Origin of the sequence: Halomonas sp. GXIMD04776 (assembly GCF_049808615.1) — a bacterium.
Taxonomy (GTDB): domain Bacteria; phylum Pseudomonadota; class Gammaproteobacteria; order Pseudomonadales; family Halomonadaceae; genus Modicisalibacter.
In genome coordinates this window covers 57,672-112,036 of sequence record NZ_JBNCAN010000003.1, presented here as the reverse complement: position 1 = coordinate 112,036, position 54,365 = coordinate 57,672, and the positions used below count along the sequence as shown (strand labels likewise).

General features: G+C 61.2%; 56 protein-coding genes and 1 riboswitch (2 of these 57 cut by a window edge). Of the genes, 33 read left to right on the top strand and 23 right to left on the bottom strand.

Annotation, left to right across the window (positions count from 1 at the left end; genetic code table 11):
• Positions 1 to 1,078: the 5' portion of an aldehyde dehydrogenase family protein gene (locus tag ACPF7Z_RS02890; protein ID WP_425191656.1), read on the bottom strand. 416 nt of this gene lie to the left of the window's left edge; 1,078 of the gene's 1,494 nt are visible here — the first part of the coding sequence; its start codon is at positions 1,076 to 1,078; the stop codon falls past the left edge of the window.
• A gap of 125 nt (positions 1,079 to 1,203) precedes the next feature.
• Here ACPF7Z_RS02890 and ACPF7Z_RS02885 point away from each other — a divergent pair, with 125 nt between their 5' ends.
• From ACPF7Z_RS02885 to ACPF7Z_RS02865, 5 genes are all read left to right on the top strand, one after another.
• Complete coding sequence (locus ACPF7Z_RS02885; protein WP_425191655.1) at positions 1,204 to 2,127, top strand: LysR family transcriptional regulator; 924 nt, start codon at positions 1,204 to 1,206, stop codon at positions 2,125 to 2,127.
• Between the two features lie 186 nt (positions 2,128 to 2,313).
• Positions 2,314 to 3,705 (top strand): 2-oxoadipate dioxygenase/decarboxylase HglS, encoded by a 1,392-nt coding sequence (hglS, locus tag ACPF7Z_RS02880; protein WP_425191654.1) that lies wholly within the window; start codon positions 2,314 to 2,316, stop codon positions 3,703 to 3,705.
• A gap of 82 nt (positions 3,706 to 3,787) precedes the next feature.
• Entirely contained in the window at positions 3,788 to 5,986 is a 2,199-nt protein-coding gene (locus ACPF7Z_RS02875; protein WP_425191653.1) for a thiamine pyrophosphate-dependent enzyme, read from the top strand.
• Positions 5,983 to 7,044 (top strand): ACP S-malonyltransferase, encoded by a 1,062-nt coding sequence (locus ACPF7Z_RS02870; RefSeq protein WP_425191652.1) that lies wholly within the window; start codon positions 5,983 to 5,985, stop codon positions 7,042 to 7,044. The genes ACPF7Z_RS02875 and ACPF7Z_RS02870 overlap by 4 nt, the downstream gene beginning before the upstream one ends.
• Before the next feature lie 100 nt (positions 7,045 to 7,144).
• Positions 7,145 to 7,393 (top strand): hypothetical protein, encoded by a 249-nt coding sequence (locus tag ACPF7Z_RS02865; RefSeq protein WP_425191651.1) that lies wholly within the window; start codon positions 7,145 to 7,147, stop codon positions 7,391 to 7,393.
• A gap of 158 nt (positions 7,394 to 7,551) precedes the next feature.
• Here the strand turns inward: ACPF7Z_RS02865 and ACPF7Z_RS02860 are convergent, their stop codons facing one another.
• Positions 7,552 to 7,743 carry a DUF1016 N-terminal domain-containing protein gene (locus ACPF7Z_RS02860; protein WP_425191650.1) on the bottom strand — a complete coding sequence of 64 codons (192 nt, stop codon included), beginning with the start codon at positions 7,741 to 7,743 and terminating at the stop codon, positions 7,552 to 7,554.
• A 72-nt stretch (positions 7,744 to 7,815) separates the two neighbouring features.
• Positions 7,816 to 8,160 (bottom strand): hypothetical protein, encoded by a 345-nt coding sequence (locus tag ACPF7Z_RS02855; RefSeq protein WP_425191649.1) that lies wholly within the window; start codon positions 8,158 to 8,160, stop codon positions 7,816 to 7,818.
• Between the two features lie 327 nt (positions 8,161 to 8,487).
• Between ACPF7Z_RS02855 and ACPF7Z_RS02850 the strand changes: the two genes are divergently transcribed.
• Both ACPF7Z_RS02850 and ACPF7Z_RS02845 read left to right on the top strand, forming a co-directional pair.
• A complete protein-coding gene (locus ACPF7Z_RS02850) occupies positions 8,488 to 8,691 on the top strand; it encodes a cold-shock protein (RefSeq protein ID WP_298411137.1) in 204 nt (67 codons plus the stop codon).
• Positions 8,692 to 9,253: 562 nt separating this feature from the next.
• Positions 9,254 to 9,688 (top strand): MliC family protein, encoded by a 435-nt coding sequence (locus ACPF7Z_RS02845; protein WP_425191648.1) that lies wholly within the window; start codon positions 9,254 to 9,256, stop codon positions 9,686 to 9,688.
• Between the two features lie 149 nt (positions 9,689 to 9,837).
• On the opposite strand, the gene ACPF7Z_RS02840 is transcribed toward ACPF7Z_RS02845, so the two are convergent.
• The gene (locus ACPF7Z_RS02840; RefSeq protein WP_425191647.1) at positions 9,838 to 10,245 is read right to left on the bottom strand and encodes a PIN domain-containing protein; all 408 of its coding nucleotides are present in this window, start codon (positions 10,243 to 10,245) and stop codon (positions 9,838 to 9,840) included.
• The gene (locus ACPF7Z_RS02835; protein ID WP_425191646.1) at positions 10,242 to 10,499 is read right to left on the bottom strand and encodes an AbrB/MazE/SpoVT family DNA-binding domain-containing protein; all 258 of its coding nucleotides are present in this window, start codon (positions 10,497 to 10,499) and stop codon (positions 10,242 to 10,244) included. The genes ACPF7Z_RS02840 and ACPF7Z_RS02835 overlap by 4 nt, the downstream gene beginning before the upstream one ends.
• Before the next feature lie 213 nt (positions 10,500 to 10,712).
• Between ACPF7Z_RS02835 and ACPF7Z_RS02830 the strand changes: the two genes are divergently transcribed.
• Both ACPF7Z_RS02830 and ACPF7Z_RS02825 read left to right on the top strand, forming a co-directional pair.
• Entirely contained in the window at positions 10,713 to 11,237 is a 525-nt protein-coding gene (locus tag ACPF7Z_RS02830) for a DUF1353 domain-containing protein (protein WP_425191645.1), read from the top strand.
• Positions 11,238 to 11,318: 81 nt separating this feature from the next.
• Positions 11,319 to 12,635 carry a hypothetical protein gene (locus tag ACPF7Z_RS02825; protein WP_425191644.1) on the top strand — a complete coding sequence of 439 codons (1,317 nt, stop codon included), beginning with the start codon at positions 11,319 to 11,321 and terminating at the stop codon, positions 12,633 to 12,635.
• Positions 12,636 to 12,677: 42 nt separating this feature from the next.
• Here the strand turns inward: ACPF7Z_RS02825 and ACPF7Z_RS02820 are convergent, their stop codons facing one another.
• Positions 12,678 to 13,049 (bottom strand): helix-turn-helix domain-containing protein, encoded by a 372-nt coding sequence (locus tag ACPF7Z_RS02820; protein ID WP_425191643.1) that lies wholly within the window; start codon positions 13,047 to 13,049, stop codon positions 12,678 to 12,680.
• Between the two features lie 149 nt (positions 13,050 to 13,198).
• Between ACPF7Z_RS02820 and ACPF7Z_RS02815 the strand changes: the two genes are divergently transcribed.
• Both ACPF7Z_RS02815 and purU (ACPF7Z_RS02810) read left to right on the top strand, forming a co-directional pair.
• Positions 13,199 to 13,807, top strand: coding sequence for a LysE family translocator (locus ACPF7Z_RS02815; protein WP_425191642.1), 609 nt, complete (start codon positions 13,199 to 13,201; stop codon positions 13,805 to 13,807).
• 110 nt (positions 13,808 to 13,917) lie between these two features.
• Positions 13,918 to 14,784, top strand: a complete 867-nt coding sequence (gene purU / locus ACPF7Z_RS02810) for a formyltetrahydrofolate deformylase (protein ID WP_425191641.1) — start codon at positions 13,918 to 13,920, stop codon at positions 14,782 to 14,784.
• 31 nt (positions 14,785 to 14,815) lie between these two features.
• Here purU (ACPF7Z_RS02810) and ACPF7Z_RS02805 read toward each other — a convergent pair whose 3' ends face one another.
• Complete coding sequence (locus tag ACPF7Z_RS02805) at positions 14,816 to 15,994, bottom strand: alpha-hydroxy acid oxidase (RefSeq protein ID WP_425191640.1); 1,179 nt, start codon at positions 15,992 to 15,994, stop codon at positions 14,816 to 14,818.
• A 126-nt stretch (positions 15,995 to 16,120) separates the two neighbouring features.
• On the opposite strand from ACPF7Z_RS02805, the gene ACPF7Z_RS02800 reads away from it, so the two are divergent.
• The 8 genes from ACPF7Z_RS02800 to uxuA all read left to right on the top strand — a co-directional run bounded on the left by ACPF7Z_RS02800 (position 16,121) and on the right by uxuA (position 24,907).
• Positions 16,121 to 16,870: a GntR family transcriptional regulator gene (locus tag ACPF7Z_RS02800; RefSeq protein ID WP_425191639.1), complete on the top strand. Its 750-nt coding sequence runs from the start codon at positions 16,121 to 16,123 to the stop codon at positions 16,868 to 16,870.
• Positions 16,867 to 18,078, top strand: coding sequence for a D-mannonate dehydratase ManD (manD, locus tag ACPF7Z_RS02795; RefSeq protein ID WP_425191638.1), 1,212 nt, complete (start codon positions 16,867 to 16,869; stop codon positions 18,076 to 18,078). The genes ACPF7Z_RS02800 and manD overlap by 4 nt, the downstream gene beginning before the upstream one ends.
• Positions 18,079 to 18,112: 34 nt before the next feature.
• Positions 18,113 to 19,135, top strand: a complete 1,023-nt coding sequence (locus ACPF7Z_RS02790; RefSeq protein ID WP_425191637.1) for a Zn-dependent oxidoreductase — start codon at positions 18,113 to 18,115, stop codon at positions 19,133 to 19,135.
• A gap of 46 nt (positions 19,136 to 19,181) precedes the next feature.
• The gene (locus ACPF7Z_RS02785; RefSeq protein ID WP_425191636.1) at positions 19,182 to 20,150 is read left to right on the top strand and encodes a TRAP transporter substrate-binding protein; all 969 of its coding nucleotides are present in this window, start codon (positions 19,182 to 19,184) and stop codon (positions 20,148 to 20,150) included.
• A 240-nt stretch (positions 20,151 to 20,390) separates the two neighbouring features.
• Entirely contained in the window at positions 20,391 to 20,960 is a 570-nt protein-coding gene (locus tag ACPF7Z_RS02780; protein WP_425191635.1) for a TRAP transporter small permease, read from the top strand.
• Entirely contained in the window at positions 20,960 to 22,237 is a 1,278-nt protein-coding gene (locus ACPF7Z_RS02775) for a TRAP transporter large permease (protein ID WP_425191634.1), read from the top strand. The genes ACPF7Z_RS02780 and ACPF7Z_RS02775 overlap by 1 nt, the downstream gene beginning before the upstream one ends.
• Before the next feature lie 6 nt (positions 22,238 to 22,243).
• Positions 22,244 to 23,713 (top strand): mannitol dehydrogenase family protein, encoded by a 1,470-nt coding sequence (locus ACPF7Z_RS02770; protein WP_425191633.1) that lies wholly within the window; start codon positions 22,244 to 22,246, stop codon positions 23,711 to 23,713.
• Positions 23,714 to 23,728: 15 nt separating this feature from the next.
• Positions 23,729 to 24,907, top strand: a complete 1,179-nt coding sequence (gene uxuA, locus ACPF7Z_RS02765) for a mannonate dehydratase (RefSeq protein ID WP_425191632.1) — start codon at positions 23,729 to 23,731, stop codon at positions 24,905 to 24,907.
• A gap of 68 nt (positions 24,908 to 24,975) precedes the next feature.
• On the opposite strand, the gene ACPF7Z_RS02760 is transcribed toward uxuA, so the two are convergent.
• The 3 genes from ACPF7Z_RS02760 to ACPF7Z_RS02750 are packed head-to-tail and all read right to left on the bottom strand — an operon-like array spanning position 24,976 to position 27,774.
• Complete coding sequence (locus tag ACPF7Z_RS02760; protein WP_425191631.1) at positions 24,976 to 25,791, bottom strand: HAD family hydrolase; 816 nt, start codon at positions 25,789 to 25,791, stop codon at positions 24,976 to 24,978.
• Positions 25,788 to 26,774 (bottom strand): 2-hydroxyacid dehydrogenase, encoded by a 987-nt coding sequence (locus ACPF7Z_RS02755; RefSeq protein WP_425191630.1) that lies wholly within the window; start codon positions 26,772 to 26,774, stop codon positions 25,788 to 25,790. Before ACPF7Z_RS02755 ends, ACPF7Z_RS02760 begins: the two co-directional genes overlap by 4 nt.
• 19 nt (positions 26,775 to 26,793) lie before the next feature.
• A complete protein-coding gene (locus tag ACPF7Z_RS02750; RefSeq protein ID WP_425191629.1) occupies positions 26,794 to 27,774 on the bottom strand; it encodes a sugar kinase in 981 nt (326 codons plus the stop codon).
• A gap of 89 nt (positions 27,775 to 27,863) precedes the next feature.
• On the opposite strand from ACPF7Z_RS02750, the gene ACPF7Z_RS02745 reads away from it, so the two are divergent.
• The 5 genes from ACPF7Z_RS02745 to ACPF7Z_RS02725 all read left to right on the top strand — a co-directional run bounded on the left by ACPF7Z_RS02745 (position 27,864) and on the right by ACPF7Z_RS02725 (position 32,988).
• Positions 27,864 to 29,285: a coniferyl aldehyde dehydrogenase gene (locus ACPF7Z_RS02745; RefSeq protein ID WP_425191628.1), complete on the top strand. Its 1,422-nt coding sequence runs from the start codon at positions 27,864 to 27,866 to the stop codon at positions 29,283 to 29,285.
• Positions 29,286 to 29,295: 10 nt separating this feature from the next.
• Positions 29,296 to 29,823 carry a Tat pathway signal protein gene (locus ACPF7Z_RS02740; protein ID WP_425191627.1) on the top strand — a complete coding sequence of 176 codons (528 nt, stop codon included), beginning with the start codon at positions 29,296 to 29,298 and terminating at the stop codon, positions 29,821 to 29,823.
• A 23-nt stretch (positions 29,824 to 29,846) separates the two neighbouring features.
• Positions 29,847 to 31,451: a GMC family oxidoreductase N-terminal domain-containing protein gene (locus ACPF7Z_RS02735; protein ID WP_425191626.1), complete on the top strand. Its 1,605-nt coding sequence runs from the start codon at positions 29,847 to 29,849 to the stop codon at positions 31,449 to 31,451.
• A 97-nt stretch (positions 31,452 to 31,548) separates the two neighbouring features.
• A complete protein-coding gene (locus ACPF7Z_RS02730; protein ID WP_299245034.1) occupies positions 31,549 to 31,944 on the top strand; it encodes a putative zinc-binding protein in 396 nt (131 codons plus the stop codon).
• A gap of 84 nt (positions 31,945 to 32,028) precedes the next feature.
• Complete coding sequence (locus tag ACPF7Z_RS02725) at positions 32,029 to 32,988, top strand: GlxA family transcriptional regulator (protein WP_425191625.1); 960 nt, start codon at positions 32,029 to 32,031, stop codon at positions 32,986 to 32,988.
• 30 nt (positions 32,989 to 33,018) lie between these two features.
• On the opposite strand, the gene ACPF7Z_RS02720 is transcribed toward ACPF7Z_RS02725, so the two are convergent.
• The 4 genes from ACPF7Z_RS02720 to ACPF7Z_RS02705 all read right to left on the bottom strand — a co-directional run bounded on the left by ACPF7Z_RS02720 (position 33,019) and on the right by ACPF7Z_RS02705 (position 37,123).
• A complete protein-coding gene (locus tag ACPF7Z_RS02720) occupies positions 33,019 to 34,581 on the bottom strand; it encodes a BCCT family transporter (protein ID WP_425191742.1) in 1,563 nt (520 codons plus the stop codon).
• 216 nt (positions 34,582 to 34,797) lie between these two features.
• Complete coding sequence (locus ACPF7Z_RS02715; RefSeq protein WP_425191624.1) at positions 34,798 to 35,262, bottom strand: thioesterase family protein; 465 nt, start codon at positions 35,260 to 35,262, stop codon at positions 34,798 to 34,800.
• Positions 35,262 to 36,218, bottom strand: coding sequence for an L-carnitine dehydrogenase (locus tag ACPF7Z_RS02710; RefSeq protein WP_425191623.1), 957 nt, complete (start codon positions 36,216 to 36,218; stop codon positions 35,262 to 35,264). Before ACPF7Z_RS02710 ends, ACPF7Z_RS02715 begins: the two co-directional genes overlap by 1 nt.
• Positions 36,215 to 37,123, bottom strand: coding sequence for a 3-keto-5-aminohexanoate cleavage protein (locus tag ACPF7Z_RS02705; protein WP_425191622.1), 909 nt, complete (start codon positions 37,121 to 37,123; stop codon positions 36,215 to 36,217). The genes ACPF7Z_RS02710 and ACPF7Z_RS02705 overlap by 4 nt, the downstream gene beginning before the upstream one ends.
• Before the next feature lie 171 nt (positions 37,124 to 37,294).
• Here ACPF7Z_RS02705 and ACPF7Z_RS02700 point away from each other — a divergent pair, with 171 nt between their 5' ends.
• Both ACPF7Z_RS02700 and ACPF7Z_RS02695 read left to right on the top strand, forming a co-directional pair.
• The gene (locus tag ACPF7Z_RS02700) at positions 37,295 to 38,056 is read left to right on the top strand and encodes a sulfite exporter TauE/SafE family protein (RefSeq protein ID WP_425191621.1); all 762 of its coding nucleotides are present in this window, start codon (positions 37,295 to 37,297) and stop codon (positions 38,054 to 38,056) included.
• A gap of 124 nt (positions 38,057 to 38,180) precedes the next feature.
• A complete protein-coding gene (locus tag ACPF7Z_RS02695) occupies positions 38,181 to 39,896 on the top strand; it encodes a thiamine pyrophosphate-dependent enzyme (protein WP_425191620.1) in 1,716 nt (571 codons plus the stop codon).
• A gap of 66 nt (positions 39,897 to 39,962) precedes the next feature.
• Here the strand turns inward: ACPF7Z_RS02695 and ACPF7Z_RS02690 are convergent, their stop codons facing one another.
• The 4 genes from ACPF7Z_RS02690 to ACPF7Z_RS02675 form a co-directional block, all read right to left on the bottom strand.
• Entirely contained in the window at positions 39,963 to 41,060 is a 1,098-nt protein-coding gene (locus tag ACPF7Z_RS02690; RefSeq protein WP_425191619.1) for a DUF1513 domain-containing protein, read from the bottom strand.
• A 3-nt stretch (positions 41,061 to 41,063) separates the two neighbouring features.
• A complete protein-coding gene (locus ACPF7Z_RS02685) occupies positions 41,064 to 42,071 on the bottom strand; it encodes an imelysin family protein (RefSeq protein WP_425191618.1) in 1,008 nt (335 codons plus the stop codon).
• Between the two features lie 22 nt (positions 42,072 to 42,093).
• Complete coding sequence (locus tag ACPF7Z_RS02680) at positions 42,094 to 43,503, bottom strand: di-heme oxidoredictase family protein (protein ID WP_425191617.1); 1,410 nt, start codon at positions 43,501 to 43,503, stop codon at positions 42,094 to 42,096.
• 78 nt (positions 43,504 to 43,581) lie between these two features.
• Positions 43,582 to 44,805 (bottom strand): imelysin family protein, encoded by a 1,224-nt coding sequence (locus ACPF7Z_RS02675; RefSeq protein WP_425191741.1) that lies wholly within the window; start codon positions 44,803 to 44,805, stop codon positions 43,582 to 43,584.
• A 295-nt stretch (positions 44,806 to 45,100) separates the two neighbouring features.
• Here ACPF7Z_RS02675 and ACPF7Z_RS02670 point away from each other — a divergent pair, with 295 nt between their 5' ends.
• Positions 45,101 to 45,454 carry an antitoxin Xre-like helix-turn-helix domain-containing protein gene (locus tag ACPF7Z_RS02670; RefSeq protein WP_425191616.1) on the top strand — a complete coding sequence of 118 codons (354 nt, stop codon included), beginning with the start codon at positions 45,101 to 45,103 and terminating at the stop codon, positions 45,452 to 45,454.
• A 44-nt stretch (positions 45,455 to 45,498) separates the two neighbouring features.
• On the top strand, positions 45,499 to 45,879 hold the full coding sequence (locus ACPF7Z_RS02665) for a hypothetical protein (RefSeq protein ID WP_425191615.1): 381 nt from the start codon (positions 45,499 to 45,501) through the stop codon (positions 45,877 to 45,879).
• Positions 45,880 to 45,935: 56 nt separating this feature from the next.
• Here ACPF7Z_RS02665 and thiE read toward each other — a convergent pair whose 3' ends face one another.
• Both thiE and thiM read right to left on the bottom strand, forming a co-directional pair.
• Positions 45,936 to 46,556: a thiamine phosphate synthase gene (thiE, locus tag ACPF7Z_RS02660; RefSeq protein ID WP_425191614.1), complete on the bottom strand. Its 621-nt coding sequence runs from the start codon at positions 46,554 to 46,556 to the stop codon at positions 45,936 to 45,938.
• Complete coding sequence (thiM, locus tag ACPF7Z_RS02655; RefSeq protein ID WP_425191613.1) at positions 46,546 to 47,346, bottom strand: hydroxyethylthiazole kinase; 801 nt, start codon at positions 47,344 to 47,346, stop codon at positions 46,546 to 46,548. Before thiM ends, thiE begins: the two co-directional genes overlap by 11 nt.
• 29 nt (positions 47,347 to 47,375) lie before the next feature.
• Positions 47,376 to 47,470: riboswitch (TPP riboswitch) on the bottom strand.
• Positions 47,471 to 47,623: 153 nt separating this feature from the next.
• On the opposite strand from thiM, the gene purU (ACPF7Z_RS02650) reads away from it, so the two are divergent.
• The 3 genes from purU (ACPF7Z_RS02650) (at position 47,624) to ACPF7Z_RS02640 (ending at position 51,052) form a co-directional block, all read left to right on the top strand.
• Complete coding sequence (gene purU / locus ACPF7Z_RS02650; protein WP_425191612.1) at positions 47,624 to 48,484, top strand: formyltetrahydrofolate deformylase; 861 nt, start codon at positions 47,624 to 47,626, stop codon at positions 48,482 to 48,484.
• Between the two features lie 18 nt (positions 48,485 to 48,502).
• Positions 48,503 to 49,399, top strand: coding sequence for a bifunctional methylenetetrahydrofolate dehydrogenase/methenyltetrahydrofolate cyclohydrolase FolD (folD, locus tag ACPF7Z_RS02645; protein WP_425191611.1), 897 nt, complete (start codon positions 48,503 to 48,505; stop codon positions 49,397 to 49,399).
• A gap of 186 nt (positions 49,400 to 49,585) precedes the next feature.
• Positions 49,586 to 51,052, top strand: coding sequence for an NAD-dependent succinate-semialdehyde dehydrogenase (locus ACPF7Z_RS02640; RefSeq protein ID WP_425191610.1), 1,467 nt, complete (start codon positions 49,586 to 49,588; stop codon positions 51,050 to 51,052).
• A 144-nt stretch (positions 51,053 to 51,196) separates the two neighbouring features.
• Here ACPF7Z_RS02640 and ACPF7Z_RS02635 read toward each other — a convergent pair whose 3' ends face one another.
• Entirely contained in the window at positions 51,197 to 51,715 is a 519-nt protein-coding gene (locus tag ACPF7Z_RS02635) for an Hcp family type VI secretion system effector (protein WP_425191609.1), read from the bottom strand.
• A 348-nt stretch (positions 51,716 to 52,063) separates the two neighbouring features.
• Between ACPF7Z_RS02635 and ACPF7Z_RS02630 the strand changes: the two genes are divergently transcribed.
• A complete protein-coding gene (locus ACPF7Z_RS02630; protein WP_425191608.1) occupies positions 52,064 to 53,023 on the top strand; it encodes an alpha/beta hydrolase in 960 nt (319 codons plus the stop codon).
• On the opposite strand, the gene ACPF7Z_RS02625 is transcribed toward ACPF7Z_RS02630, so the two are convergent.
• Together ACPF7Z_RS02625 and csiR are read right to left on the bottom strand one after the other, a co-directional pair.
• Entirely contained in the window at positions 53,018 to 53,212 is a 195-nt protein-coding gene (locus ACPF7Z_RS02625) for a hypothetical protein (protein WP_425191607.1), read from the bottom strand. The two genes, ACPF7Z_RS02630 and ACPF7Z_RS02625, sit on opposite strands and share 6 nt — an antisense overlap.
• A 43-nt stretch (positions 53,213 to 53,255) precedes the next feature.
• Positions 53,256 to 53,939, bottom strand: a complete 684-nt coding sequence (gene csiR / locus ACPF7Z_RS02620; RefSeq protein ID WP_425191606.1) for a DNA-binding transcriptional regulator CsiR — start codon at positions 53,937 to 53,939, stop codon at positions 53,256 to 53,258.
• A 146-nt stretch (positions 53,940 to 54,085) separates the two neighbouring features.
• Here csiR and glaH point away from each other — a divergent pair, with 146 nt between their 5' ends.
• A protein-coding gene (gene glaH / locus ACPF7Z_RS02615) for a glutarate dioxygenase GlaH (RefSeq protein ID WP_425191605.1) crosses the window boundary here: on the top strand, positions 54,086 to 54,365 show its 5' portion. It continues 701 nt past the right edge of the window; the window shows 280 of its 981 coding nt (coding positions 1-280); the start codon lies at positions 54,086 to 54,088; the stop codon falls past the right edge of the window.

Genomic DNA, 54,365 nt, shown 5'->3' with positions numbered 1-54,365 from the left:
CGACCTGCTGACGTTCGCCACCGAACACCCGTGCACCCTGTTCCTTGGCCTTGCCGAGCACCGACTGCATCTGATCGAAGGCCTGACTGTCGATCAGCGGGCCGACCAGGTTTCCTTTCAGAGGATCGCCGATGGAGACGCCGCTATAGGCCTTCTTGAGGCGTTCGACCACCTCATCCTTGACGGACTCATGCACGATCAGCCGGCGCAGGCTGGTACAGCGCTGCCCGGCGGTGCCCACCGCCGAGAACAGAATGGCGCGCACTGCCAGATCCAGGTCGGCGCTGGGCGCCAGGATCATGGCGTTGTTGCCGCCCAGCTCGAGAATGCTGCGGCCGAAGCGTGCGGCAACCCGTGGGCCTACGTCGCGACCCATGCGAGTGCTGCCGGTGGCGCTGAGCAGTGGAATCCGAGGATCGTCCGCCAGGCGTTCGCCGGCGGCACGATCACCGATGATCACCTGGCTAAGATGCTCGGGGGCCTCATCGCCGAATTCGGTCATGGCACGCTCCAACAACGCCTGACAGGCCAGCGCGGTGAGCGGAGTCTTCTCCGAGGGCTTCCAGATCAAGCTGTTGCCGCACACCAGCGCCAGGGCAGAGTTCCAGGCCCAGGGCGCCACCGGGAAGTTGAACGCGGTGATCAGACCGACGGGGCCGAGGGGGTGCCAGGTTTCGCGCATATGATGGCCAGGGCGCTCGGAGGCGATGGTCAGGCCGAACAGCTGGCGCGACTGACCCACGGCGAGATCGCAGATGTCGATCATCTCCTGCACTTCACCTTGCCCTTCTGGCAGAATCTTGCCGCACTCATAGGTGACCAGAGCGCCCAGGTCGTCCTTGTGGCGACGCAGCTGCTCGCCGAACAGGCGTACCAGCTCACCGCGGCGCGGCGCGGGAACACGACGCCATTGCTCGAAGGCCTGCCGAGCCTTGGCGATGCGGGCATCCACTGCGTCGGGCCCTTCCAAGCGGACGCGGCCGATCACGCTGCCGTCGATCGGCGTGGTGACGGAATAGTCACCTTGCTGGTACTGCTCGGTCGTTACACCGAGACGCTGCATGAGGGAGTCGATCATTGTTCCTCCTGGAAATTCCGTGATTCGCGAACATCGTCCAGCAGTATCACCAGAGGCGTTGACCCGCCTCAAACGACGTTTTATACAGATGTCATTCCTTTTTTTCTTGATCTCGAGGTGTGGTCATGAATCGTCAACATCTGCCGACGCTCACGGCGATGCAGTGTTTCGAGGCCTCGGCCAGGCATCTCAGCTTCACCCGCGCCGCCGACGAGTTGAGCTTGACCCAGAGCGCTGTCAGCAAGCAGGTCGCCCAGCTCGAGTCAGTGCTTCAGCACCCGCTGTTTCGTCGTGTACGCAAGCGCCTTCAGGTCACGCCGGAGGGCTCGCTGTACCTCACCGAAGTGCGCAAGATCCTGGCCCAGGTCGAGATGTCCACGCGCTACATGCAGTCATACGGCGGGCAGAGCGAGGTGCTCAACGTGACCACGCTGCCAACTTTCGGCGCACGCTGGCTGATACCGCGCATCAACGGCTTCCGCTTTCGCCATCCCAACGTCTATCTCAACATTGCCAACCGCGTGGAGCCCTTCGACCTGGAAGAAGAGCGCGTCGACGTGGCGTTCTTCTTCGGCCACGGTGCCTGGCCGAAGGCGGAGTGCATCAAGCTGCTCGACGAGGAGATGGTCGCGGTGTGCGCACCGTCGATCATCCCGGCCTCGGGCATCGACCATCCCCTGGCGCTGACCCGGCTGGTGCTATTGCAGAGCGCGACGCGCCTCGATGCCTGGCATCGCTGGTTCGAAGCCCAGGACGTCTATACCGAGCACAGCTATCATGGACCGCGCTTCGATACCTTCTACATGGCGCTGCGAGCCGCCCGGGCGGGCTGTGGGGTGGCGTTGGTGCCGCGTTTCCTGGCCGAGGAAGAGCTGGCGGCGGGCCAGCTCGTCATTCCATGGTCATTCTCGCTGACCAGCCGTGACGCCTATTACTTGGCCTACCCCGAGTATATGGGCGAGGTGGCCAAGGTACGCGGCTTCATTGACTGGATTCTCGAGCATCGAGACTCGCCGGCCGCACCACGCCTCGATGTCGGAACCTCTTGAAAATCATGCGGGGCTATTTCCAAGCCTCGGGTGTGGCGAATCGGACATCAAGAAAAAAAGGAATATGTAGCCTGCCTTTTTTCGCTTGAGCCGTTGCTCTCAGGCTGTTCTTATCTTACCTATCTTTGTCATCGGGTAGCTCTGCGAGCAAACTCGACACAGTAATGAACATGTCAGGAGAATTGCATGACCGGGATGACCTTTGTCTCCAGCGACGAGATTCGCACCCGTTTCTCTCAGGCGTTATCCGCCATGTACCAGGCAGAGGTGCCGCAGTACGGGACGCTGCTGGAACTCGTCGAACAGGTCAACCAGGAAACACTGGCGGCCAATCCTGTCCTTGCCGAACGCCTTGAATTCGCCGGCGAGCTAGGGCGGCTGGGCGTCGAGCGTCACGGCGCCATCCGCGTCGGCACGGCGGAGGAACTTGCCATGCTGCGCCGGCTGTTCGCCGTGATGGGTATGCAGCCGGTGAGCTATTACGACCTTTCCGAGGCCGGCGTGCCAGTGCATGCCACGGCGTTTCGTCCGATCGACGATGCGGCGCTCAAGCGCAATCCCTTTCGCGTGTTTACCTCCTTGCTGCGCCTGGAGCTGATCGAGAGTGCCGAGCTGCGTGAGCGGGCGGCGGCCATTCTCGCCGAGCGCGACATCTTTACTCCGAGCGCTCGGGAACTGATTGCGCTCCACGAAGAACAAGGCGGTCTCAGCGATACGCAGGCGGATCGTTTCGTGGAGGAGGCGCTGGAAACCTTTCGTTGGCATCAGGATGCCACCGTTGACCACAAGACCTATCAGGCGCTGCTCGAGGAGCACCGTTTGATCGCCGATGTGGTCTGCTTCCGAGGGCCGCATATCAATCATCTGACGCCACGTACGTTAAATATCGACGATGTCCAGCGTCGTATGCCGGACGTCGGCGTGAATCCCAAGGCGGTGATCGAAGGCCCGCCTCGACGCGCTTGCCCGATTCTGTTGCGTCAGACCAGTTTCAAGGCACTGGAGGAGCAGGTGCGTTTCGACGGCGAGCATCAGGGCACCCATACCGCTCGTTTCGGTGAAATCGAGCAGCGCGGTGCGGCGCTGACGGCCAAGGGTCGCACCCTCTATGATCGCCTATTGGCAACGGCCCGAGAACGAACCGCGGGCCTTGATAATCAAGCGTATCAGCAGACACTGAATGAGATATTCGTCGAATTTCCCGATAGTGAGACGCAATTGCGCTGCGAAGGTCTGGCGTTCTTCGACTATCGACTCACCGATAAAGGACGTGAGGAAGGGGCCGAATGCGGCGGGGACGAGGAAATGGAAGCCCTGATCGACCAAGGGCTGGTCAGCGCTCGGCCGATTGTCTACGAAGATTTTCTACCGGTGAGCGCAGCGGGTATATTTCAGTCGAACCTGGGGGGCGACAGTCATGATACCTATGCCGGCAATGCCAATCGTGAGGTCTTCGAGGCAGCATTGGGTGCATCTGTGACCGATGAGCTCGAGTTATACAGGGCCCTTGAAAAAGATTCCATCGAGCGGGTGCGCGAATGCCTGGCCAAAGCCTCCAAACTTGAAATCGATGGATGATCACGCCGCCTGATTGACAGGTCGGGGCCGACAAGAATTAGCGAATCGCTGAATAAATCGCCGAGTGAGGAGCCAAACAACAATGAATCCCTTCCCCTTGGAAGAACGCCTGTTCGAGGTGCTGCGCGACGGCGACTGGCCGAGCCCTGCCCAGGCATGGCGTCTTGATGAAGTGGGGCTGACGGCTCCCGCGCTTGCGGAACTGTTCGAGTCCCAGGTGCTCAGCCGCCAATTGGACCTGCATGCCCGACGCCTGCAGGCCCGCGGCGAGGCGTTCTATACCATCGGTAGTTCCGGTCACGAAGGCAATGCCGCAATTGCCGCCGCGTTTCGGGTGACCGACCCGGCATTCCTGCACTATCGTGACGCGGCCTTTCTGCTCCAGCGCAGCAAGCAGCTGCCCGGGCAGACGCCAATCTACGACATGTTGCTGAGTTTCGCCGCCTCCAGTGCGGACCCGATCTCCGGTGGCCGTCACAAGGTGCTGGGCTCCAAGGCACTCAACGTGCCGCCCCAGACCAGCACCATCGCCTCCCATCTGCCCAAGGCGGTGGGGGCCGCCCATGGCCTCGGCCTGTGGCGTCGCATCCGAGGAACGGGGGAGTGGCCCACCGACAGCGTGGTGCTGTGCAGTTTCGGCGATGCCTCCTTCAACCACTCGACCACCCAGGGCGCTCTTAACGCGGCGGCTTGGGCGGCCTATCAGGGCACACCGATGCCCCTGGTCATGATCTGCGAGGACAACGGCATCGGCATCTCCACGCCGACCCCTGCCGGCTGGATCGAGCAGAGCATGCGTGGGCGTCCCGGCTTTCACTACATCAGCTGCGACGGGCTCGACCTGCTCGATACCTACCGCGCCGCCCGCGAGGCGGAGCGTCTGGCGCGCCGCCTCAAGCAGCCAGTGTTCCTGCACATGCACTGTGTGCGCCTGATGGGTCACGCCGGCTCCGACGCCCAGCAGGCCTACCTGTCGGCGAAGCAGATCAAGGCCGCCGAGGCTCGCGATCCGCTACTGTACAGCGCCGGTTTGTTGATACGTCATGGCGTGCTCGAACCCGAGACCATTCAAGCGCTTTATCACCACATCGGCGGACGGGTGGCGCAGGTCGCGGAAGTGGCGATTCGTCAGCCCAAGCTGGAAAGCGCCGAGGCGGTGATGGCCTCCATCGTGCCGCCGCATCGCCCCAGCCGTCGCCAGCCCATCGAAGCTGAGGTGGATGCAACACCGGCCACCATGGCCCGGCTGCTCAGCCAGACCCTGTATCGGCTGATGGCGGAATATCCCCACCTGGTCATGGCCGGGGAGGACATCGGCCGCAAGGGCGGCGTCTACGGCGTGACCCAGCGTCTGCAGGCCAAGTACGGTGCCTATCGCATCATCGACACCCTGCTCGACGAGCAGAGCATTCTGGGGCTAGGCATCGGTCTGGCCCAGAACGGCTTCGTGCCCATCGTCGAGATCCAGTTCCTGGCCTATCTGCACAACGCCGAAGACCAACTGCGCGGCGAGGCCTCCACCCTGAGCTTCTTCTCGAAGGGGCAGTACACCAATCCCATGGTGATACGCATCGCCGGGCTGGGCTATCAGAAGGGCTTCGGCGGGCATTTCCACAACGACAACGCCATCGCCGTGCTGCGCGACATTCCCGGCCTGCTGGTGGCTTGCCCCTCGAACGCCGCGGACGCGGTGGGGCTGTTACAAGAAGCAGTGCGTCTGGCAGACGAGGAACAGCGCATCGTGGTGATGCTCGAACCCATCGCCCTGTATCACTGCCGCGATCTCATCGAGGAAGGCGATCAGCGCTGGAGCTTCCCTGATCCCGGCCCGGAACATCGCCTGCTCGTGGGCTCGCTCGGCCAGTGGGGCGAGGGGCGCGATCTGGCGATCCTCACCTACGGCAACGGCGTCTATCTCACGCATCAGGCCCGGGAGCGGCTGGAGGCGCAAGGCATACAGCTTCGCATCATCGACCTGCGCTGGCTGACGGCGCTGGATCACGACGAGATTCATCGCCGGGTCGGCGATTGCGCCCAGGTACTGTGCGTGGACGAATGTCGGCGCAGCGGCTCGCCCAGCGAGGAAGTCATCACCGGCCTGGTGGAGCGGGGCATGGAATCCCACCGCCTGCACCGCCTGACCGCCGAGGACAGCTTCATCCCCCTGGGACCGGCGGCGACGGTCACGCTGCCTTCGGTCGCGGCGATTTGTGAGCGTGCCGAAAGCCTTTTACCCAAGCAAATCGCGTCTGAGCGTACAGTAACAGGGAGCCGGACATGAGTGAGCTGACCCCGCCAACCCCCAAGGAACGCCTGCTGATCGTCTGCCCCGGGCGCGGCACCTACAACCAGGCGGAGTGGGGCACCTTGACGCGCCACGCCGCCGGTAGCGGGTGGCTTGCACGCTTCGATGCGCTGCGCCGTGAGCAGGATCAGCCCACCTTGAGCGAGCTTGACGGCGAGACCCCGTTTCGCCTGAGCCTGCACGGGCGCGGCGATCACGCCTCGCCGCTGATCTACGCCTGCGCCCTGGCGGACGCGCTGGCCATCGACCGGGAGCGCTACGAGATCTGCGCCGTGACCGGCAACTCCATGGGCTGGTACATCGCCCTGGCCCTCGGCGGCGCGCTCGCCCAGGACGACGCCTTCACCCTGATCAACACCATGGGCCACCTGATGCAGACCACCCTCAACGGTGGCCAGCTGCTCTACCCTTGGGTCGACGATCAGTGGCGACCCCAGCCCGAGCATCGCCGGGAACTGCTGGCGCTGATCGAAAAGTTGCACGGACAGGACGGCAGCGAACTTTATCTCTCCATCGACCTCGGCGGCATGCTGGTGTTCGGCGGCAACAAGGCCGGGCTCAAGCGGCTTGCCGAGGAACTGCCGCCAATGGAGCGCTTCCCCCTGCGCCTGCATCAGCACGCCGCCTTTCATACGCCGATGCAGGAAAGCGTAAAGGCCGAGGCCAGAACGCGCCTGCCGGCAACACCATTTCAGGCGCCCGACGTGCCGCTGATCGACGGTCGCGGCAAGCTCTGGACCCCCTGGAGCACCGATCCCGAAGCACTGTGGGACTACACCCTCGGCGAACAGTTGGTGACGCCCTATGACTTCACCGCCGCCCTCAAGGTAGGCCTGCGCGAATTCGCCCCAGACCGCATTGTCATTCCCGGCCCCGGCGCCACCCTCGGCGGCGCCGTCGCCCAGGCGCTGATCCAGCTCAACTGGTGGGGCCTCGACAGCAAGGCGGCATTTCAGGCCATGCAGCAGGAGGAGCCAAGGCTGATCAGCATGGGGATAGAGGAACAGCGGGAGTGGTTGGTGGGGGAGGGCTAGGGCATGGGCAACTGGCTGTTTGGGATCAAAATGGCGCTCGGGCAAATGCAGTCGCGCGTACATTCGTGTCACGCAGCCGGCACGATAGTTGGAGGGGCTGATGGAATCTTCTTGGGCTTTATTTCTCGGTGGTCTTGGAGTTGGGTCAGCGTTGACTGCGTTTATCCAGCACATTCTTGCGCAACGGGCTAAGCAACAAGATTTACGATTATCGGAGCTCAAAGAAGCGTTTACGGGTTTTCTCGCGGCATTTGCAAAGATGAATGAGGAAGACTCGAGCAGAGAATCAGGTCGATTTTGGATTGTGGGTGGCGAGGGTTCAGCTTGTGGCTTCTTCTGCTTTGAGTGAGCGGATTGAAGAGGTTAAGCGGACATCACCAAACTCAAAGCCGCGGACAGATGCCATCGATGCAATGTTACAGGAAATGCGCAAGGACCTTGGGATCGGCAAAGATCGCTAACAAGGTCAGGCACAGCGACGCCTTTTTCGTTGCAGCTTTGTCTCCACTACCAAGGTGCGCATGCTAGCAGCGTTAACGCCTGATCAAAGCTGGTTTGGTCCGACAGGAATTTTTCGTAGCTCTGGTTGGCGATCTGGTGAACGAGCACGTTCTTCGACCAGCCGAACTTGCGGGTCATGCGCAGATAGAACTCCCGCTCCAGCGGATCCTTGCAGCGTTGAAGGATGATCGGGTTCAATTTCTCCAACCAGTGGTTGGAGTTTTGGCGAGCTGTGGTATTCCCGATAAAATTGGCGCATATACCTGAGTGTCAGGCCACTGCTGTCAGTGTGAAGTCGACATGTACGGCATCGAAAGGAAATACGATATGGCCGTCGTCGGTACGATCCAGAATCCCAGCATCGAGTAGCGCATGGACATCGCCATGCACCGTCTTTACGTCCCGCTCGACACGCCGGGCAGCTTCGCGAATGCTCATGGGCCCTTGTCCGGTCATCGCCTTAAGCAGCTGCCAGCGTTTACGCATCATGATTTGCCACAGCAAGTCCACAGACGAGAACGAAATATGGGCACCTTGCTGTTTACCTTCGAAGGCCGCCAGCGCGCGTTGGGTGACATCATCGCGTGAAGCGGCAGAGAGCGTTACGGTCGTCATGTGAGTCTCCATAGATCCACATAAGACTAATCTTACCCAGCAGCAGTGGACGTGCAACGATAAGCCCCCAGGAGGAGAAACATGAACCCCGGGCCGGGTTAAGCAATAAAATCCGTCATGGCGTCTTACCGGGCCTCCTCGGCATATCTAGTTGACTGGACTAAGGCGCTATGGCACGATGCTTTCAGTTGGTTAGCAAGTAGCATATCGTCAGTTGTAATCGAGTCCTTCGGTAGCCTGGTTATATTCCCCTTGTTTTTCCCGCTGTACCTCGGGCAATACCCGGCAAATTTATATATAGCGCCATCGCGCGCAAGGATATCGAACATGGCAACTGGCACAGTTAAGTGGTTCAACGACACCAAAGGTTTTGGCTTCATTTCTCCTGCTGATGGCGGTGACGATCTGTTCGCCCACTTCTCCGAGATTCAGGCTGAAGGCTTCAAGTCCCTACAAGATGGTCAACAAGTCTCTTTTGATGTGACCCAGGGAAAGAAAGGCCTTCAGGCCGCCAATATCAAGCTCGCCTAACCTCCGGTTGGTCTGCGCTTTCGAGCCGTAAGGTTTCGAATACTGAAGCCCGCATATGCGGGCTTCAGTATTTTTGCGTGCTTGGCTTCTGAGTTAATAGGGTATGCAACAATCAGTTTTGCAACCATGGTGCTCTAGGGAACCACTGCATACATGCCTACACGCGCGAATCGCTTCGTTACGCGGTGCTCAAAACTCTTCTAACATCAAGTTATGTCTCGTTTTTTGTGCTCCGTGCGCCTCGCGCTTCATCTCGTTCGGCAATTTATTCAGCGATTCCTTAGTTCTGCTCAGAGTTCGCTTCTGGCCGCTAGCGGCTGTTCGGTTCAGGTGAGACTGGCTGACGTTTGGCAACCCAGCATCGTTGTGGAGTACGTTTTCGCCTTGTGATATACGATAACTCTGCTTTTTGCGTTTGTCTCTTTGTAAGTGTCGATAAGAGATCGATTTTCAGTTTTCTGAATAAGTGCGTTCAAGTTAAAAAAAGAGTGGGCAGCCTGATTATTTTTGAGCGTTCTCTGCGCAATCTTACCGCGATGTTTATGAAAGGAGTGTAGTACCCATGAATCTAAGGTCATCTGATTTTGTTGTCGGGGCTTTGCTGTTCACCGTTACAGCATTAGCAGGGTGCGCCAATGGCGGCACTTCGGGTTCCGAAAGCTCGAGCGCCAGCCAAACCGGCGATTTGCAGTTTGAACAAAGGACTTACCGCTATACCTGCGATAACGATCAGGTAATAGAGGCAAGGTATGTGACAACGCAGGAAGGCAACGAGGGCGGCCCCGTCTTTCTTGTGCTTCAATACAAGGATCAGCTCTTCGGCCTTGCGCCTGCAGTATCGGCCAGTGGCAGTCGTTATATCGGCCATGCAGGTCTAACGACAGGCTCAGGCTTGGAGTGGTGGGGGAAGGGCAGTGACGCATGGCTGAGCCGCTTCACCGGTGACAATGCCCAGGAGACTGAACGACTGCAAACCTGCCGTCTTGATAAGTCTTGAACGGTACGCTCAAGGCGTCATGTGTAGATATGTAGAAAGGTTTACTCAATAAAAATGAGATATGAGCGCTCTGCTGCTTGCTGCCGACGGAGGCAGCAGAGTCTGTCAGATGAAATCATCGCGTGGAACGAAGCAAAGCGCTATGGTCATCACCTGACTTCCTTGGTACCGGGCAGAGCAAGTGCTCGGCTATCGAAGGTATAGGTTCCCGAGTACCGCTCGCCTTTGGAATGTGCAAGGTAGGCGGCTTTTCTGGCGATCAAGGCATCCGGGAAATCTGCATTCGTCTGGCGATAATCCTGTAAAGCTTGCCATACTGTCTCGTCGTCCTCGAACGTCAGGGTCGGCTCTTGTAGCAGGCTTTCGATAGCATCAACCAGTGCTTGCTTGCCGGCGCGATACTTCTTGCCCTTCAGTGTCCAGAGTGTTTCTACGAGGACGATATCCGTCATCAGTACCAATGTGCCGCCTTGGATCAGCGCCGTTGCTCGGCGCGCCTGGGCCTCGTTGTCCTGCAATAGATAGCGCAAGAGCACATTGGTATCGATGGCGATCAAGTCGCCAATTTCCGACTGGCATCGCGTTGCGCCAGTGCTTCTTGCAAGGAGTCTTCATCGCTCAGGGAAGGGTCTCCCGAAAGATGGGCAAGCGCGCCCTTGGCCGCACCAAGGCGTTGTTTCATCAAAGTGATTTGACCGTCGTGGATGAACACCTTGATCTTGTCGCCGGGGGCGATGCCCACCTCACGGCAGAGATCGATAGGCAGCGTGATTTGCCGCTTCGAGCTGACAGTAGCTAGAGCCTTGGTCATGAATTTACTCCCTTTCAACATGATAGTTGTTGAATTTCAAGAATGCTTTACTCTAAATAAATAGTAAAGTTTTTATGGACGCTTCCGGCACCAGGTGTGGCCACGCCCTGCTTGAGAGGGAAACGCTGCTACATCATCGAGTACGGCTCCTATAGAAGGCATAGGAGGAGTGTACTAGCCTCAACACCGGTAAGGATAAAAAAGGGAGGGGCCATGGACTACGGCGAGTTTGTCGGCGAGGTCGTGACCACCTGGCTGGTGGAGCCCGAATCACGGGATCGATTGATGCGCCTGGAGGCGGATTTCGTCTATCGAGACCCCCAGGGCCGAGAGTGGCTGGCGCCCAAGGGCCGAACGGTCAACGGTGCGAGCATCCCTTCTTTTTTATGGGGGCCGGTGTTCGGCTCGCCCTACATGGGCAATTTTCGTCGTGCCAGCGTGGTACACGATATCGCCGAAGAGGATCGTGAGTGTTCCTCTCGGGACGTGCACCGCATGTTCTTTTACGCCATGCGCTGCGACGACACCGAGCCCTGGCTCGCCAGTGTCATCTATGCTGCGGTTCGCGTGTTTGGCGAGAAATGGGACGCGCCACAAGACGTTGCCATGCAGCAGACCCAGGATAATGTCACCGCCTTCCTGGAAATGATTCACTCACCGGAGTTCACCGGAAAGAACGCTCCGGATGAGCTGGATAACCTGCTCGAGGGTTTCATGGGTCGGCGCCTGGGACGCTGATAGCTTTTCATGACGGTTCCGAGGGCAGTGCCAAGCTGTTAGGCTGCTTACACTATTCGTCACCGGCCTCGATAGACCGTCATGCCCACTCCGGCTTCTCCCTTGCCGCGCCATGCCCTGGCGGGCCTGCTGATCCTTTCCGGCCTGCTGCTCCAGATTCTCGGTTTCACCGAGTTCGACTCGGTGCCGCAACTGGTGGGCTATGCTTTCTGGCTGGCAACGCTGCTGCTGTGGCGCGACATACCCCAGCGTACCCGGCTCCAGGCGGGAGTTCTCGCTGGACTTGGGCTTGCCATGCTGCTGCTGACCGATCTCTATTATGAAGAGTCCGTGCGTTGGCCGGGCATCCTCGACGGCAATACCCATGTAGTGGCGATGCTGGTGGGGGTCAGTTTCATCGGGTTGATCGGCAACCGCCGAAAACGCTCTCTCGGGCGCTCCGTCACCGGACTGCGCGGTACCGCCGGGACCTGGTTGGGCGTCCATCTGCTGGGAACAATTCTCAACCTTTCCACGGTGTTCATGATCGGCGATCGTCTGGCCCGGCATGGCCCTCTTTCCCTACCCCAGTTACTGGCCCTCAATCGTGGCCTCTCGAGCGCGGCGCTCTGGTCGCCTTTTTTTGCTTCCATGGGCGTGGTGATGACGCTCGCGCCGCAAATGACCTATCTGAATGTGCTGGCGGTGGGCCTGCCGTTGGCGCTGCTGTCTGGGTTGATCACGTTGTTTGATCTTTCCCGAGGCTTCAATCTCTCGGAAGTAGCAGGGTTCTCTCTCTCGCCGCACAGCCTGATGATGCCGTCTGGCATGGCCCTGCTGGTGCTGCTCTTTCACTATCAACTGCTGCCAGGGTTGCAGATCATCAGCATCATTACCTTCCTGCTGCCGGCGGTGGCATTGATCAGCAACTTGGTTCAGGGGCTCCGTTGGACGCTCAAACGCACTCGTCAGCATGCGCTGGAGCGGTTGCCTGCCATGCGCGGCGAGATCTCTCTTTTTCTTTGCGCGGGGCTCTTCACCCTGGGGCTTTCGAGCCTGATCGATGCCGCTACCGGCGGCAAGTGGACGCTCTTCACCGAGTTCGGCGCCGTTCAAGGGGTGATCAGTTTCCTGGCCATCGTGGCGAGCGCCATTGCCGGCCTGCATCCCATCATTGGCGTGTCGGTGCTTGCCTCGATGCTGAATCTTCAGGGAGGAGAACAGACGCTTTTCGCCTTCGTCGCCCTCGGCGCCTGGGCGGTCGGCACTGCCGTAGGTCCTCTTTCGGGCATCAATCTTTCGCTACAGGGGCGCTACGGCGTCAGCGGCTACCGCATGATGAAGCACAGCCTGGGCTATGCGGCGGTGATGGCAGGATTGGTATCAGCGGGCATCTTCGGGCTTGATGCCTGGTTGTGATGGCGGGATCTTATCATTCCCAGCGTCAACAAACGGAAGGTTTCAAGCTCTCTTGGGCGGCTTGATCAGGCTTTCTGCCGGAATACCAAACATCTCGTGCAGCCTCCAGACCATTGCTAGAGTCAGGTTGCGCTTGCCATTCAAGATTTCGTAAACCCGATTACGCTGACCGATGGCCTTTTCCAGATCCCTGACCGTGAGTCCCTCTTGGTCCATGCGAAACTTGATGGCTTCTATCGGACCTGGCAGGTCAACTGGATAGTGTTCTGCCTCACAGGCTTCGATAAGGATCAGCAGCACCTCGAAGCGATCGCCATCGTCGGTACCGGGTTCGGGTTCGTTCTCGAAGAAAGCGGATGCTTGCCGCAGGGCAGCTTTATAGTCTTCCTCGGTACGAATCGGGCGAATGTTCATATATCACTCCATTTCAACCGTTGCGGCATTCACTTTGTCATATTCCTTTATACGCTTTTTGTGCGTATGAAGTGGAGTCCGACCATTTTGCCAGTCCAGCCGCGAAGGCATCTACTACACTCTGTTTTCAATAGAATCAGGAGATCGCCATGTCCTGGGAGTTCTTGCTGACGTCATTCGTCGTCGTGCTGTTACCCGGCACGGGTGTGATCTACACGCTCGCCGTTGGCCTGGGCCGGGGGTTTCGAGCCAGCGTTGCCGCCGCCTTGGGGTGCACGTTCGGCATCGTGCCTGCCGCCGTCGCCAGCATTCTCGGACTGGCGGCGCTGCTGCATACCAGCGCCTTGATGTTTCAGGTGTTCAAGTATCTCGGGGTGGTTTATCTCTTCTACATGGCCTGGAGCATCCTGCGAGAGGGCGGCGCCCTCGACGTTACCGACAATACGACTAAGGGGAGCTTGTGGCGTATCGCGGTGAGAGGGACGCTGCTCAATGTATTGAACCCGAAGCTGTCGCTGTTCTTTCTTGCCTTCCTGCCCCAGTTCGTGACGCCGGGCGCCGAAAACGCCACCCTGGCACTTGTCGGTCTTGCCGCGATCTTCATGCTGATGACGTTCGTGGTTTTCGTTGGTTACGGTGCCTTTGCATCTTTTGCTCGGGATTACGTGATCCGACGGCCTAGAGTCTTGCAGTGGATCAGGCGCGCCTTCGCCGGAGCCTTTGGCTTTCTCGGGGCCAGGCTGGCGACGTCCGAGTAGCGACATCTCATTGCCGTGCGTCTTGGGCCAGGCATGGGATTTATTCCCAATCCTCGACGCTGGCTGGTTAGAATGGTTCTTGCCTTTCATCGTCGATCGAGGAACCTCGCATGAGCGCCACCGACACCTGGATACTCACCGCCCAATGCCCCAGCCGCCTGGGCACCGTGGATGTGGTCACCCGCTTCCTGAAAGAGCAGCATTGCTACATCACCGAGCTCAACTCCTTCGATGATCGTCTGGCAGAGCGTTTCTTCATCCGTGTCGAGTTCCGCCCTGAAAAAGATGATTTTGACAGTGAGCGCTTCCAGGCCGAATTTGCCCCTCGAGCGGCAGAGTTCGACATGACTTTCGAGTTGGCCGCGCCCGCCAGGCGCATCCCGGTGGTGATCATGGTCTCCAAGACGGATCATTGTCTTAACGATCTGCTTTATCGCTACCGTACCGGTCAGCTGTCCATCGATGTGCGGGCGATCATCTCCAATCACCCGGATCTCGAACCCCTGGCCGTCTGGCATGAAATTCCCTATCACCACTGCCCGATAACGCCGGAAACCAAGCCCCAGCAGGAAGCCGAGGTGTGGCGTATCATCGAGGAAACCGGCGCCGAGCTGGTGATCCTGGCGCGCTACATGCAGGTGCTCTCGAGCGAGATGTGTACCCGCCTGAGTGGCTGGGCGATCAATATCCATCACTCTTTGCTGCCAGGGTTCAAGGGCGCCAAGCCTTATCATCAGGCCTACGAGAAAGGGGTCAAGCTGGTCGGTGCCACGGCCCACTACATCAATGACGATCTTGACGAAGGGCCGATCATCACCCAAGGCGTGGAAGTGGTGGATCATAGCCACTACCCAGAGGATCTGGTGGCCAAGGGTCGTGACATCGAACGCCAGACCCTGGCCCGGGCGGTGGATTACCACCTGCAGCGCCGGGTGTTTTTGCATGCAAAGCGGACGGTGGTGTTTGCGGGGAGCTAACGCTGGCGTCGCTTCCTGTTACAAGGCAGGTTCAACGACGGAGGTATGTAACCATATCCGCCCTTAACTCGGCCACGCTGCTGCAACCCAGCAGGCCGACGGTCCTGTCGATTTCCCGTTGCAGGATATCGAGGGCGTGCTCGACGCCGGCCTGACCGCCGGCGGCTAGGCCATACAGGGTCGCGCGTCCCAGCCAGACGGCATCGGCGCCCAGGGCCAGCGCCTTGACCACGTCCGTGCCGCGCCGAAAGCCGCTGTCGACATAGAGCTGGCAGCGCTCGCCGACTCGGCGTCTGGCCTCGGGAAGCACCTCGAGCGGTGAGCGTGCATGGTTGAGCTGCCTGCCACCGTGATTCGACAGCACGATGCCATCCACGCCTAGCCTGGCGGCCTGTTCGGCTTCTTCCCCCGAGAGAAGGCCCTTGAGAACGAGCTTTCCCGGCCAGTAGTCGCGCAGCCAGGCGATGTCATCCCAGTTCAGCGAAGGGTCGAGCTGTTCGCCGATCACCGCCGAGGCACCCTGCACGGTGTTCTTCCCGGGCGGCAGAAGATCGTCCAGATTCTTGAAGGTGGGCACACCATCCGGCACCAGAACGTCGAGCATCCAGCGCGGACGCGAGAGCACATGCAGCAGGTTGCGTGCATCGAGCTTCATGGGTTTGCGGAAGTTGCGCAGATCCCACTCACGATTTCCATAGATGGCGCTGTCGGTGGTGACGACGATGGTTTCGTATCCCGCGCTTCGGCAGCGTTCTGCCAGTTTCCTGACATAATCTCGATCCCGATAGAAATAGATCTGCATCCAGGCGTTCACTCCTTCCACGGCGGCAATGTCTTCGAGCGACGTCGTCGAGACATTGCTGAGCACGAAAGGGATGCGCTTGTTCGCCGCGGCCGAGGCGAGCTTGATGTCGCCATTCCTGGTTACTAGACCGCTGTAGCCTGTGGGGCCAATTACCAGCGGCATGGCGTAGGGCATGCCCAGCAGAGTGGTAGTGAGATCGCGCTTTCCCACCTTCGTCAGGGTTCTAGGCTCGAACAGATAGTCATCGAAGATGGCGCGATTGCGGGTGAGGGTTTGTTCGTCGTCAGAACCGCCATAGATGTACTCGAAGACGAAGTTGGGTAGACGCCTTTGCGCGAGATGCTCCAGGTCGACGATGCTCAAAGCCTTGTGATGGCGGGTTCCTGTATAGGGGCGGCGTTTCATCGTTCTTCTCGCGATCTAGATTAAACTAAGGTCTAAGATAAGGTGCTTTCACTCTTCCTTGCATACTACCATACTAGCTGTGTCAGATAAGCTAGAGTTGCTCCTACCTGATAGAGGCGTTTCGCCATGAACACGAGATTGCTGACGCTATGGCAGAAGACGGATGATCGCGGCGCCGTGCGTCAGCGTCTCTACCATGTCCTGCGCCAGTCGATCATTCGCATGGTCCTGGCGCCGGGCCAGGCGCTGTCGGAAAAAGAGATCGCCGATACCTTCAACGTGAGTCGGCAGCCGGTGCGCGAGGCTTTTATTCGTCTTTCCGAGGCGGGGCTGGTGGAGGTTCGACCACAGCGAGGCACCTATGTAGTACGGATCTCTCAGCAGGCGGTACTCGAGGCACGCTTCGTGCGCGAGGCGATCGAGGTTGCCGTAGCGAGGCTGGCCGCCGAACAGGGGCTGGACGAAGCAACGCTGGCCGAACTGCAGGAGTTGATCGAACGCCAGCGCCGTTGTATCGAGCCTCAGGACTATGACCGTTTCTTTCAACTCGATGAGGCCTTCCATCGGACGCTGTCCCTGGGCGTACACCAGCAGGCCGCCTGGCGCGTCACCGAGGAGGTCAAGGCGCAGTTGGATCGCGTACGCTATCTCAGCGTGCCCGACAGTACCCCGATCGACAAGCTGATCGATCAGCACACGCGCATCGTCGACACCATCGCGCGGCGCGACATCGAGGCGGCCGCCAGCGCCATGGCCGTGCATCAGCGGGAAATCTGGCAGTCGCTGCCCGATCTGGTGCGCCGCTTCCCGGCGATGTTCGAGGATTCGGCAAGCGCGACGCTTTTGTCCGAACACGAAACGGAAGCGAGCCTATGAAGATTCAGGATGCCTATGTGATCGTCACCGCGCCGGGGCGCAACTTCGTGACCCTGAAGGTCGTCACCGCCTCGGGCATCCACGGCATCGGCGATGCCACCCTGAACGGCCGCGAGCAGGCGGTGGTCGCCTATCTCGAGGAGCACGTCATTCCCGCCCTGATCGGTCGCGACGCCAGCCGCATCGAGGATACCTGGCATTATCTCTATCGTGGCGCCTACTGGCGGCGCGGGCCGGTGACCATGAGCGCCATCGCCGCGGTGGACATGGCGCTGTGGGACATCAAGGCCAAGGCCGCCGGCATGCCGCTCTATCAGCTGCTCGGCGGCAAGAGCCGTGAAAGGGTCATGGCCTACGCTCACTGCACCGGCAAGGACATCGAAAGCTGTCTTGCCGAAGTGGCCCGCCATGTAGAGCTGGGCTATAAAGCGGTGCGCGTGCAGGCCGGCATTCCCGGTATTCCGACCATCTACGGCGTCGCCAAGCGCGATGGCGAGCGCTACGAGCCGGCGGACGCCGAACTGCCTGCCGAGCACGTATGGAGCAGCGAGAAGTATCTCAACCAGGTGCCCAAGCTGTTCGCCGCGGTGCGCGAGCGCTTCGGCGACGACCTGCATGTGCTGCACGACGTGCACCACCGCCTCACCCCGATCGAGGCGGCCCGGCTGGGCAAGGCGGTCGAGCCCTACCACCTGTTCTGGCTGGAGGACTGCGTGCCCGCCGAGAACCAGCAGAGCCTCAGGCTGGTGCGCGAGCACACCACCACGCCCCTGGCCATCGGCGAGGTGTTCAATTCGATCCACGATTATCGCGAGCTGATCGAGAACCAGTGGATCGATTATATTCGCACACCCTTGACCCACGGTGGCGGCATCACCCATGTCCGCCGGATCGCCGATCTGGCCGCGTTGTACCACATTCGTACCGGCTTTCATGGACCCACCGATCTGTCGCCGGTGTGTCTCGGCGCGGCGATCCACTTCGATACCTGGGTGCCCAATTTCGGCATTCAGGAACATATGCCCCATGACACGGCGACGGATCAGGTATTTCCCCACGACTACGCCTTCGAGGACGGCCACTTCCTGGTAGGCGAAACCCCGGGTCACGGCGTCGACATCGACGAAACCCTGGCGGCCCGGTACCCCTACAAGCGTGCCAGCCTGCCGGTCAACCGGCTCGAGGACGGCACACTCTGGCATTGGTAGCCCACCAGCCCACCGAATGATGAAGGAGAGAAGCATGCAAGCATTTCAAGTGAAGGCACCTCATGATTTCAGCATCGTCGATATCGAGATGCCCCAGGCCAAGGCCGGCGAAGTGCTCGTCGGTGTTGCTTTTGCGGGCATCTGCGGCTCCGACATGCACATCATCCACGGCAACAACGCCTTCGTGCGCTTCCCGAGGGTCACCGGCCACGAGTTCGCCGGGGTGATCGAGGCGGTCGGCGAGGGCGTCGAGGGGATCACCGTTGGCGAGCGGGTGTGCGTCGATCCGGTGGTCAGCTGTGGTGAGTGCTACCCGTGTCGCATCGGGCGGCCCAACATCTGCACCCGGCTGGAAGTCATCGGTGTGCATCGCGACGGCGGCTTCGAACAGCGGGTCAGCGTGCCCGCGGCCAACGTGCATCGTTTGCCCGAACATGTCGGCCTCGATCAGGCGGCCCTGGTCGAGCCTTATTCTATCGCCACCAACGTGCTCGATCGCATGCAGCCCATCGAGGGCGATGGTCTGCTGATCTTCGGCGCCGGGGTCATCGGCCTGACCATTCTGCAGGTCGCCCGGGCCAAGGGCTTGACCGACATCACCGTGTGCGACGTCATCGATGTCCGTCTGGAGACAGCTAGTGCCCTGGGTGCCAGCCACGTCGTCAACGGCGAAAAGGAAGACATCGAGGTGGTGATGGCCGAGCGCACCCAGGGCGAAGGCGTGCCATTGATCGCGGATGCCGCCTGCGTGCCGGCGCTGTTCCCGTCGCTGGTGCGCATGGCCTCCCCGGCGGGGCGTATCGGCCTGCTGGGCTTCAATGCCACGCCCTGCGATCTGGTGCAGCTCGAGGTGATCAAGAAGGAGCTGACCCTGGTTGGCTCGCGGCTCAACAATCGCAAGTTCCCCGAAGTCATCGAGATGCTCGCCAGCGGGCGGCTCGATGCCACGGCGCTGGTCAGCCACCGGCTGCCCTTCGCCGAGATGAGTGAGGCGATCCACATGATCGATCACCATCCTGAAAGTGCGCGCAAGGTCTTGATCGACCTGAGTGCTTGAACGCCATTGGAATAACAGCCACAACATCGCGTCAGGAGTGACCACCATGCTCAAGCAACTTTTCGCTAGTACCCTTATCGGCTCGGCGCTGCTCGCAGCGCCTTTCGCCATGGCCGCCGACTACACCCTCAAGTTCGGCCATCTGGCCAACGAGCAGCACGTCTGGAATCAGGCCGCCAAGCATTTCAAGCAGCAGGTCGAGGAGAACTCCGATGGCCAGATTGAAGTGCAGATTTTTCCCAACGAGCAGTTGGGCAATGAGATGGATACGATCAACAGCATTCAGTTGGGCACTGCCGACATGACCATCACCGGGGAAAGCCTGCAGAACTGGGCACCCCTGGCCGCGATGATGGCCGTACCCTACGCCTTTCGTGATTCGGAGCATCTGCGCAAGGCGGTACAAGGCGACGTTGGCAAGCAGATCGAAACGCAGATCGAGGAAAAGACCGGTCTGGTGCCGCTTACCTGGTTCGAGCGCGGCCCCCGTGAGCTGACCTCCAACCGTCCCATCAAGAGTCCGGACGAACTCAGTGGCCTGCGTCTGCGTGTGCCCAACGTGCCGCTGTTCGTGGATACCTGGCAGGCGCTGGGCGCCAAGCCGACGCCGATGGCCTTCAGCGAAGTCTTCACGTCGCTGCAGCAGGGCACCATCGACGCCCAGGAGAATCCGCTGTCGCTGATCGAGAGCGCCAGCTTCAACGAAGTCCAGGACTACGTGAACATGACCGACCATGTGCGTAGCTGGATCTACGTGGTGATCGGCAAGAACAAGCTCGAATCGATGCCGGACGAGCTGCAGCAGGTCGTCATGGACGCCGCGGAATCGATGCACGAGTTCGAGGCCGAGAAATTCACCGAGGATCAGAAGCGTCTCGAACAGGCGCTCAAGGACGCCGGCATGGAGTTCGTCGAAGTCGATCAGCAGGCCTTCGCCGAAAAGGCCGGGCCCGCCGTCGAAGCCTCGCTGAATGAGGAGCAGCTGGCACTTTACGAAGCCATCCAGAACCTCTAAGGAATCGCTGCATAAATGCCTACACGAACGAATTGCTGCGTTGCGCGGTACTCGGAAACTCGCCTAACCCCATGTTATGTCTCGTTTCCTGCGCTCCGTGCGCCTTGCACTTCATTTCGCTCGGCGATTTATTCAGCAATTCCCTAAGCCATTGCACAACCGGCTTCGCATCCTGAATAACGAGGTGGTGCGAAGCCGGTAACCTCGAAATGCAGTGCATAAAGTATCAAGGGCGCTTACATGAATGAATCCGATGTGCAGCCTGGCGATTCTCTCCATGCCATCGCCGAGATACCTCCCTTGGGTGGAGCGTTTGGGCGGCTGATAACATGGCTCGATCGACTGTTCGGTGTCCTGGCTTCCTTGGCGTTGCTGGGCATTGCGGCGGTAGTGCTGTTGCAAATTTTTGCGCGCCTGGCGCTGCCTAGCTCACCGGCATGGACGGAAGAGCTGTCGCGTTATCTCTTCATTTATATGGTGGCGCTCTCATCAGGGCTGGTGTTGCGGCGCAACCGGCACGTCAATGTAGAGTTGTTTCATCAGTTTCTCCCCTGGCGCGGGCAGTTGGCTTATCGCGCCCTGGTATGCCTGCTGGTGGGAGGGTTCGCTCTGCTGATGGTGCCCTATGCCATGCAGTACGCGCGGATCGGCGCCTTTCAGACGTCACCGACGCTCAAGGTACCGATGCTTTATATCTTCTTTTCCACCGCTGTCCTGTTTGGCCTCAATGTTCTTTATGCGGCGCTGGGCCTGATCGAGGCCGCCGTGGCCATCGTTCGTGGTCCATCGTCTTACCAGGAGCGCGTGTGATGGAAATCGCCATACTCTTCAGCGTGTTTCTCGTGCTGCTCTTGTTGGGCGTGCCAATTGCCTTTGCCCTTGGAATTTCGTCGCTAAGCTATCTGCTTATCGAGGGCATCTCCCTGACCATCGTGCCCCAGAAGCTGTATGGCGGTATCGACTCCTTCGTGCTGCTGTGCATTCCCGGCTTCGTGCTGGCCGGCAACCTGATGAACGTGGGCAACATTACCGATCACATCATCCGCTTCTGCAATGCCCTGGTGGGCCATGTGCGCGGTGGGCTGGGGCTGGCCAACGTCGGCGGCTCGATGCTGTTCGGCGGTATCTCCGGCACCGCGGTGGCCGATGCCGCCAGCATCGGCTCGGTGATGATCCCCGGCATGGCGCGGGCGGGCTACGACAAGCCCTTCGCCGCGGCGGTGACCGCCGCCTCGTCCACCATCGGCCCGATCATCCCGCCCAGCGTGCCGATGATCATCGTCGGTTCGCTGGGCGGCGTCTCGGTGGGCAAGATGTTCTTGGCCGGCGCCATACCCGGGCTGCTGCTGGGCGTGGCGATGATGATCACCACCTACCTCCTGGCGGTACGGCGCAACTATCCGCGGGAGCGGCGCTCGAGCCTCAAGGAACTTCTCCGGGAAGGGCGCAGCGCCTTCTGGGCATTGCTGATGACCTTCATCATCCTCTACGGGATCATCGGCGGCCTGTTCACCCCCACGGAGGCCTCGATCGTCGCCAGCCTGTATGCCTTCGTCATCGGCATGTTCGTCTACAAGGGGCTCAACTGGCGCAACCTGCCGCAGATCATCGTCGATACGGTGCTGACCTCGGGATCGTTGATGCTGCTGGTGGGGCTGGCCAACCTGTTCGGCTGGATTCTCACCAGCCAGCAGATTCCCCAGCTGATCGCCGACGGCATTCTCAACATCAGCGAAAAACCCATTGTGGTCATCCTGATCCTCAATCTGATCCTGTTGGTGGTGGGGTCGTTCATGGAGACCATCGCCGCCCTGATCATCTTGTTTCCAGCGCTTCTCGGCGTGGCGACGGGGATCGGCATGGACCCGATCCATTTTGGCCTGATGGCGGTACTCAACCTGATGATCGGCCTGACCACGCCGCCGGTGGGGGTCTGTTTGTTCGTCGTCTCGGGCATTGGCAAGCTGCCCATGCTGCGGGTGGCCCGTGCCATCCTGCCGTTTCTGATATGCAACCTGATCGTGCTGCTGCTGGTCTCCTATATCCCCGCGCTTTCCCTGTGGCTGCCTAATCTGTTGATGGAGTAAGCGTTCATGACTGCCAAGGCTATTGCCTGCTTCCGTGGCCAGGGCCAGCTCGGTATCGTCCATCTGGGCCTGGGCGCCTTTCATCGCGCCCATCAGGCGGTGTTCCTCGAGCGCTATCGACAGCGCACGAATGATGCCGGCTGGGGAATCAGCAGCGCCAATCTGCGCTCGAGCGTGGGGCTGGTCGATGCCCTGCGCGAGGCGGATCATCGTTACCATGTGGCGGAATATGCCGATAGCGAAAATGTGACGCTGCGTGAGATCGGCGTGATCGAAGAGACGCTGTTCACCGGCTGCGACGGTGAGGGGCGCTGGGGTCGCGATCTCGAGGCGTTATTGACGCGTATGTCCGCCCCCGAGACCCGTATCGTCACCCTGACCGTCACCGAGAAGGGGTATTTCCTGAGTCCGGCCAGTGGCGATTTGCTGATCGATGACCCCATGATCGCCTTCGACATCGCCAATCCCGCTTCGCCGCGCACCGCGCCGGGTATCCTGGTCGAGGCCCTGGCGCGGCGCCGGGCTGCCGACGTTGCTCCCTTCACGGTGCTCAGTTGCGACAACATGCCGGACAACGGCAAGCGTACCCGGGCGGCGGTAAGCCAGCTGGCGGCACGTCGCGATGCGGCGCTCGCCGAGTGGATCGAGCGCGAGGTGGCTTTCCCATGCAGCATGGTCGATCGCATCGTGCCGGCCATGACCGAGGCGGATTTCGCGCGGCTCGCTGAACTCGGTGTCGAGGACGAGAACGCCGTGGTCTGCGAAGCCTTCGCCCAGTGGGTGATCGAGGACGACTTCCCCCAAGGCCGCCCAGCCTGGGAGTCGGACGGCGTCGAGATGGTGACTGATGTCGCGCCGTTTGAAGCCATGAAGCTCAGGATGCTCAACGGCAGCCATTCGCTGCTCGCCTACCTCGGGGCGCTCGACGGCATCGAGACGGTGTTCGAGGCGGTGAGCCGTGACGACCTCAAAACCCTGCTGCGCCGCTACATGCTGGAAGAGGCCGCACCGACTCTCGCCATGCCCGAGGGCACCGATCTGAAGGAATACGCCGAGCGGCTTATCGAGCGTTTCGCCAACGACAGCCTGCGTCACCGCCTGCAGCAGATCGCCATGGACGGCAGTCAGAAACTGCCCCAGCGCTGGCTCGACGGTGCCCGAATGCGCCTTGAAGCGGATGAGCCGGTGCCCTGCACGACGCTCGGCATCGCTGCCTGGATTCGCTACACCAAAGGCGAAGATCTAAACGGCACTCCCTATCCGGTGGACGATCCCCTGGCGGAACGCTTCCAGGCGCTGCACGAACGCCACGGTGATGACTCCGATGCGCTGGTGCGCGCCTTTCTGGAAGAAGAGGCGGTCTTCGCCCCGGCTCTGGCCAGCGCGCCCGGCTTCGGCGAGGCAGTCACCGCCGCCTACCGTACCCTGACACAACGCGGCTTGAGCGCGGCCCTGGCCCAGCTCGAGCGCGCCTGACACGAGGACATCAGCATGGAACACACCTGGCGCTGGTTCGGCCCCAACGATCCTATTCGCCTCGACGAGGTTCGCCAGACCGGAGCCACCGGCATCGTCACCGCCCTGCATGACGTTCCCAACGGCGAAGTATGGACGATCGAGGCGATCGAGGCGCGTAAGCGAATGATCGAAGCCGCTGGTCTGACCTGGTCGGTGGTGGAGAGCGTGCCGGTCACCGAGGCCATCAAGAAGGGGCTGCCGGAGCGTGACGCCCATATCGAGACTTACTGCCAGACGCTACGCAACCTGGCGGCCTGTGGCATCGACACGGTCTGCTACAACTTCATGCCGGTGCTCGACTGGACCCGCACCGATCTCACCTACCGCCTGGCGGACGGAGCCCTGGCGCTACGCTTCGACCAGACCGCCTTCGCCGCCTTCGATCTCTACCTGCTCGAGCGCCCCGAAGCGGCGCAGGAGTACGGCGACGACGAAAAGGCCGCCGCGCGGGCCTATCTCGACACCCTCGACCAGCCGGCCCGGGACAAGCTCACCAACAACATCATCGCCGGACTGCCCGGCGCCGAAGAGCACTACACCCTTGCGCGCTTTCGCGAGGTGCTCGCCGAGTATGACGAGATCGACGCCGGCAAGCTGCGCGAGCATCTGGGGTATTTCCTGCAGGCCATTATTCCGGTGGCTGAAGAGGTCGGCATCCGCATGGCGATTCACCCGGACGATCCGCCCCGGCCGCTGCTCGGCCTACCTCGGGTGGTTTCCACGGCGCAAGATGCCCAATGGATTCTCGACGCCGCGCCGAGCCCGGCCAACGGCCTGACCCTGTGCACCGGCTCCTACGGGGTGCGCTCGGACAACGACCTGGCGGACATGGCGCGGCGCTTCGGCCCCAAGGTCTACTTCGCCCATCTGCGCGCCACCCAGCGCGAGCAGCCGGACCCGCGCTCTTTCCATGAAGCGCCGCATCTGGCCGGCGACGTGGACATGGTGGCGGTGATCGCTGCGCTGGTGGAAGAGGAGCGTCGCCGCGAGCGCGAAGGCGGCCCGCGACTGCCGCTGCGCCCGGACCACGGTCACTACATCCTCGACGATCAGCATCGTGACACCGCGCCGGGCTACCCGCTCTACGGACGGATGCGCGGCCTGGCGGAATTGCGCGGCGTGGAAGTCGCGGTCAGGCAGTTGATGGGCTGATCCCACAAGCGCATCGAGGCCACGACAAGCCCCGCCGATCGCTCGGCGGGGCTTTCACGGAAAGCCCATCAACGCCACCAGTCGTTGGGAGCTTCGTCGTCCAAGGGTTGGCCACCATCGGTATCGGCCAGGGCGCGTGCCTCGGCGCTTGCCGTGCCGTCCTCGCCAATGGCGTTGGCGGCATCGACCACCTCCGCCATGAAGCGCTCCCGCTCGCGTCGCACCACATATTCAGCGATAGCCTCAGGCAGCTCGCTGGCATGACGGATCTCGATGGCGCCTTCCGGTGCGGTTTCTTTCTCGGGAAAGTGATTGAGGTGAACCACCCGCATGCCGGCTTCGAGCCCGGCGGCCACGCCGACGGCGGCATCGTCGATCACCACGCAGCGCTCTGGAGAATAGCCCATGGCGTTTGCTGCCTTGAGATAGAGTGCCGGGTCGGGCTTCCACACGCCCAGGGTATAGGCGCTGAACAGGTTGTCGCCGAAGTGGTGGGCAAGGCCGGCGCTTTCCATGGCGCAGCGGATCTTGCGCTCAGGGCCATTGGAAACTACCGCCTTGGTGTGATCGGCAAGTGCCCCGAGGGCTTCCGGCATGCCGGTGATGGGTTCGAGTTCGGCGCGCATGCGAGCCTCCATCATCTCGCGCATGTCGGCTTCCATCTTGGGGAACAGGCTTTCGGCCAGAGCGCCATGACGCGCCTCCTGCGTCTGGACGATGGAAAGAAAGCGCACGCCACGAAACTCCTCCATGTACTGCGTTGCAGTAAAGGGCAGGCCGTAGCGCGGCAGTACCTCCGCCATTACCTGGGCGAGCAGGATTTCGCTGTCGACCAGGGTGCCGTCGGAGTCGAAGAGCAGGCAAAGGGGAGCGGTCGCGGTCATGGTTTACTCCAGGCATCAGCATTGACGAGATTGATCGGCCGCTGGCCCTGGAGCGCCAGGGTGATGTTGTCCACGGCACGCTGGGCCATGGCGTTGCGGGTCTCGGTCGTAGCCGAGCCGATATGCGGCAGCGCCACCACGTTGTTCATGTGCGGCAGGGGAGAGTCCTTTGGCAGCGGCTCCTGTTCGAACACGTCGAGGCCCGCCGCCTTGATATCGCCATACTTCAGCGCCGCGATCAACGCCGGTTCGTCGACCACCTTGCCCCGGGCGATGTTGACGAAGATCCCCGAGGGCTTCATCAGGCTGAATTCTCGCGCGCCGATCAGTTTCTCGGTATCGTCGGTCAGCGGCACGGTGACGCAGACGAAGTCGGCTTCGGCGAGCAGCGCATCGAGTTCGCGACGTTCGGCGCCGAGTTCGGTTTCCAGTTCCGGCTTGGGGGAGGCGTTGGAATAGAGAATTTTCATGCCAAATCCCAGGGCGCCGCGGCGGGCGATGGCGGCGCCGATACGCCCGAAGCCGACCATGCCTAAGGTCTTGCCGTGCACGTCGCTGCCGAACTGGGCTTCACCAATACCTGCTTCCCAGTTGCCGCGCTTGATGAACTCGGCAAGTTCCACGGCACGCCGGGCGATGGCCATGATCAACAGAAAGCCGGTATCGGCGGTGGTTTCGGTGAGTACATCCGGGGTGTTGCAGAGCAGGATGCTGCGGCGGGTCAGCTCGTCGATCGGATAGTTGTCGACCCCTACCGAGATGCTGGCGATGGCTTCCAGGTTGGGTGCCCTATCGAGCAGGTCGGAGGTGACGGCCAGGCTGGCGCCACCAACCAGACCATGGGCACCTTGCAGCGCCTCGTGAAAGGCCGGGTCGTTGGCCAGGTTGGTGCCGGAGAAGTGCGTGACGTCGAAGTTTCGGGCCAGCGCGGCCAGCTGATCGTCGGTCAATCGGCCATAGACAAGAACGGATTTCTTGCTCATCAAAATATCCTTGCTTGATTCAAACCGTCAGTTCGGCTTCGAGGGCGTCGAGCCGGGCGCGGCTGGGCAGCCCTTCCATATCGCCAAGCACCTGCACCGCGAGAGAGCCGATCAGGTTGCCCCGGCGTGCCGCCTCCTGAGGCGAGCGTCCGTCGAGTAGGGCACTGACCACGCCGACCGCGAACGCATCGCCGGCACCCACGGTATCGATCACCTCGGCCACCGGGAAACCGGGCACACTGGCTTCTTCCTCCTGGCCGCCCAAGGTGCCGCGATAGTAGCTGCCTTCGGGGCCGAGCTTGATGATCACTGCCTTGGCGCCCTGATCCAGGTAAAAACCGGCGATGTCGTAAGCGGTCTCGTAACCGGTAAGCAAGCGGCCCTCGGCGAGCCCTGGCAGCACCCAGTCGGCGCGAGACGCCAGATCGTTCAAGGTCTCACGCATCACGGTTTCGCTTTCCCACAGACTGGGACGCAGATTGGGGTCGAAGGAGATGCTGGCGCCGGCGGCTCGGGCGCGCTCCAGCAAGTGCTGGAAGAGTTCTCGGCTGCTTGCCGAGATCGCGGGAGGAATGCCCGTGGCGTGCAGATGGCGTAGGGCAGAAAAGTCTACGCTCCCGGCATCTTCAGTAGTGAGATGACTGGCGGCGCTGCCCCGGCGGAAGTATTCGGTACGCGGATCCGCGCCGCCCAGGGCGCGCTCCTTGAACATCAGCCCGGTGGGGTGCTCGGGATCGACCTTCAGGTGGCGACAATCCAATCCTTCCGCTTCCAAAGTGCGACGAATGAAGGTACCGAAGCTATCGTCCCCGATCCGGCTTAGCCAACCGACATTAAAGCCCAGCCGAGAAAGGCCGATGGCAACATTGGTATCGGCACCGGCGATACGACGCTGGAAGCGCTCGACATCCGCCAGATCGCCGGAGGTCTCGGCGATGAATAGCGCCATCGCCTCGCCGAAGGTAAGGATTTCGGGGCCGGAAGCAGGCGATCGCGTCATATGTTTCTCCTCTTGATAGTGAGCCTATATCGTACCGCGTCACAGCGAGTGATATAACGCAGAAGACGCAACGCCACCCGGGATGTTTCATGACCGATCGTTCACACCTCAACGCCGATCTTGAGTGCTTGCTCGCTGCCCAGCGCGAGGCTTTCAATCGGGAGCCCATGCTGGAAGCGGCGGCGCGCATTCGTCTGCTCAAGGCGCTCAGGGGAAGCCTGATTCGCCATCAAAATGCCCTGATCGAGGCCATCAGCCATGACTTCGGCCGTCGTTCGCCTTATGAAACCCGCTTCGCGGAGATATTGCCGACGGTGCAGGGTATCGATTATGCGGTGAAACGGATACGCCGCTGGATGAAGCCTTCCCGGCGCCGGGTCGGGATAGCCTTTCAGCCGGGCCGGGCGCGGGTGGTGTATCAGCCCCTCGGCGTGGTGGGCATTATCGTGCCCTGGAACTATCCGCTCTATCTGGCCCTGAGCCCATTGATCGCCGCCCTGGCCGCCGGCAACCGGGCGATGCTCAAGATGAGCGAGTTCACCCCGGCCACCGCCGAGGTGGTGGCCCGCTTGCTGGGCGAGGTCTTCGAGGAGGACCGGGTCGCGGTGGTCACCGGCGAGGCGGAGGTCGGTCAGGCGTTCTCGCAGCTACCCTTCGATCATCTGCTGTTCACCGGCAGCACCGCGGTAGGCAAGCACGTGATGCGCGCCGCCGCGGACAATCTGACCCCGGTGACCCTGGAGCTGGGCGGCAAGTCGCCGGCCATCGTCTCCAGGGACGTCCCTATCGAGCATGCCGCCGAGCGCATCGCCTTCGGCAAGGGGCTCAATGCCGGCCAGACCTGCGTCGCGCCGGATTACGTACTCTGTCCGCGAGAACGGGTGGACGAACTCGTGGCGGCGCTGCGCCAGGCGTTCACACGGCTCTACCCAAGCCTCGTCGACAACCCGGACTACACCTGGATCGTCAACGAGCGTCAGCATCGGCGGCTCGGCGACGTCCTTGATGACGCCCGGGACAAGGGCGCCCGAGTGATCGCCCTCGACCCGGCCGATGAGAGTTTCGAGGGTTCGCGGGTGATACCGCCGACCCTGCTGCTCGATGTCACCGATGACATGCGGGTTCTGCAGGAGGAAATCTTCGGCCCGCTGCTGCCGATCGTCCCGGTCGAGAGCATCGAGGCGGCGATGGCCTATGTGGCTCGTCGCCCTCGCCCGCTGGCGCTGTACTACTTCGGCTATAACAGGGCCGAGCAGCGCCGCTTGATGACCCACACTCACGCCGGGGGCATGTGCGTGAACGACAGCGTGCTGCACGTCGCGCAGGAGGACATGCCCTTCGGCGGCATCGGTGGCTCGGGCATGGGGCAGTATCATGGGCACGAGGGCTTCCTCACTTTCAGCAAAGCCAAGGGAGTGTTCATCAAGCAGCGTCTCAACACGGCGAGACTGATCTACCCGCCCTATGGCGGACGGTTGCAGAAACTGATTTATCGCTGGTTTGTACGCTAAGGGAGTGCCGATGCCGACTGTGCTCTCGCGTCGCGAACTCCTGAAGCTGGGCCTGGGCGCCAGCCTGGCCCTGACCACGGTGGGGGTCACGGCGAGCCTCTCGGGTTGCTCATCCGCTCAGCCGGCGGCGGGTTTCATGGTGCTGCGCGATAGCGATCTGGGGCTGCTGGCCGTGTTGCTTCCTGCGGTGATCGGCCCCCATCCTGCCCTGGCAGACAATGAAAGCGCCGCCGATGCGACGCTTCGTCAGCTCGATCGCAGCCTGGCGGCCATGTCGCCGGCCATTCACAAGGACGTTTCCGAGCTGCTCGATCTGCTCAACCTGCCGCTCACCCGAGGCCCATTGACCGGTGTTTGGGGCGCCTGGGAGAACGCATCACCCGGCCAGATCGATGCCTTTCTGATTCGCTGGCGCGACAGCCGCTTTGACCTGCTGCGTCAAGGGTACAAGGCGCTCAATCAGCTGCTGTCGATGGCCTGGTACGCGCTGCCCATGGCCTGGGCCGAGACCGGCTATCCCGGGCCGCCGCGCGTATGAATGACCACAGGAGATAAATGCCCATGCCGGTACCTGATCCGTTCCTGCAAGGCCTCGCCCGAGGCTGGCGCGTACTGGATGCCTCCCGACTCGATGAAGGTCAGGTCTTCGAGGCCGACGTGATCATCGTCGGCACGGGGGCCGGGGGCGGCACCAGCGCCGAGATCCTGACCCAGGCCGGACTCTCCGTGGTGCTGGTGGAGGAGGGGTCGCTCAAGACTTCTTCCGATTTCGAGAACGACGAGGCCAAGGCCTATGCCGAGCTCTATCAGGAGGGGGCGGCGCGCATGACGGCGGATGGCGGGATCAGCATCTTGCAGGGGCGAACGGTAGGCGGCTCCACCACCGTGAACTGGACCAGCAGTTTTCGTACCCCGACGCCGACCCTGAAGCATTGGGCGGCGGCCCACGCGGTAACGGGCCTCGATGCCGAGAGTCTCGCACCCTGGTTCGAACGCATGGAAGCACGACTTGGCATCGCGCCCTGGGCCGTCCCGCCGAATCCCAACAACGACGTGCTGCGTGCCGGCTGCGAGGCGCTGGGCTGGCACTGGTCGACCATCCCGCGCAACGTGCGTGGCTGCTGGAACCTCGGTTATTGCGGCACCGGCTGCCCGACCAACGCCAAGCAGTCGATGCTGCTGACCACCCTGCCGGTCGCCCTGGAGGCCGGTGCCACCCTGATCCATGGCGCCCGGGCGGAGCGCCTGGTTATCGAAGACGGGCGAGTTGTGGGAGTGGAATGCCGGGGCATGAACGCCACCTTGAGCCGGGCCGATGGGCCACGCCTGCAGATTCGTGGCCGTCATGTAGTACTGGCGGGTGGCGGCATCAATACGCCGGGTTTGTTGTTGCGCTCGAAGGCGCCGGATCCGTTCGAGCGCCTTGGCAAGCGCACCTTTCTGCACCCGGTGGCGCTGACGGTGGCCCAGTTCGATCAACGCATCGACGGCTACTACGGCGCGCCGCAATCCGTGCATAGCGACCACTTTCAATGGCGCGAGGGCGTGACCGGCCCCCTGGGCTTCAAGCTGGAGGTGCCGCCCATGCAGCCCAGCATCATGGCGGCGCTGTTCGGTGGCCATGGGGTCGAGGGGCTTGCGCGCATGGGCCGGCTCTCCCACAGCAGTGTGGCGATCGCCCTGATGCGTGATGGTTTTCATCCCGAGAGTCAGGGCGGGCAGGTGCTGTTACGAGGAGACGGCACGCCGCTGCTGGATTATCCGCTCAACGACCATCTCTGGGACGGGGTCAAGCGCGCCTACCTGGCCATGGGCGAATTGCAGTTCGCCGCCGGCGCCGAGACCGTGATGCCGGGGCATAGTCATGCGCGTCTCAGTCGGGATTGGCCGGATTTTCGCGCGCAGGTGGGGCGCCTCAGCTATGCGTTACATGACGTGCGTTTGGCCAGTGCCCACGTGATGGGCGGCTGCACGATGGGAGACGATCCGCGCCATGCGGTGGTCGACAGTCGCGGGCGTCATCATCAGCTCGAGAACCTGTCGGTCCTCGATGGTTCGCTGTTTCCGACCAGCATCGGCGCCAATCCCCAGCTCTCCATCTACGCCATCGTCGCCTGCCTGGCGAGCCGGCTCGCTGAAGAGATGAACAGTCAGCGTCATCCTTGACCTCACTCAACATACCGATGTCGTTAGCATGCGAGCATGGTCGACGTCGGGGGGCTTAGCCCTCTTTTGACGTCTCTCATCATTACAGGGAGGAATCATGACCAGCATGCAACGTCCAAGTAAACCCCGCACCCTGATCTATTCCTGCTCGGGTTGCTCCGACGTGGCGCAGCTCGCCAATGAAACCGCCGTGCGCCTCGATCATGCCGGCGTAGCGGAGATGTCCTGCATCGCCGGGGTCGGCGGCGGCGTGCCCGGGCTGGTAAAGACCGCCCGTTCCGGTCGGCCGATCGTCGCCATCGACGGCTGCCAGATGCACTGCGTCAGCCACTGTCTGAATAACGCCGGCGTCACCGCCACCGAACACGTCAAGCTCTACGAAATGGGCTACAAGAAGCGTCGCGGCAAGCGCTACAGCGACGAAGAGATCGCCCGGGTCTGCGACGATGTCAGCAATATCATTGCGCGGTTGCCGATGAACGAAGACGCCTGAGGTCGCTTCGACGCGAAACCAGCACCGCTCAGGCGGTGCGCTCTCTTTCCCCCTTCTGCCCCACGCTCTTGCTAGACTCGTCCCATGCGACTCGACTACCAAGGGCCAAGCCCAGAGCTTATTGGCTTTCTGCTGCTGCCGCGCTTTTCGATGATGGCGTTCTTCTCGGCGGTGGAGCCGCTGCGTATCGCTAACCGTATCGCCGGTCGGCCGCTGTTTGACTGGTTGCTGATCAGCGAGGACGGCGAACCGGTGACCGCTTCCAGCGGCATGACGCTGCTCGCCGATCAATCCATCAATGAGATTCACCATCTGCCGTCGCTGGCGGTGTGCAGTGGGTTCCGTCCCGAGGCCACGATCAGCCGTGGGCTGCTGGCCTGGCTGCATCGTCTCGATCAGTCGGGCTGCAGTCTGGGTGGCCTGGACACCGGCTGCTTCCTGCTGGCGGCGGCGGGGCTGCTCAAGGGCGAGCGGGTAACGCTGCATTGGGAAAGTCTGCCGGCGTTCCGCGAACGCTTTCCCGGCATCAGCACTTCGGATGAGCTGTTCGAACTCGGTCAGCGACGCTTTTCCTGTGCCGGGGGTGCCGCCGCCATGGACATGGTGCTGGAGATCATTGCCCGTCGTCACGGCTCACGCCTGGCCATCGATGTTTCCGAGCAACTGATTCATGCTCGAATTCGGACCCGGAGCGATCAGCAGCGCATGTCCCTGGCCCAGCGCCTGGGCACTCACAAGCGCCCGATGGTCGAGGCAGTGGCGCTGATGGAGCGCCATCTGGAAACGCCCTTGAGTCTGGCCGAGATCGCCCGACGCAGCCATGTCTCGCCGCGTCAGTTGCAGCGGCTATTCGAGCAGGAGCTTCAGGATACCCCGCGGGACTATTACCTGAAGCTGCGTCTTGCTCGGGCCGAGCGCCTGCTCGGCGAAACCGATCTGGATATCTTTTCCATCGCCCTGGCCTGCGGCTTCAGCTCAAGCTCGAGTTTCTCCCGGGCCTTTCGCAGCCATTACGACCTATCGCCACGGCAGGTGCGGCAGTAGTCGTTGGGCGGTGCCCGGCGATCGAAGGCGCTAGCTTTTCGCCAACCTCGATCGGCGGGATTCCTGAAACAGCGACACCAGCACGCCGAGGGTCATGACCAGAATGACCACGCTCAGCGGTAGAGCGGCGGCGATCAGGGCGGTCTGCAGCGCCTCGAGCCCACCGGCCACCAGTAATACGGCGGCCACCAGGCCGATCACCACGCCCCAGAACACCCGAAAGCGCTGGGGTGGATCGTTGCTGCCCAGGGACAGGATGGTGGTCAGCACCAGGGTGCCGGAGTCCGAGGAGGTGACGAACCAGCTCATCAGCAGGAAGACCATCATCGCCGAGAGAGTCCAGCCGATGGCGCCGGTCCCGGCGATGCCGTCGGCGCTGGCGAACAGCGCGGCCGGCAGGTTCCAGGCGTTGACCAGCTCGATGATTCCTGCCGTGCCGGGGCCACCCGCGGCATGCAGCTCCTGGTAGAGCGCGGTGCCGCCGAAGATGATCAGCCACACGAAAATGATCAGGGTCGGTACCAGCAGCACGCCGAGTACGAATTCCCGCAGGGTGCGGCCCTTCGAGATACGCGCGATGAACAGCCCGACGAAGGGAGCCCAGGCGAGCCACCAGCCCCAGTAGAAGATGGTCCAGGCCTGTTGCCACTGCGCCGGGCCCGGTTCATCGGCATACCACAATCCCATGGGCACGAAGTTGATGGCATAGTCGATCATGGTCTCGCCGAAGGCAGTAATCAACCAGAGGGTCGGGCCGCCGATCAGGAAGGCGCCTACCACCAGCACCGAAACCCAGATGTTGAGTTCGGAGATGATCTTGATGCCTCGCTTGACTCCGGAGACGGCGGAGAGGATGGAAACCACCGAGATCAGCGCGATGAGTGTCAGTTGGGTATCGAGGCCGGCGCTGACGCCAATCAGGCGCTCGAGGCCCACCGCCATCTGGCTGACGCCGAGACCTAGGGAGGTGGCGACGCCGAACACGCAGCCCAGTACGCCGAGAATGTCGACCACATGGCCGATCGGGCCGTAGATGCGATCGCCGATAAAGGGATAGAGCGATGATCTCAACGCCAGCGGCAAGCCGCGTCGATAGGCGAAGTAGGCCAGTGCCATCCCGACGATGACGTAGACGGCCCAGCCGTGCAGGCCCCAGTGGAAGACCGCCACGCGCAGAGCATCCACGGCGCGCTCGTGGCCGATGGCCGTGGCGCCGGCCATGTCGGCGTGGGGGTTGTTGGGATAGCCGAAGGCGCCGCTGTCATCCAGGTAGAAGATCGGCTCGGCGACGCCGAAGAACAGGATGCCGATACCGATGCCTGCGGAGAACAGCATCGAGAACCAGGAGAAGTTGCTGAAATCGGGGCGGCTGTCGTCGGCGCCGAGACGCACACTGCCGTGTCGGCTCAGCACGATATAGAGACAGACGGCGATCAGCAGCATGATGGTAATCAGATAATAGCCGTCGAAAGTGGTTTCGATCCATCCTCGAGCCGTGCCGAAGACGCCACCGGAAAACTCCGGATCGATACCGGTGAAGAGTACGAAGGCAAGCACCAGCAGCGCGGAGGTGATGGTCATGCCCTTGTGCATATGACGAAAGAAGCCACGGTGCGTCAGAACGGCGTCGGGATAGGCATTTTGAGATTTAGAAGAGTCAGAGGAGGCTGTTTGTTGTGATGGCATGGTCGATTCCTTGGATGACGAGCGAGAGTCGGGCGTATCTATAGGAACGCTCCTTATACAGGCCGGACGATGAGCCGGCGGTCCCGGAGCCTCCCGGTACGAGCGAGCGTACCGGGTAGGCGTCTAGCGGTGGGCGGGGGGTAGGCCGATACGCCGACCGGCGAGTTTGGGCCAGGCGTCCTGCGCGATATGGGGCAGACGTTCGATATGTTCCGTCACCGGGGCCGGGAATGGCTCCGGGCGGCCGCTGTCGCTGCCCATACCCATCAGCATCTGCTCGCTGGTGGCCAGGCATTGACCCTCCTGATCCTGCATCTCCAGGAAGACGTGCAAGCGCTTGGCGTCCCGGTCGAGCAGGGATATCTCGACGGCAAGCGCCTGATCCTGATGCGCTTCCCGGCGATAGCAGAGATGAGTTTCCAGAGTGTAGATCGTGTAGGCATGCTCGGCGCGGCCTGCCTCGTCCAGCCCGATGTGATCCATCAGGGCTTCCAGGGCCAGGGAGAAGACCCTGGCATACTCGGCGTCGTTCATGTGGCCGTTGTAGTCCACCCATTCGGGAGCGACCCGGGTGTCGAGAATGCGCATCAGATACGCCCCTCGAGCCCTTCGGCTTCCGGCCAATACTTGTGTACCAGATCGAGCAGCTCCACCAGGAAGTCGTCCCGGCGCTTATCGAGCTGTGCGACGGGACGATCGGCGGCCTGGTGTTCGCAGCCTTTGACGACCTTGTCGATCAGCTCATCGGTGAGCTCCGGGGCTTCCAGCTTGGTCCAGGGCAGCTTCAACGCCGGGCCGAACTGCTCGAGCATGTGACGCATGCCCGCATCACCCCCGGCCAGGTGGAAGGTCAGGAAGGTGCCCATCAACGACCAGCGCAGGCCGCAACCATAGACCACCGCCGCATCGATCTCCTCGGTGGTCGCCACGCCGTCGTTGACCAGATGCAGCGCCTCGCGCCACAGGGCTTCCATCAAGCGGTCTGCGATATGGCCCTCGATCTCCTTGCGCACGATCAAGGGGCGCATGGCCATGTCCTGATACAGCCCTTGAGCGGTTTCCATCTGCTCAGGCGTAGTGGCCTCGCCCCCTACTAGTTCCACCAGGGGTAGCAGATAGACCGGATTGAAGGGGTGAGCGACGATTACACGCCCCGGGGCGTTGGTGCAGTCCTGCTGCAGATCCGTGGGCTTGAAACCGGAGGTAGACGAGCCGATGATCGTAGCGCTCGGGGCCGCTGCATCCAGTTTGGCCAGGATCTCGCGCTTGAGCTCGAGGCGTTCAGGCACGTTTTCCTGCACCAGATCCGCGCTCTCGACCGCCGCTTCCAGGCTATCGACAAAATTTAGCCGTTCCTGACTGGCGCCGTTTGCCAGGCCGAGTTTTTCCAGGGACGGCCAGGCACCCGCAACGGCGGCACGGGTGCGCGCTTCGGCGCCTTCCATGGGATCAAACGCCACCACATCGAAGCCCTGAGCCAGGGCCCGGGCGATCCAGCCATTGCCGATCACGCCGGTGCCGATGACGGATAGTTGCTTGCTCATGCCTGGCCTCCTGCGGTTTTACCAGTGTTGGGATCGCGCAGCTTCAAGTAGGTGCGGGTCTCGGCAGGGGTCATGACCTTTCCCCCCAGGTTCTCGATGATGCCGGCGGCCTTCTCGACCAGTTGGCCGTTAGTGGCCTTCACGCCTTTACTCAGATACAGATTGTCTTCCAGACCGACCCGCGCGTGGCCACCGAGCAGCATGGCCTGGGCCACCATGGGCATCTGCAGGCGACCGATGCCGAAAGCCGCCCAGTTGGCGTCTTGCGGCAGCTTGTTGCGCATGGTCAGCATGGTCTCGGTGTCCGCTTCCGCGCCCCAGGGAATGCCCAGGCACAGCTGAAACAGCGGATCACCGTCGAGCAGGCCTTCTTCCTGCAGCTGGCGGGCGAACCAGATATGCCCGAGATCGAAACATTCGAGTTCCGGCTTGACGCCGGCCTGTTGCACGAGGCGTGCATGCTCCCGCAGCCAATCCGAGGTATTGATGTAGACCATGTCGCCGAAGTTGAGGCTGCCGCAATCCAGGGTGCACAGCTCGGGCAGCAGCTCGCCTACCGGGGCATGACGCTCCGCCGGTGTCTGGATGTCGGTACCCGGGCCGCCACGAGTCGGATCGTCGGCATCCGGAATCCAGTCACCGCCGCCGCCAGCGGTGATGTTGATCACGATGTCCTCGTCAGCTTCACGGATACGCTCCACTACTTCGCGAAAATGCTCCGTGGAATGACTGATGCCGCCGGTTTCCGGGTCGCGCACATGCAGGTGGGCGACGCTGGCGCCAGCCTTGGCCGCCTCGATGGCGGCATTGGCGATCTGCTCGGGGGTCACGGGTACGTTGGGGTTCTTGTCGGCGGTATCGCCGGCGCCGGTCAAGGCACAGGTAAGGATCATGTTGCGGTTCATGTAGGCGTCTCCCTAAGTGAATTAACGCTAGTGTGGTGGAAAACCCGCCGACTCAATCGACGTCTTGCGACACGATGTTGACGTTTTACGTCAAGGATCCTGGTCGTATCGGTTCCGACTGCTCCAATCCGGTATAATCCGCGTCGAATTTCACTGAACAGGACGTCTTGCGTGCCGTTTCTCGATGCGCTTTCTCCACTTTCCAGCACCCTCGAGCTGGTACTGATTGCACTGTCGGCGCTGACCTCGGCTATTTCGGCAAGCGTCGGGATAGGCGGCGGCACCTTGCTGATCATCGTCATGGCGCAAGTGATGCCTGCCGTGGCGCTGATTCCAGTACACGGCATGGTGCAGTTCGGCTCCAATCTGGGCCGGGCGACCCTCACCTGGCGACATATCGATCATCGCTTGATTGCCGCTTTTTTGCCCGGTGTCGTGCTGGGTGCCTTGGTGGCTGCCTGGCTGCTGATCCGTCTGCCCAGCGGCGTACTGGAACTGTGTATTGCGCTGTTCGTGCTCTATTCCTGCTGGGGACCGAGCCTGCCCAAGCGTCATTTGAGCAATGGGGCGACCTTACTTGCCGGCGCAGTGACGACGCTTCTGTCCAGTTTGATCGGCGCCAGCGGCCCCTTGGTCGCGGCCTTCGTCAAGCACAGCCAGACCACCCCTTTTGCCCGAGTGGCGACCTTCGCCGCCTGCATGAGTCTGCAGCATCTGACCAAGGCCTTCGTGTTCGGCTTCGCCGGCTTCGTGTTTCGCGATTGGCTGGGACTGATGGTGGCGATGATCGCCGCTGGCTTGCTGGGTACCTGGCTTGGGCTGCGTTTGCTGAAAGGGCTGAGCGCCGAGCGCTTCGACAGCCTGTTCAAATGGATGCTGACGCTGCTGGCATTGCGCTTATTGTGGATGGGAGCCGTGCAGTTGATTCACTGATTTTGTCGTTCAGGATTGGAGATCGAACTCCAGCAGGCATAAAGTAGTTAAGGCTGGTCACATATTTATGTGGCAATGGTATCCATGTGCCCAGGCAAGGGCGTCAATGCGGAGGAAATCGCAGATGAGTCACAGCAACGTAGCCGATATCATCGTCGAAACGCTGGCGGAAGCGGGGGCTAAGCGCTGTTACGGTGTCGTCGGCGACACCATCAATCAATTCACCGATGCCATTCGGCGCAGCGACCTGGAATGGGTGCATGTGCGCCACGAAGAGGTTGGCGGATTTGCCGCCGGTGGCGAAGCCTACATGACCCGCGAACTCGCACTTTGTGCCGGAACGTGCGGCCCGGGCAGCCTGCATTTCGTCAATGGCTTGTTCGAAGCGCATCGCAGTGGTTCACCCGTGGTGTTCATCGCGTCCCAGGTGCCCACAGGCGATACCGGCATCGGTTTTCCGCAGGATGTCGATCCTCGGCCGATCTATGCGCAGTACAGTGTCTTTTGCGAGTCGATCATCAATCCCGATCAAGCGCGGCGCATGACTGCGCTGGCCGCTCAGGCGGCGCTGGCCAAGAACGGGGTGGCAGTACTGGTCGTGCACGGTGACATGTTCACCCAGACGCCGAGTCAGGATCTGCCGTTTCGTGCCCACCGCTTCGACCCCATCGTGCGGCCTAGTGCCGAGGAATTCGCTCCTGTCGTTCACCACCTCAACAAGGGTGGTAAGATCTCCATCTTCGCCGGGTTCGGCTGCGAACATGCCCGAGACGAGGTGCTGGCGCTGGCGGCCAAGCTCAATGCCCCGGTGGCCTGGACCTCCCGCGCCAAGGACTTCATCGAACCAGAAAACTCCTTCGAAGTCGGCATGACCGGGGTGTTCGGGCTGGCGGGGGGTTACCATGCCGTGGCGGATTGCGACACGCTTTTGCTGTTGGGCTGTAATTTCGCCTGGGGCCAGTTCTATCCCGAGAAGGCCACGATCATTCAAGTCGACATCGACCCACAGCAGATTGGCAAGCGCCATCCGGTGGATATCGGCCTGGTGGGCAGCGTACGCGACACCTGTGCGGCCCTGGCGTCGATGATCGATGAGCAAACCGATACCCGATGGCTGGAGAGCTGCCGCAAGCAGTACCGCAAGGCCCTGGAACATGACGCCCATGAGTCCAAGGACGACACGCTGATCCATCCCCAGGAACTGACTCTGGCGCTCAACGAACTGGCCGCCACAGACGCCTGCTTCACCGCGGATGGCGGTAGCCCCATGGTATGGATGCTGCGCCATATTTATGCCAACGGCCAACGCCGTACGCTTGCCAGCCTGGTTCACGGCACCATGGCCAATGCCTATCCCCAGGCGATCGGCGTTCAAAAGGCATTTCCCGATCGGCAGGTCATCGCCATGTGCGGTGACGGTGGCATGACCATGCTGCTGGGCGATCTGCTCACACTCAAGCAGGAGAAAATTCCCCTCAAGATCGTTGTCTACAACAACAGCTCGCTTGGTTTCGTCGAGTTGGAGCAAAAGGTGGAGGGACTACTCGACAGCTACACCGAGCTCGAAAATCCCGAGTTCGACAAACTTGCTCAGGCCATGGGTATCTGGGGGCGTCGCGTGGAGAAAAACCATGAACTCAACGCCGCCATCACCGATTGGCTCGCCCAGGACGGCCCGGCGCTACTCGACGTCAAGGTCAACCGGATGGAACTGGTCATGCCGCCCAAGGTGGAAGCCGGTCAAGCCGCTTCCACGGCGCTGTACTCCACCAAGGCCGTGCTGGATGGGCGCATGGAAGACGTTGTCGACCTGGTGAAGAGCAACTTCTTGAAGCGCTGACAAGCGAACAACCTGAATTCACTCTTGGCCGGGCGCCGCATCGCGGCGCCCGGCTTTTTGTCGCTCTTATGCCAGGGTCAGGTGATTGTCCCAGTGCACGGGCATCATCGTGAGACGTTCCGGTGTCGAGGATAGGGGAGAGAGACGATAGAGCCCACCGCGGCCCGAGGAGACGAGGAAGTCGCTTTCGCCCTCGGCGACCACACCGGCGGCGTCCTCCAAGGCAAGTTCGCGTAGTAGTTTGCCGCTGTGGGTTTCCAGGATCAGTACTCGAGCGCCCCTGGGTGCGGTGATCGCGGCGTGACGGCCATTGCCGGAGATGGCGACGCTGGCGGTGTATTGGCGTAACGATGTCGTCAGTGATTCAGGCAGGACAAGCTCACGAAACTCATCCGTCTGGCCATCCAGCCGGGCAATCAATGACGGTGTTTCCCATTCCGGCCCCTGGAACTGATAACCTGCGATCACCGTCCCGTCCGGGCCGACATCCAGATGGCGACAGCTCAGCTGATGGTGAGAAGGCTCATGACGCTGACGGATCTTGCCGCTATGACGATCCATCAGCACCAGAGCAGGCGCCATGCTCTCCAGATTGAGTTTGGCGCGACCATAATCCGGGTGGGTTTCGATGCCGCCAAGGGCCACGATCAGCGTATCGCCATCCGGATGCAGGCGCAGCTCGTGGGGGCCGATGCCTTCAAGAGAGAGTTCCTTCACGAGAGCATAGTCACGCTCCGCATCGAAGACTTGCAGGATGCCCTCGGCACTTTCGAACCGATTGGCGGTGGCGTAGAGATAGCGCCCATCCGGGCTGAATACGCCATGACCGTAGAAGTGGCGGCCTTTCCCCGCTTCGATGGACAGGCGCTGAGTGCCGGCATCGATATCCAGCACATGAAGCTGCCGGCCCGGACGTCGGGCGAACATCACCACTTCGCGCCTGCCCGGGCGTCGTGTGCCGCCGTGGCAGCGCTCCGGCACGTCAGTCATGAAAGCCAATTCGCCCTGCATAGTGACGCCGGCCAGACAGTGCTTGCCCTCGGCATCGTCCACCGCGCTGAACAGCAGCGGCTCATTCTCCGCCCAGGCCCAAGGCGCGGGGGCCAGCCCCGCCCAGGCGCTCAGGGCTAGACTGTTCTTGAGAAAACGGCGACGGTTCAGCATGGTTCAGTCTCCGTCGCTCGAATTGAAACCCTGAGTAATGTTGAGCGCCGGGGCGATCTTGTACTCCATCAGCTGACGCAACTGTTCGACCTGAACGTACAAGCGCTGCAGTCCCTTGTAGGCCTGCTCGTCCTTTAACGCCGGGGCGAGCCCAGAAGGCAGTGCCTCTGCCAGAGCGCGGGTCTCGGAGAGAGTCTCTTCCAGTTCCTGGCCCAGCTCCGCCTCGTCTTCCTGTTGCAGCAGTGCCTGGGCCCCCGGCACGAAGCTATTCTCCAGACCCGCCAATGAGGCCGCGATCAGGGTGACGGATTCGCCGCTGCGCCAGGCATCCGCCAGATAGCCATTGCGGGATTTGCCGCGCAGACCCATGGGAGCCGCCAGGCGTTTGTCATCCAGAATCTGCAGGCCGTGCAGGGCGCTTTCCACGGTGGTTTCCGTGTAGCCTTCGGTACTCAGGTAATGCTCCTCAAAAGCCTGCCAGTCCTGATTCAGCGCCTGGGTCGTGGTGGCCAGATGTTGGCCGATGGCGCCGGCCAGGGCACAGCCTTGTGGTGATTCTAGCGGTATCTTATCTCCGTTCTCGGACTCGAACAGCAGATACTCCAGTGCCGGGAAGCCTTTGAGGGCAACGCTGTCCGCGGCGATCTGCTCCGGCGTGGGCGAGTTGGGGGACTTGAGCCAGGCATCGACCTTCTTGGCGATGAGGTTCTTGCGATCCGGCCAGAACTGCAGCTGCCAGGCGCGGCTTTGCTGCTCGATGGGGCCGAAATCCACATAGCGCACCCGTTGCCAGGCCTTGTACGCCGTAAGCCAGGCATCGCGTACTGCATCGGGATTCTGACAGCCGTCTTGCAGGGTGTCCGCAAGCGCAGTGCTGTCATCCTGGAGCGTCTGATACTGCCCGCCGATAGCGCTGTACCAGCGCTCCTTGGGTTCGGCCTCATCGGCCCAGGCCGACAATGACAGCAGGGAAGTGGCAAACAGGGCGAAAAGAGGGCGTCGCAAGGTCATGCCGTGTGTTCCTCATGCGCTATTAAAGTGATTCGAGAAAGCGCAGCAGCGCTTGGCGGTCATCGGATTTCAGGCTGCGATAACCCTGCTTGGCGCTCTCGGCTTCGCCGCCATGCCACAGGATAGCTTCTTCCAGGGTGCGGGCACGCCCATCGTGCAGAAATCCGGCGCGCGGATTGACGGTATGCGCCAAGCCGATTCCCCAAAGCGGCGGGGTGCGCCATTCACGACCGCTGGCCTTGAATTCGGGGCGGCCATCCGCCAGTTCCTCGCCCATGTCGTGCAGCAGCATGTCCGTGTAAGGCCAGATGGTCTGGTCGCTCAGTTCCGGACGACCCTCGACTTCGGCAGTTTGGTGGCGCGGGGTATGGCAGCCGGCGCAGCCCAGGTCGTTGAATTTCCGGGCGCCGGTTTGTACCACCGGATCGTCCATGTTGCGCCGCGCCGGTACCGCCAGGCTGCTGGCATAGAAGGTGATGAAATTGGCGATCTTGTCGCTGACTTCCGGCTCGCCGCCATGGGGTATCTCGTCACAGCGCTGTTTGGGATCGCAATCCGTGGTCAGGTTGAGGCTCGATGTCAGGCCCATATCGCCGGCAAAGGCACCCAGGCTTTGTTGCTTGATACTGACTTCGCCGGCCTTCCAGCCGAAACGGCCGATCTGGAGGGTATCGGTGGCGCGGTTCCAGGCCACGTTGGCCCGCCCGGAGATGCCATCGCCATTGGCATCCTCCGGGTCCGCGTTGGTCAGAAGATCCTCTTCGCTGATTGCTTCAAGCAGCCCCAGGCCGATCATCGGCGGTGCCACCCGGGGCGAGGTCAGCAAATCATCGGGCAGGGGGCCGTAGTTCGGGTTCTCGATGCGATATTCGGGCTCCCGCAGGCTCACCGCCGTGCCGTCTCCCAGGCTCACGTTGCGCTCGATGTAGTCCACCATCATGTTTGCTTCCGGCTTGATGCCGGGCAGGGCTGCGTTCTGTAACTGTGTGCCATAGACGGGCGCGGGCTTCACGCCCTGGCGTTCGAGGAGTTCGGCGTCCTTTTCGGGATCGGCGGGCACGGATAGACGCAAAAACAACGAGACCGGCGTTTCCCCCGGTGCCGGTGGGTGGCCGCGACCATCTTTGATATGACAGCCCTGGCAGGAGTTGGTGTTGAACAGAGGGCCCAGGCCGTCTCGCGCCTCGGTACTGGCCGGAGCTTCGACCCAGGGATTGCGGAAGAAACTGTTGCCCACGCTGAAATCGAGGCGCTTGGTCATCGACTGATTGCTCAGGGGCAGAGAGTAAGCGTTGTGATCGAACTGCTCCACCGTGCCGTCACCCGCGCTCTTGGGGGTGTCCTGCAGCGGATATTCATCGGCGGTAGCACCGGTGGGCAGTCCAAACAGGCAGATACTTGCCCAGAGGATCAGATGATGCGATGCGGTCATGAAAAAGACCTCGTTGAAGCGTCAGCGGCGAAGCCCCGAGATAGGGCTCCGCCGTAGTGGCCTATTTGTACTGATAACTCAGAAATCGTGGCCGGCGGTGTCCGGTTCCAGTGATGCGATACCCAGCGTATTGGCGGCCTGCTCGATGGAGCCGGTCTGTTCGACCAGCGCCAGGATGGCGCGATTGATCAATTCGCTGCCTTGGGTATTGCCTGGGGCGATCATCATGTCGAATTTCATCGGTGACTCTTCGGCCTCGGCGGTCTGCTTCAGGGTATCGAGGGCCGCCATGGAGTCCTTGAGCTGTTGGCGCAAGGTGTCGTCGAGTTCGCTGTCTTGCTTGGCGACCAGATCGGACAGCGAAGGACCGTTCAGCTCACTGCCGTCCACCCGCTCGTAGTTGCCGGTATAGACGTTGCGAATGCCCTTGCCGTTGTAATAGTGAGCATTGTGAGTGTTATCGCTGAAACAGGAGTGCTCGTCTTCAAAAGAGTTGGCTTCCAACGCGACCTTCATGCGTTCGCCGGCCAATTCCCCCAGCGATAGCGAACCCATACCGAACAGCATGCGTTGCAAGCCTTCTTGCGGCTCAAGCGCCAGTAGCTCCGAGCGATAGTTATCCTTCTGTTCCGGTGCCCATTGCGCCGTCATCCACTCCAGGTCGTTGACCAGCAGGTCCGTCGCCGCATCCAGATAGGCGGCGCGGCGCTCGCAGTTGCCGCCGGTACAGGCATCACCGGTCTGATAATCGCTGGCCGGGCGGTCGCCATTGCCGGCCTCGAAGCCATGCAGATCCTGGCCCCACAGCAAGAATTCGATGGCGTGATAGCCGGTGGCGACATTGGCCTCGGAGCCACCGATCTCATTGAGGTCGGCCAGTAATTGCGGGGTCAAGTCGCTGACATCGACCGTCTCGCCGCCCACATTGATCTCGTCGCTGGCGATAATGTTAGCCGTGGCGCCCTGATTGCCCAGTTCGTGCTGATAATCATCGCCTTCCACGTAGTCGATCATGCCCTCGTCGAGAGGCCAAGCGTTGACCTGGCCTTCCCAGTCATCCACCACCGCATTGCCGAAGCGAAAGACTTCGCTTTGCTGATAAGGAACGCGAGAAGCCCGCCAGGCCTCTTTGGCGGCTTGCAGGGTGTCAGGGTTGGGGTTCTCGATGAAGGCGTCGGTGGCATCATCGAGTTTCTGTGCCGTGGTCAGGGCATCCTGAAAGGTGGCGTGGGCCAGATCGGCATAGTGTTCGACCACCGCCTCAGGCGTGACGTGTTCTTGTGCCTGAGCAAATGAGGCCATGCCGGCTGTCGCAAGGGCAGCGACCAGCGATATGCGATGAAAGCGGTGGTTCATGACAGCTTCCTGAAGTCGAGAAGTGTGAGAAGAAAGAAAATCATTATTGGATGAGAAATGTTCTTCTTCGCGATTATAGGCATTCAGTTGCTTGTTGCAATGCCTTTCCTCGCCTCGGCGCTTGTCCAGTTGGCTATGGGCTGTCGCCCTTACGTAAACAGAGCCTATCGTGACAAGAAGCAGCCATTTGAGCGATGATTCTATTATATCGTCATTTGAATTCAGGGTAGGGGCCATAGCCATGTCTCTGAACCATCTCACCACCGACAAGCGCCGTGACATGGGTGCTGCCGCAATGCGGACCTTCCCCAATATCGTTCGTGATTGGGGGCTGCAAGAAAAAGAGGCCGCCGTACTACTTGGTGTGTCCGACTCTACCTATCGACGCCGGCGCAAGGCACCGGACAGCGCACGCCTGGACGTGAATCACCTCGAGCGAATGTCTCTTCTTCTGGGAATCTACAAGGCGCTGCAAATTCTGCTGCCAAGCTCCGAGGCAGCCGATACCTGGTTGCGCCGGCCCAACCAGAACCCACTGTTCTCCGGTCAGGCCCCGCTCGACCGATTGCGTCAGGGCCTGGTCGCGGATCTCTAGGTGGTTCGCCAATACCTGGATGCTGCAAGGGGCGGCGGTTTCGCGTGAGCTTTCCGGCAAACGATGTGCGCTGGCACCCCAGCTACCGCATCACCGCTTTCCGGTTTCCACCGATCGACCTGTTCGAGCGCGTCGCTGAACCCGGCGATTGGGACTTGCTTCAGGAACTCGAAGGCGAAACCTCGCCGAGACGGCGTGAGCAGGCCGGGGCCATACACCTTGTGCGTAAAGAGGATCGCCGCTACGGTCCGGGCTGGACGCCGGTCATGGCCGCGTTCTGCCATTTTCCCCGAGAAGGCAGCCGGTTTTCGGATGGTACCTTTGGCGTCTACTACTGCGCCCGCCCATACTCTCCACTGCTCGCCAGGGGAGGCATCTTGGGTATGACTGGGATGGGCAGCGCATCCGGCACGTGTTGGAACTGACCCTGGTAGATTAGTGCCCGGGCCGCTTCAGTCACCGGTTAACGACAGTCTCAAATTCATGCAGGCGTTTTGACGAAGCGCTGCGCCGCTGCCTGGGGGTCCGGTGCGGCGCAGATCGCCGAGATCACCGCCACCCCCTGGGAGCCGGCGTCGCGAACGGGCACGACATGCTGCGCTTGCAAGCCGCCGATGGCCACACTGGGCAGGGGGCTTGCCGAGGCCAATGCCGCCAGCCCCTCGAAGCCCAGCGGCGCCTCGTGATCGCTCTTGGTAGAGGTGGCAAATACCGGTCCCAGGCCGACATAGTCGAGTAGCGACGTATCTGCTGCTGCAAGTTGTTCCGAAGTGTTGATGGAAAGCCCCAGAATGGCATCCGGGCCGAGCGCCTTGCGCGCCGCAACGGCATCGCCATCGGTCTGGCCGATGTGCAGGCCATCCGCGTCGGCGGCCAGGGCCACTTCCAGCCGGTCGTTGATGATCAAGGGTATACCGCTGCCGGCAAGCGCGCTTTTCAGGGTCTTGGCCTGCTCGATCAGTTCCGCATCCGTTGCGTACTTGTCGCGTAGCTGCACCATGGTCACCCCGCCTCGCACGGCGGCGATGACGGTCTCGACAAGGCCTCGTTCGGCGCACATCTTGGGATCAGTGATCAGATACAGGGATAAATCAAAGGTCATCGTCCATCTCCAGGCGCAGGCGGGCATTGAGCTGAGTGTCATTCAGGTTGTATAGGGCGTCGAGGAAGGCGACGGCGAAGCTGCCCGGGCCGTTGGCGCTATCGCCGGCGATCTCACCGGCGACTGCGAAACAGGCCATGGCGGCCAAAGTGGCTTCGAAAACATCCTCGGCACCGGCGATAAAGGCGGCGACCACGCCGGTCTGGGAGCATCCTAGGACAGTAATACGCGGCATCAGTGGATGGCCGTTGGCAACTCGGGCCTTTCGCTTGCCGTCGGTGACGAAATCCACCGGGCCGCTGACCGCCACCACGCCGCCGGTGCGTCTGGCGAGTTCCAGTGCGGCCTGTTCCGCAGCCTCGACCGGATCGGTACTGTCCACACCGCGCCCGCCGCTGCTTTCGGATGCCAAGGCGATGATCTCCGAGGCGTTGCCTCGAATCACGCTAGGGTTCAGTTCGACGAGGCGTGTGCCAACCTGGCGACGAAACGCCGTGGCGCCTACCGCCACCGGATCGAACACCCAGGGCGAGCCCGCCTGATTGGCAGCCTTGGCGGCAAGTTCCATGGACTCGACCCACTCGGCCGATAGAGTACCGATGTTCACGCTAAGGGCATCGGCGAGTGCCGCGAATTCTTCCACTTCTTCCTTGGCATGCACCATGGCCGGCGATGCGCCGATGGCCAATAGCACATTGGCCATCACGTTCATCGCGACATGATTGGTGATGTTCTGCACCAGCGGCGCATTCTGGCGCATACGAGCGAGATGGGAAGGGCAATCGAACATTCGTCTGCCTCCGGGCGGAGGCGAGTCAGGGAAGGTCCTGCACGACTTCCTCCGCCAGTATTGACTGGTTCAGGTTCCGAGGGTGCTTCTCAGCCGGCTATGACCGGCGCCCCTGTCGTGCTCGTACCTAAGCATGGTAGAGGGGGGGTGTCAAAGCGTTTACCGATGAAAGTGGTATATCTCTAGAGTGGTATAGTGTTGGGCGGTTATTTGATAATCGACGCTATTGGCTGCTCACCTTGCGGGCGTTTGTATTGCCACACCACAGAGTCATTCCATGAAGAACAAACCTGCTTACATCCTCAAGGCCACCTGCCCGGGACGCGTCGGGATCGTTGCTGCCATAGGCAACTTCCTGGCCGACCGAGGCTGTTTCATTACTCAGTTTCATGAGTTCGACGATCTGGATTCCGGTCGTTTCTTCTCCACCATCGAGTTCGTGTTCGAGGGCGATAAGACGCCCAGCGTCGAACAGCTCAAGGCTGCCTTCGAGGTGACCGCGCTACGCTTCGATATGCAGTGGGAAATCCATGATGCCTCTCAGCCCGCCAAGGTGCTGGTCATGGTGTCGAAATACGATCACTGCCTGCGTGATCTGCTTTATCGCCAGGCGACGGGGGAGTTGAACGTCGAGTTCACCGCCATCGTTTCCAATCATGAAGACCTGCGCCCCATGGCGGAGCATGCCGGCATCGACTACATTCACCTGCCGGTGACCCAGGACAACAAGGCCGAGCAGGAAGCACGGCTGATGGAGATCATCGACGACACTGGCACCGAGCTGGTGGTGCTGGCGCGCTACATGCAGGTGCTTTCGGATAGGATGTGTGAGCGGCTGGCAGGGCGTTGCATCAATATCCACCACTCCTTTCTGCCCGGCTTCAAAGGGGCTAGGCCTTACTATCAGGCCTACGCGCGGGGTGTGAAGCTGATCGGCGCCACGGCGCACTATGTCACCGCCGATCTCGACGAAGGCCCAATCATCGAACAGATGGTCGAACGGGTCAGTCACGTACAGGATTCTCAACATCTGACCCAGATCGGGCGTGACATAGAAGCCCAGACCCTGGCGCGGGCAGTGAAATACCATACCCATCACCGCGTATTCCAGAACGGGTTGCGTACCGTAGTCTTTTAGCACCGGAGAGCTCGATCGATGACCAAATCCATGGAAAGCGTTGAAGAGCGGCCCAAAGCCACGGTTATCGACGGTAGGGCATTTGCCCAGACGCTGCGTGCCGAGATCGCCGTCAATGCAGCAAGCTTTGCCGATAGGCAGGGCCGCCAGCCGGGGCTTGCGGTGGTGCTGGTGGGAGATGACCCGGCAAGCCATGTGTATGTGAGCGCCAAGGTACGTCAAGCCAGTGAGGCTGGCATCGCTTCATTCCCTCATCGGCTCGATTCGTCTACCAGTGAAAGCGAGTTGCTGGCACTGATCGCGGCGCTCAATGCGGACGAACGAGTGGATGGCATTCTGGTCCAGTTGCCGTTACCAAACCATATCGACGAGAACATGGTGATCGAGGCAATCGACCCCGCCAAGGATGTCGATGGTTTTCATCCTTATAACGTGGGGCGTTTGCATGCCGGCAAGCCGTCCCTGGTGCCCTGCACGCCACTAGGATGTCTACTGCTGCTGCAGGAACGTCTGGGCGACCTATCCGGGCTCAAGGCCGTGATTGTCGGGCGCTCCAACATCGTCGGCAAACCGATGGCGCAACTGCTGCTCAACGCGCACTGCACCGTCACGGTGGTCCACTCACGAAGCCGTGATCTGCCCAAGGAATGTCGCCAAGCCGATATTCTCGTCGTGGCTGCCGGACGACCGGGGATGATCGGGGCTGACTACATCAAACCTGGCGCTACGGTGATCGACGTAGGTATCAACAGGCTCGAAGACGACGCAGGGCGGGCGCGTCTGGTCGGCGATGTCGATTTTGCGGCAGTATCGCCCATCGCTGGCGCCTTGACGCCCGTTCCGGGCGGCGTTGGGCCCATGACGATTGCCTGTCTTCTGCGCAACACCGTGTCAGCAGCGAACTCAAGGAGCTGATACGCGGGTGTTCAAAAAATAATACTCAACGTTTGAAATATAATACGCCGAGGTCTCGCGTGATCGGACATGGCGCCCTATGATGGCCTAAGCGCCTTGGCACATACGCCCGAGAGATGGGATAGGGGGTTGCCATGTGCCAGGCATTACCGAATATGTCCTTAGCCGATAACTCGAGGAGCCCTCATGACACTGCAACTGAAAGATCCAAGCCTGCTCAAGACCCAGGCCTATATCGACGGCCAGTGGGTCGATGGTGACGATGGCGAGACCTTTGACGTGGTCAATCCCGCCACCGGCGAGGTGATCACCCAGGTCGCCAGCGTAGGCGCCAACGAAACCCGTCGCGCCATCGAGGCGGCCCAGCGCGCCATGCCCGCCTGGCAGGCCAAGACCGCCAAGGAGCGCGGTGCCATCATGCGGCGCTGGTTCGATCTGATGATGGAAAATCAGGATGACCTGGCGGTGATCATGACCAGCGAACAAGGCAAGGTGCTGGCCGAATCCAAGGGCGAAGTGGCCTATGGTGCCTCCTTCATCGAATGGTTTGCCGAGGAAGGCAAGCGTATCTATGGCGACGTGATCCCGACCGTGGCCAACGATCGTCGCCTGATCACCATCAAGCAGCCGGTAGGCGTGGTCGGGGCCATTTCGCCCTGGAACTTCCCCAACGCCATGCTCGCGCGCAAGGCCGGGCCGGCTTTGGCGGTGGGCTGCACCTTCGTCATGAAGCCGGCCAAGGAGACGCCGTTATCGGCGCTGGCGATGGTGGAATTGGCCGAGCGTGCCGGTATACCCGCCGGGGTGATCAATCTGGTAGCAGGCAAGAGCGCCAGCGCCATCGGTAACGAGCTGACCAGCAACCCGATCGTGCGCAAGGTCACCTTCACCGGCTCTACGGCAGTCGGCAAGCAATTGCTCAAGCAGAGTGCCGATACCGTGAAGAAGGTTTCCATGGAGTTGGGCGGTAACGCTCCGGTCATCGTGTTCGACGACGCGGATCTGGACAAGGCCGTGGCCGGCGCCCTGGCCTCCAAGTACCGCAATGCGGGCCAGACATGCATTTGCGCCAACCGTATTCTGGTGCAGGACAGCATCTACGATGCGTTCGTGGAGAAGTTCACCGCCAAGGTCAACGAGTTCAAGCTCGGCAACGGCCTGGAAGAGGGCGTCACCATGGGCCCCCTGGTGAACGAAGACGCGGTGAAGGGCGTGCAGGAACTGGTCGAGGACGCACAAAACAAGGGCGCCAAGACCACCACCGGCGGCGCGCCGGCGGACAACGGTGCCTGCTTCTACCAGCCTACGGTACTGACCAACGTCGACAAGAATATGCGTCTGTTCAAGGAAGAGATCTTCGGGCCGGTCGCCCCCATCTTCCGCTTCAAGGATGAAGCCGAAGCCATCGCCATGGCCAACGACACCGAAGTCGGCCTCGCCTCCTATATTTACACCCGGGACATTGGCCGCGCCTGGCGCGTCTCCGAAGGGGTGGAATACGGCATGGTCGGTGTCAACGAAGTCGCCATCACCAGCGAAGTGATTCCCTTCGGCGGCATCAAGGAGTCCGGGCTTGGCCGCGAAGGCTCCAAGTACGGCGTCGATGACTACCTGGAGATGAAGTATATCTGTATGGGTGGGCTGGATTCCTGATTCGATCACCGGGCGCAGCCCGATGGGGCTGTGCCTGCGTGCCATCATTAGCGCCCACCACGCCCCCGAAGTGGCGATTTTACACGTCAAACTTATAAGTGTTGGTTTGCAGGGCGCTCTTCATGAGCGCCCCTGCGAGGCATCTTACGCCTCAATCGGCGCACGCCAGTCGTCGGACCCAGAGGTGCCGGCAACGGTGTGTTCCCACTCGATCTTGCGGTAGGCCAGGGAGACATCCATCAGTTGGGTGAACTCGGCCTTGGCGGAATCCTGGGCATGCGGCATGCGCAGGTTGATGTCGACGATGGTGGCGTCGGTCAGCGAGGTGGTGAAGAAGTGCTCCTGCTTGCCTTCCACCGAGGTGCGGTACCACTTGAGCTCGACATTCGGCAGCATTTCACCCGAAGCCAGGGCGTTGTACATCAGCGGCACGGCCTTGTTCAGGGCCACGGTGAAGATGAACGGCTTGTGGGCACGCTGGCCGGCGGGCTGACCGGACTGCGGGTCGGTGGGCACGGTGACGACGTGCTTGAATTCTTGAACCAGCATCTGGTCTTCGTGGCCTTCGACATAGATGTTGCCGACGGAATCCGGGGTGAAGGCGCCGGCGGTGATGTTGCCTTGGGTGCGGCCTTCGATGCTGATATAGCAAGGGGTTGGCATAGTACTGCTCCTGATAATAGTAAGAGAAAACGTCCTGCGGACACCTCTTATGGAGCAGCTACCGTGCCAGTATGTTAACAACCCAATATAAACAAAATGTTACAAATTTCATCCCTAGAAAACCAAGGAAAAGCGGGCGAGATATTGCCAGCACGTGAGCAAGAAATTGCTTGGCGGGCAATATCTTGCCTGTTTTCGTAAGAATAGTGACGGGAGCCGCAGCTTTACATAAAGACACGAGTGTTGTGCGAAAATCTGCTTTTTAGAAGAATATGATTCTCCACTGGACAAACCGCCGAGTCTACGGCTGCACTAAGGGTCTATTCTCGATAAATAAAAAGGCATTCCATGAGCACATCGCTTAGCTCTTCACTTAGCCCCAAGCTGCGACCCTGGTTGGATCAGGTCAATGTATTGATTGAGCAGCAGCGCCAGGCAGATGCATCCTTTTCCCCGATCAGTGCCCGAGAGGCGCTGGCCTACGTGACCATGACCCTGGTCACACGGCGCCCGGAACTTCCTTGGGTTGGCGATGTGATGATCGATGCCGACGGCTACCCGGTGCCGGTACGCGTTTACGATCCGGTGCCGGAGACGCCAAAACCGGTGTGCGTCTATCTGCACGGCGGCGGTCATGTGGCGGGTGGGGTGACGGTCTATGATTCGATCTGTCGCAAGCTGGCCGAGGCCAGCGGTCATCTGGTGGTGTCGGTGGAGTATCGTCTGGCGCCGGAGTGCCCTTATCCGCTGGCCGTCGACGATACTCTAGCGGTACTCAAACACTTATGGCCGGCGCTCGAAGCCAAGCAGCGCAATGTCATTAAATCGCTGACGGTGGCCGGGGATTCCGCCGGAGGCGCTTTAGCGGCAACGGTCAGCGCCCGGTTGCAGGATGATGACAGCATCCCGCTGCATCGGCAGATACTCATCTACCCGAGCCTTGATTACACCTTGTCCTACCCGTCCGTACAGGAGCTGGGGCAAGGCTATTTTCTGGAAGAGGCGCGTATTCGCTGGTATTTCGACAACTATTTTCGCCAGGGCGGGGATCGCCGCAAGGCCTCGGCCCTGTTCATGCCCATGACGAAGGCTCTGCCGGATACTCTGGTCATCACCGCCGGGTTTTGCCCTCTGCGGGATGAGGGGTTGGCCTACGTCGAGCATCTCAAGGAGGTTGGCGTGACGCATCGGCATCATCATTTCCCGGACATGTTGCACGCCTTCCTCAACATGGAGGACCTGGTGGCGGAAGAGTGTGACGAGGCCTATCGGGTGATGGCCGAGTTCTTGAAAGCCGGCGGTTCATGACATCACCTGATAACCGATGAACCCGACGGCCAAGGCCGTCAGCGCAAAGGCGACCAGGGTCAGCAAGCCGTCCCGGGCGATCAGCGCCATGATGACGGTGCGGACATCGACGCGCTCACGGCCTTGGGTGACCCGACAGAGATGATCGATCAGCTGTTCGAGGCGGGTGATCTCCTGATCATCGTCCATGAATACTCCGGCTCTCTGGCCTCAGCCAAGCCAAGTGGTGTGGCTATTTATCGTGTCGCAGCATGACCTCGCGAATGATCGGCACCGGGGTCATCAGGTGCTCGCGAATCATGCGGCTGGCCCGAGGGGCGTCCCGGGCCAGTAGCACCTCGACCAAGGCAGCGTGTTCCTGACGTTTGTGCTCCAACGCCTCGCTAGAAAAGACCGTCTCGCACAGCCACAGGTGGCGGTAGCGCTCGACCTGATCGAGCAAACCTTCACGGGCCTGCAGCAGATGACGCGAGCCGCAACCGGCGGCGATGGCGCCATGGAAGGCCTGGTGGCGCCGATCCCAGACATCGAGCATCTCCTCCGGCCCGCTGATGTCCATCACCTTGGCCAGGGTATGTGCCTTGGCCAGGATATCCGCCTCCCAGGCGTCATCGCCCCGGGCGATGGCCAGCTCGACGATCAACCCCTCCAGATGCGCCCGCGCATCGTAGATATCCTCGAGTTCCGCTACCGACATGGGCGCGACGCGATAGCCGCGCTGGCTGATGGCCACCACCAGGTGTTCTGCGACCAGCTGCGACAGCGCTTCGCGCAGGGGGCCGGTGCCCAGGTCGTAGCGCTCCTTCAAGCGACTCATCAAGAGCTTTTCCCCGGCGGGATAGACACCGCGAATGATGTCGCGCTTGAGCCGGGCGTAGGCACTGACGCCGAGGTTCTGACGCGCAGAATGCTCCATGGTATCGATGTCCACAGCAGAGAAAGCCCCATGATACCCAAGGATCGGCAAAGTAGATAAACATGTTCCTCAATCAAAAAAGTTGATGTTTTTAAAAAATGTAGATATTTTGCGAAAACATTCTTCTGTTCCGCGAGGAAATCGTCATGACCGCCCTGACCCGACTGCCTTCTATCGCCATGCCCCTGCCCGATGCCATTCAAGGCTTTCATCTGTCGAGCTCGCCCCAGTCGGAGCGGCTGCTGCAGTTGACCTTCCCCCGGGAAACCGTCGAGGCCTTTCTCGCCGCGGTCGCCGAGTGGCCGGTCCAGGCGTTGGAATACAAGTCGTTCCTGCGTTTCCAGGTGGCGCGCATTCTCGACGACCTGTGTGGCAACACCCTGCAGTCGGTGCTGATCAACACGCTGGTAGATCGCCACACCGGGG

What these genes read in the sequence shown, in the direction of transcription:
- ACPF7Z_RS02885 (WP_425191655.1), top strand. Translation starts at nt 1,204, where the DNA reads ATGAATCGTCAACATCTGCCGACGCTCACGGCGATGCAGTGTTTCGAG.
- hglS (WP_425191654.1), top strand. Translation starts at nt 2,314, where the DNA reads ATGACCGGGATGACCTTTGTCTCCAGCGACGAGATTCGCACCCGTTTC.
- ACPF7Z_RS02875 (WP_425191653.1), top strand. Translation starts at nt 3,788, where the DNA reads ATGAATCCCTTCCCCTTGGAAGAACGCCTGTTCGAGGTGCTGCGCGAC.
- ACPF7Z_RS02870 (WP_425191652.1), top strand. Translation starts at nt 5,983, where the DNA reads ATGAGTGAGCTGACCCCGCCAACCCCCAAGGAACGCCTGCTGATCGTC.
- ACPF7Z_RS02865 (WP_425191651.1), top strand. Translation starts at nt 7,145, where the DNA reads ATGGAATCTTCTTGGGCTTTATTTCTCGGTGGTCTTGGAGTTGGGTCA.
- ACPF7Z_RS02855 (WP_425191649.1), bottom strand. Translation starts at nt 8,160, where the DNA reads ATGACGACCGTAACGCTCTCTGCCGCTTCACGCGATGATGTCACCCAA.
- ACPF7Z_RS02850 (WP_298411137.1), top strand. Translation starts at nt 8,488, where the DNA reads ATGGCAACTGGCACAGTTAAGTGGTTCAACGACACCAAAGGTTTTGGC.
- ACPF7Z_RS02845 (WP_425191648.1), top strand. Translation starts at nt 9,254, where the DNA reads ATGAATCTAAGGTCATCTGATTTTGTTGTCGGGGCTTTGCTGTTCACC.
- ACPF7Z_RS02835 (WP_425191646.1), bottom strand. Translation starts at nt 10,499, where the DNA reads ATGACCAAGGCTCTAGCTACTGTCAGCTCGAAGCGGCAAATCACGCTG.
- ACPF7Z_RS02830 (WP_425191645.1), top strand. Translation starts at nt 10,713, where the DNA reads ATGGACTACGGCGAGTTTGTCGGCGAGGTCGTGACCACCTGGCTGGTG.
- ACPF7Z_RS02825 (WP_425191644.1), top strand. Translation starts at nt 11,319, where the DNA reads ATGCCCACTCCGGCTTCTCCCTTGCCGCGCCATGCCCTGGCGGGCCTG.
- ACPF7Z_RS02820 (WP_425191643.1), bottom strand. Translation starts at nt 13,049, where the DNA reads ATGAACATTCGCCCGATTCGTACCGAGGAAGACTATAAAGCTGCCCTG.
- ACPF7Z_RS02815 (WP_425191642.1), top strand. Translation starts at nt 13,199, where the DNA reads ATGTCCTGGGAGTTCTTGCTGACGTCATTCGTCGTCGTGCTGTTACCC.
- purU (WP_425191641.1), top strand. Translation starts at nt 13,918, where the DNA reads ATGAGCGCCACCGACACCTGGATACTCACCGCCCAATGCCCCAGCCGC.
- ACPF7Z_RS02805 (WP_425191640.1), bottom strand. Translation starts at nt 15,994, where the DNA reads ATGAAACGCCGCCCCTATACAGGAACCCGCCATCACAAGGCTTTGAGC.
- ACPF7Z_RS02800 (WP_425191639.1), top strand. Translation starts at nt 16,121, where the DNA reads ATGAACACGAGATTGCTGACGCTATGGCAGAAGACGGATGATCGCGGC.
- manD (WP_425191638.1), top strand. Translation starts at nt 16,867, where the DNA reads ATGAAGATTCAGGATGCCTATGTGATCGTCACCGCGCCGGGGCGCAAC.
- ACPF7Z_RS02790 (WP_425191637.1), top strand. Translation starts at nt 18,113, where the DNA reads ATGCAAGCATTTCAAGTGAAGGCACCTCATGATTTCAGCATCGTCGAT.
- ACPF7Z_RS02785 (WP_425191636.1), top strand. Translation starts at nt 19,182, where the DNA reads ATGCTCAAGCAACTTTTCGCTAGTACCCTTATCGGCTCGGCGCTGCTC.
- ACPF7Z_RS02780 (WP_425191635.1), top strand. Translation starts at nt 20,391, where the DNA reads ATGAATGAATCCGATGTGCAGCCTGGCGATTCTCTCCATGCCATCGCC.
- ACPF7Z_RS02775 (WP_425191634.1), top strand. Translation starts at nt 20,960, where the DNA reads ATGGAAATCGCCATACTCTTCAGCGTGTTTCTCGTGCTGCTCTTGTTG.
- ACPF7Z_RS02770 (WP_425191633.1), top strand. Translation starts at nt 22,244, where the DNA reads ATGACTGCCAAGGCTATTGCCTGCTTCCGTGGCCAGGGCCAGCTCGGT.
- uxuA (WP_425191632.1), top strand. Translation starts at nt 23,729, where the DNA reads ATGGAACACACCTGGCGCTGGTTCGGCCCCAACGATCCTATTCGCCTC.
- ACPF7Z_RS02760 (WP_425191631.1), bottom strand. Translation starts at nt 25,791, where the DNA reads ATGACCGCGACCGCTCCCCTTTGCCTGCTCTTCGACTCCGACGGCACC.
- ACPF7Z_RS02755 (WP_425191630.1), bottom strand. Translation starts at nt 26,774, where the DNA reads ATGAGCAAGAAATCCGTTCTTGTCTATGGCCGATTGACCGACGATCAG.
- ACPF7Z_RS02750 (WP_425191629.1), bottom strand. Translation starts at nt 27,774, where the DNA reads ATGACGCGATCGCCTGCTTCCGGCCCCGAAATCCTTACCTTCGGCGAG.
- ACPF7Z_RS02745 (WP_425191628.1), top strand. Translation starts at nt 27,864, where the DNA reads ATGACCGATCGTTCACACCTCAACGCCGATCTTGAGTGCTTGCTCGCT.
- ACPF7Z_RS02740 (WP_425191627.1), top strand. Translation starts at nt 29,296, where the DNA reads ATGCCGACTGTGCTCTCGCGTCGCGAACTCCTGAAGCTGGGCCTGGGC.
- ACPF7Z_RS02735 (WP_425191626.1), top strand. Translation starts at nt 29,847, where the DNA reads ATGCCGGTACCTGATCCGTTCCTGCAAGGCCTCGCCCGAGGCTGGCGC.
- ACPF7Z_RS02730 (WP_299245034.1), top strand. Translation starts at nt 31,549, where the DNA reads ATGACCAGCATGCAACGTCCAAGTAAACCCCGCACCCTGATCTATTCC.
- ACPF7Z_RS02725 (WP_425191625.1), top strand. Translation starts at nt 32,029, where the DNA reads ATGCGACTCGACTACCAAGGGCCAAGCCCAGAGCTTATTGGCTTTCTG.
- ACPF7Z_RS02720 (WP_425191742.1), bottom strand. Translation starts at nt 34,581, where the DNA reads ATGCACAAGGGCATGACCATCACCTCCGCGCTGCTGGTGCTTGCCTTC.
- ACPF7Z_RS02715 (WP_425191624.1), bottom strand. Translation starts at nt 35,262, where the DNA reads ATGCGCATTCTCGACACCCGGGTCGCTCCCGAATGGGTGGACTACAAC.
- ACPF7Z_RS02710 (WP_425191623.1), bottom strand. Translation starts at nt 36,218, where the DNA reads ATGAGCAAGCAACTATCCGTCATCGGCACCGGCGTGATCGGCAATGGC.
- ACPF7Z_RS02705 (WP_425191622.1), bottom strand. Translation starts at nt 37,123, where the DNA reads ATGAACCGCAACATGATCCTTACCTGTGCCTTGACCGGCGCCGGCGAT.
- ACPF7Z_RS02695 (WP_425191620.1), top strand. Translation starts at nt 38,181, where the DNA reads ATGAGTCACAGCAACGTAGCCGATATCATCGTCGAAACGCTGGCGGAA.
- ACPF7Z_RS02690 (WP_425191619.1), bottom strand. Translation starts at nt 41,060, where the DNA reads ATGCTGAACCGTCGCCGTTTTCTCAAGAACAGTCTAGCCCTGAGCGCC.
- ACPF7Z_RS02685 (WP_425191618.1), bottom strand. Translation starts at nt 42,071, where the DNA reads ATGACCTTGCGACGCCCTCTTTTCGCCCTGTTTGCCACTTCCCTGCTG.
- ACPF7Z_RS02680 (WP_425191617.1), bottom strand. Translation starts at nt 43,503, where the DNA reads ATGACCGCATCGCATCATCTGATCCTCTGGGCAAGTATCTGCCTGTTT.
- ACPF7Z_RS02675 (WP_425191741.1), bottom strand. Translation starts at nt 44,805, where the DNA reads ATGGCCTCATTTGCTCAGGCACAAGAACACGTCACGCCTGAGGCGGTG.
- ACPF7Z_RS02670 (WP_425191616.1), top strand. Translation starts at nt 45,101, where the DNA reads ATGTCTCTGAACCATCTCACCACCGACAAGCGCCGTGACATGGGTGCT.
- thiE (WP_425191614.1), bottom strand. Translation starts at nt 46,556, where the DNA reads ATGACCTTTGATTTATCCCTGTATCTGATCACTGATCCCAAGATGTGC.
- thiM (WP_425191613.1), bottom strand. Translation starts at nt 47,346, where the DNA reads ATGTTCGATTGCCCTTCCCATCTCGCTCGTATGCGCCAGAATGCGCCG.
- purU (WP_425191612.1), top strand. Translation starts at nt 47,624, where the DNA reads ATGAAGAACAAACCTGCTTACATCCTCAAGGCCACCTGCCCGGGACGC.
- folD (WP_425191611.1), top strand. Translation starts at nt 48,503, where the DNA reads ATGACCAAATCCATGGAAAGCGTTGAAGAGCGGCCCAAAGCCACGGTT.
- ACPF7Z_RS02640 (WP_425191610.1), top strand. Translation starts at nt 49,586, where the DNA reads ATGACACTGCAACTGAAAGATCCAAGCCTGCTCAAGACCCAGGCCTAT.
- ACPF7Z_RS02635 (WP_425191609.1), bottom strand. Translation starts at nt 51,715, where the DNA reads ATGCCAACCCCTTGCTATATCAGCATCGAAGGCCGCACCCAAGGCAAC.
- ACPF7Z_RS02630 (WP_425191608.1), top strand. Translation starts at nt 52,064, where the DNA reads ATGAGCACATCGCTTAGCTCTTCACTTAGCCCCAAGCTGCGACCCTGG.
- ACPF7Z_RS02625 (WP_425191607.1), bottom strand. Translation starts at nt 53,212, where the DNA reads ATGGACGATGATCAGGAGATCACCCGCCTCGAACAGCTGATCGATCAT.
- csiR (WP_425191606.1), bottom strand. Translation starts at nt 53,939, where the DNA reads ATGGAGCATTCTGCGCGTCAGAACCTCGGCGTCAGTGCCTACGCCCGG.